Source organism: Pauljensenia sp. C0254C2, assembly GCF_056583835.1.
The window spans coordinates 1-47,324 of the sequence record NZ_JBWPJO010000015.1 but is presented as its reverse complement, the minus strand read 5'-3'; the positions used below and the strand labels follow the sequence as shown (position 1 = coordinate 47,324).

General features: G+C 59.6%; 41 protein-coding genes, 2 tRNA genes and 2 pseudogenes. 18 read left to right on the top strand and 27 right to left on the bottom strand.

Annotated elements, in window-relative coordinates; translation table 11 throughout:
- Positions 1-129: 129 nt before the first annotated feature.
- Positions 130-205 (bottom strand) — tRNA-Lys (locus AC1DA5_RS09575).
- Positions 206-553: 348 nt separating this feature from the next.
- Here AC1DA5_RS09575 and AC1DA5_RS09570 point away from each other — a divergent pair.
- The 6 genes from AC1DA5_RS09570 (at position 554) to AC1DA5_RS09545 (ending at position 8,326) form a co-directional block, all read left to right on the top strand.
- Complete coding sequence (locus tag AC1DA5_RS09570; protein ID WP_082628504.1) at positions 554-679, top strand: potassium-transporting ATPase subunit F; 126 nt, start codon at positions 554-556, stop codon at positions 677-679.
- Between the two features lie 2 nt (positions 680-681).
- Positions 682-2,316 (top strand): potassium-transporting ATPase subunit KdpA, encoded by a 1,635-nt coding sequence (kdpA, locus tag AC1DA5_RS09565; protein WP_058236519.1) that lies wholly within the window; start codon positions 682-684, stop codon positions 2,314-2,316.
- Complete coding sequence (gene kdpB / locus AC1DA5_RS09560; protein WP_058236518.1) at positions 2,316-4,403, top strand: potassium-transporting ATPase subunit KdpB; 2,088 nt, start codon at positions 2,316-2,318, stop codon at positions 4,401-4,403. Before kdpA ends, kdpB begins: the two co-directional genes overlap by 1 nt.
- A gap of 92 nt (positions 4,404-4,495) precedes the next feature.
- Entirely contained in the window at positions 4,496-5,083 is a 588-nt protein-coding gene (locus tag AC1DA5_RS09555; RefSeq protein WP_058236517.1) for a potassium-transporting ATPase subunit C, read from the top strand.
- Position 5,084: 1 nt separating this feature from the next.
- Positions 5,085-7,649, top strand: coding sequence for a DUF4118 domain-containing protein (locus AC1DA5_RS09550; RefSeq protein ID WP_058236516.1), 2,565 nt, complete (start codon positions 5,085-5,087; stop codon positions 7,647-7,649).
- Positions 7,646-8,326, top strand: coding sequence for a response regulator (locus AC1DA5_RS09545; RefSeq protein WP_058236515.1), 681 nt, complete (start codon positions 7,646-7,648; stop codon positions 8,324-8,326). The genes AC1DA5_RS09550 and AC1DA5_RS09545 overlap by 4 nt, the downstream gene beginning before the upstream one ends.
- A gap of 229 nt (positions 8,327-8,555) precedes the next feature.
- On the opposite strand, the gene AC1DA5_RS09540 is transcribed toward AC1DA5_RS09545, so the two are convergent.
- Positions 8,556-8,882 carry a hypothetical protein gene (locus tag AC1DA5_RS09540; protein ID WP_157886346.1) on the bottom strand — a complete coding sequence of 109 codons (327 nt, stop codon included), beginning with the start codon at positions 8,880-8,882 and terminating at the stop codon, positions 8,556-8,558.
- Positions 8,879-9,367, bottom strand: coding sequence for a hypothetical protein (locus AC1DA5_RS09535; RefSeq protein ID WP_480290045.1), 489 nt, complete (start codon positions 9,365-9,367; stop codon positions 8,879-8,881). The genes AC1DA5_RS09540 and AC1DA5_RS09535 overlap by 4 nt, the downstream gene beginning before the upstream one ends.
- Between AC1DA5_RS09535 and AC1DA5_RS09530 the strand changes: the two are divergent.
- Positions 9,276-9,479 (top strand): annotated as a pseudogene (locus AC1DA5_RS09530) (IS3 family transposase); the annotation flags it as partial. The gene AC1DA5_RS09535 and the pseudogene AC1DA5_RS09530 sit on opposite strands and share 92 nt — an antisense overlap.
- Here AC1DA5_RS09530 and AC1DA5_RS09525 read toward each other — a convergent pair.
- Positions 9,448-9,909 (bottom strand): transposase, encoded by a 462-nt coding sequence (locus tag AC1DA5_RS09525; protein WP_058236513.1) that lies wholly within the window; start codon positions 9,907-9,909, stop codon positions 9,448-9,450. The pseudogene AC1DA5_RS09530 and the gene AC1DA5_RS09525 overlap by 32 nt on opposite strands.
- 33 nt (positions 9,910-9,942) lie before the next feature.
- Positions 9,943-10,044, bottom strand: a pseudogene (locus AC1DA5_RS09520) (transposase-like zinc-binding domain-containing protein); the annotation flags it as partial.
- Positions 10,045-10,147: 103 nt separating this feature from the next.
- Here AC1DA5_RS09520 and AC1DA5_RS09515 point away from each other — a divergent pair.
- Both AC1DA5_RS09515 and AC1DA5_RS09510 read left to right on the top strand, forming a co-directional pair.
- On the top strand, positions 10,148-10,510 hold the full coding sequence (locus AC1DA5_RS09515; RefSeq protein WP_141757283.1) for a hypothetical protein: 363 nt from the start codon (positions 10,148-10,150) through the stop codon (positions 10,508-10,510).
- A 17-nt stretch (positions 10,511-10,527) separates the two neighbouring features.
- Positions 10,528-11,565 (top strand): YhgE/Pip family protein, encoded by a 1,038-nt coding sequence (locus AC1DA5_RS09510; protein WP_058236511.1) that lies wholly within the window; start codon positions 10,528-10,530, stop codon positions 11,563-11,565.
- Between the two features lie 210 nt (positions 11,566-11,775).
- Here the strand turns inward: AC1DA5_RS09510 and AC1DA5_RS09505 are convergent, their stop codons facing one another.
- The 3 genes from AC1DA5_RS09505 to AC1DA5_RS09495 all read right to left on the bottom strand — a co-directional run bounded on the left by AC1DA5_RS09505 (position 11,776) and on the right by AC1DA5_RS09495 (position 17,528).
- Positions 11,776-14,127 carry a YhgE/Pip domain-containing protein gene (locus AC1DA5_RS09505; RefSeq protein WP_058236510.1) on the bottom strand — a complete coding sequence of 784 codons (2,352 nt, stop codon included), beginning with the start codon at positions 14,125-14,127 and terminating at the stop codon, positions 11,776-11,778.
- Positions 14,124-16,796 (bottom strand): YhgE/Pip domain-containing protein, encoded by a 2,673-nt coding sequence (locus AC1DA5_RS09500; protein WP_058236509.1) that lies wholly within the window; start codon positions 16,794-16,796, stop codon positions 14,124-14,126. Before AC1DA5_RS09500 ends, AC1DA5_RS09505 begins: the two co-directional genes overlap by 4 nt.
- A 135-nt stretch (positions 16,797-16,931) precedes the next feature.
- Positions 16,932-17,528, bottom strand: a complete 597-nt coding sequence (locus AC1DA5_RS09495; RefSeq protein WP_257525448.1) for a DUF6363 domain-containing protein — start codon at positions 17,526-17,528, stop codon at positions 16,932-16,934.
- Between the two features lie 19 nt (positions 17,529-17,547).
- Here AC1DA5_RS09495 and AC1DA5_RS09490 point away from each other — a divergent pair, with 19 nt between their 5' ends.
- A complete protein-coding gene (locus AC1DA5_RS09490) occupies positions 17,548-19,011 on the top strand; it encodes a recombinase family protein (protein WP_257525447.1) in 1,464 nt (487 codons plus the stop codon).
- A 158-nt stretch (positions 19,012-19,169) separates the two neighbouring features.
- Here the strand turns inward: AC1DA5_RS09490 and AC1DA5_RS09485 are convergent.
- The 10 genes from AC1DA5_RS09485 to AC1DA5_RS09440 form a co-directional block, all read right to left on the bottom strand.
- Positions 19,170-19,245 (bottom strand) — tRNA-Ala (locus tag AC1DA5_RS09485).
- Positions 19,246-19,324: 79 nt separating this feature from the next.
- Positions 19,325-20,029 (bottom strand): histidine phosphatase family protein, encoded by a 705-nt coding sequence (locus tag AC1DA5_RS09480; RefSeq protein WP_058236508.1) that lies wholly within the window; start codon positions 20,027-20,029, stop codon positions 19,325-19,327.
- Between the two features lie 26 nt (positions 20,030-20,055).
- Positions 20,056-20,442, bottom strand: a complete 387-nt coding sequence (gene rsfS / locus AC1DA5_RS09475) for a ribosome silencing factor (RefSeq protein ID WP_058236874.1) — start codon at positions 20,440-20,442, stop codon at positions 20,056-20,058.
- Between the two features lie 51 nt (positions 20,443-20,493).
- Entirely contained in the window at positions 20,494-21,126 is a 633-nt protein-coding gene (gene nadD, locus AC1DA5_RS09470; protein ID WP_227469192.1) for a nicotinate-nucleotide adenylyltransferase, read from the bottom strand.
- Between the two features lie 83 nt (positions 21,127-21,209).
- Positions 21,210-22,490: a glutamate-5-semialdehyde dehydrogenase gene (locus tag AC1DA5_RS09465; RefSeq protein ID WP_058236506.1), complete on the bottom strand. Its 1,281-nt coding sequence runs from the start codon at positions 22,488-22,490 to the stop codon at positions 21,210-21,212.
- 4 nt (positions 22,491-22,494) lie between these two features.
- A complete protein-coding gene (gene proB / locus AC1DA5_RS09460; RefSeq protein ID WP_058236505.1) occupies positions 22,495-23,622 on the bottom strand; it encodes a glutamate 5-kinase in 1,128 nt (375 codons plus the stop codon).
- The gene (gene obgE, locus AC1DA5_RS09455; protein ID WP_058236504.1) at positions 23,619-25,157 is read right to left on the bottom strand and encodes a GTPase ObgE; all 1,539 of its coding nucleotides are present in this window, start codon (positions 25,155-25,157) and stop codon (positions 23,619-23,621) included. Before obgE ends, proB begins: the two co-directional genes overlap by 4 nt.
- 96 nt (positions 25,158-25,253) lie before the next feature.
- Positions 25,254-25,514 carry a 50S ribosomal protein L27 gene (gene rpmA, locus AC1DA5_RS09450; RefSeq protein WP_058236503.1) on the bottom strand — a complete coding sequence of 87 codons (261 nt, stop codon included), beginning with the start codon at positions 25,512-25,514 and terminating at the stop codon, positions 25,254-25,256.
- 57 nt (positions 25,515-25,571) lie between these two features.
- A complete protein-coding gene (gene rplU, locus AC1DA5_RS09445; protein WP_058236873.1) occupies positions 25,572-25,892 on the bottom strand; it encodes a 50S ribosomal protein L21 in 321 nt (106 codons plus the stop codon).
- 170 nt (positions 25,893-26,062) lie between these two features.
- Complete coding sequence (locus AC1DA5_RS09440; RefSeq protein ID WP_082628503.1) at positions 26,063-28,558, bottom strand: Rne/Rng family ribonuclease; 2,496 nt, start codon at positions 28,556-28,558, stop codon at positions 26,063-26,065.
- A gap of 486 nt (positions 28,559-29,044) precedes the next feature.
- On the opposite strand from AC1DA5_RS09440, the gene AC1DA5_RS09435 reads away from it, so the two are divergent.
- The 5 genes from AC1DA5_RS09435 to AC1DA5_RS09415 all read left to right on the top strand — a co-directional run bounded on the left by AC1DA5_RS09435 (position 29,045) and on the right by AC1DA5_RS09415 (position 37,087).
- A complete protein-coding gene (locus AC1DA5_RS09435; protein WP_058236872.1) occupies positions 29,045-30,604 on the top strand; it encodes a cytochrome ubiquinol oxidase subunit I in 1,560 nt (519 codons plus the stop codon).
- Positions 30,605-30,615: 11 nt separating this feature from the next.
- A complete protein-coding gene (gene cydB, locus AC1DA5_RS09430; RefSeq protein WP_058236501.1) occupies positions 30,616-31,746 on the top strand; it encodes a cytochrome d ubiquinol oxidase subunit II in 1,131 nt (376 codons plus the stop codon).
- 114 nt (positions 31,747-31,860) lie between these two features.
- Positions 31,861-33,621 carry a thiol reductant ABC exporter subunit CydD gene (gene cydD / locus AC1DA5_RS09425; RefSeq protein WP_480290029.1) on the top strand — a complete coding sequence of 587 codons (1,761 nt, stop codon included), beginning with the start codon at positions 31,861-31,863 and terminating at the stop codon, positions 33,619-33,621.
- Entirely contained in the window at positions 33,618-35,378 is a 1,761-nt protein-coding gene (cydC, locus tag AC1DA5_RS09420) for a thiol reductant ABC exporter subunit CydC (RefSeq protein ID WP_480290027.1), read from the top strand. Before cydD ends, cydC begins: the two co-directional genes overlap by 4 nt.
- On the top strand, positions 35,375-37,087 hold the full coding sequence (locus AC1DA5_RS09415) for a sensor histidine kinase (protein WP_480290025.1): 1,713 nt from the start codon (positions 35,375-35,377) through the stop codon (positions 37,085-37,087). Before cydC ends, AC1DA5_RS09415 begins: the two co-directional genes overlap by 4 nt.
- A gap of 1 nt (position 37,088) precedes the next feature.
- Here the strand turns inward: AC1DA5_RS09415 and AC1DA5_RS09410 are convergent, their stop codons facing one another.
- The 6 genes from AC1DA5_RS09410 to rsmD all read right to left on the bottom strand — a co-directional run bounded on the left by AC1DA5_RS09410 (position 37,089) and on the right by rsmD (position 40,881).
- Positions 37,089-37,703 carry a response regulator gene (locus AC1DA5_RS09410; protein ID WP_058236871.1) on the bottom strand — a complete coding sequence of 205 codons (615 nt, stop codon included), beginning with the start codon at positions 37,701-37,703 and terminating at the stop codon, positions 37,089-37,091.
- A 73-nt stretch (positions 37,704-37,776) separates the two neighbouring features.
- On the bottom strand, positions 37,777-38,517 hold the full coding sequence (rnc, locus tag AC1DA5_RS09405) for a ribonuclease III (RefSeq protein WP_480290023.1): 741 nt from the start codon (positions 38,515-38,517) through the stop codon (positions 37,777-37,779).
- Positions 38,510-39,076, bottom strand: a complete 567-nt coding sequence (locus AC1DA5_RS09400) for a YceD family protein (RefSeq protein WP_058236496.1) — start codon at positions 39,074-39,076, stop codon at positions 38,510-38,512. The genes rnc and AC1DA5_RS09400 overlap by 8 nt, the downstream gene beginning before the upstream one ends.
- Complete coding sequence (locus tag AC1DA5_RS09395; protein ID WP_058236495.1) at positions 39,069-39,779, bottom strand: hypothetical protein; 711 nt, start codon at positions 39,777-39,779, stop codon at positions 39,069-39,071. Before AC1DA5_RS09395 ends, AC1DA5_RS09400 begins: the two co-directional genes overlap by 8 nt.
- A 20-nt stretch (positions 39,780-39,799) precedes the next feature.
- A complete protein-coding gene (gene coaD / locus AC1DA5_RS09390) occupies positions 39,800-40,315 on the bottom strand; it encodes a pantetheine-phosphate adenylyltransferase (RefSeq protein WP_058236494.1) in 516 nt (171 codons plus the stop codon).
- Entirely contained in the window at positions 40,312-40,881 is a 570-nt protein-coding gene (rsmD, locus tag AC1DA5_RS09385; protein ID WP_480290020.1) for a 16S rRNA (guanine(966)-N(2))-methyltransferase RsmD, read from the bottom strand. The genes coaD and rsmD overlap by 4 nt, the downstream gene beginning before the upstream one ends.
- 71 nt (positions 40,882-40,952) lie before the next feature.
- Between rsmD and AC1DA5_RS09380 the strand changes: the two genes are divergently transcribed.
- On the top strand, positions 40,953-41,081 hold the full coding sequence (locus AC1DA5_RS09380; protein ID WP_480290018.1) for a hypothetical protein: 129 nt from the start codon (positions 40,953-40,955) through the stop codon (positions 41,079-41,081).
- Entirely contained in the window at positions 41,078-41,401 is a 324-nt protein-coding gene (locus AC1DA5_RS09375) for a branched-chain amino acid transporter permease (RefSeq protein WP_480290016.1), read from the top strand. Before AC1DA5_RS09380 ends, AC1DA5_RS09375 begins: the two co-directional genes overlap by 4 nt.
- Here AC1DA5_RS09375 and AC1DA5_RS09370 read toward each other — a convergent pair.
- Both AC1DA5_RS09370 and AC1DA5_RS09365 read right to left on the bottom strand, forming a co-directional pair.
- Positions 41,398-43,569 carry an ATP-dependent DNA helicase RecG gene (locus AC1DA5_RS09370; protein ID WP_480290014.1) on the bottom strand — a complete coding sequence of 724 codons (2,172 nt, stop codon included), beginning with the start codon at positions 43,567-43,569 and terminating at the stop codon, positions 41,398-41,400. The two genes, AC1DA5_RS09375 and AC1DA5_RS09370, sit on opposite strands and share 4 nt — an antisense overlap.
- Entirely contained in the window at positions 43,566-45,143 is a 1,578-nt protein-coding gene (locus AC1DA5_RS09365) for a hypothetical protein (protein WP_058236489.1), read from the bottom strand. Before AC1DA5_RS09365 ends, AC1DA5_RS09370 begins: the two co-directional genes overlap by 4 nt.
- A 216-nt stretch (positions 45,144-45,359) precedes the next feature.
- On the opposite strand from AC1DA5_RS09365, the gene rpmB reads away from it, so the two are divergent.
- Positions 45,360-45,554, top strand: a complete 195-nt coding sequence (rpmB, locus tag AC1DA5_RS09360) for a 50S ribosomal protein L28 (protein ID WP_058236488.1) — start codon at positions 45,360-45,362, stop codon at positions 45,552-45,554.
- Between the two features lie 158 nt (positions 45,555-45,712).
- Here the strand turns inward: rpmB and AC1DA5_RS09355 are convergent.
- Positions 45,713-47,324 (bottom strand): hypothetical protein (locus AC1DA5_RS09355; protein WP_480290012.1); only part of this gene is annotated, 1,612 nt, incomplete at its 5' end.

Sequence of the window (47,324 nt, the reverse complement as noted above, 5' to 3'; positions counted from 1 at the left end):
GCAGGCAACGACACCATCACCATCGACCGCACCACCGGAGAAATCATCGCCGAACACACCATCGACCCCACACACAAAAAGACCGGGACACCGCCAACAAACTGTCAACAATGTCCCGACACATCACAGTGGTAGGCCCAGGGGGAATCGAACCCCCAACCCACAGATTAAAAGTCCGATGCTCTGCCAACTGAGCTAAAGGCCCCTGTTACTCCAACTACAGCAGCATAGCGGCCCCACGCCCCGCCTCCAAGTTCACGGGGCACACCTCACGCACGCGCGCGGCGAGAAACAGGCAAAAAATGTGACCCCTGACCAGGCGGTGTCAAGAATGTGTCAGGAAAAATCGGCACCGCGTCAAGAACGCGTCAGTTTTCATTCGGGCCCGGGCGACCTCGACGTTCAATAGCAGTGCCGCTCAACCGAGCGACTTCGCACGCCGGGTACCCCGGTTGCGGATCCGCCACGCCGGAGGGTTTCCGGCAGCATCATTCAGGAGCCATACCGTGCTCGACATTGTGTTTGTCGTATTGACGACCGTATTCTTCGGAGGATGCCTGGGCCTCGCATCGGCGGTGAGCCTGCTGTGACCATCCTCGATATCGCCTGGCTGCTCATCTGCGCAGCCGCAATCGTGTACGTGACCTATGCACTCATTCGACCGGAAAGGTTCGGGTAGTCATGGCGTTCATTCAAATCCTCGTTCTCATCGCGGCACTCGTCGCGGTGCATCGACCGCTCGGCGCGTACATGGCGCGCACCTTTACCTCTGAGCGCCACCTGTGGCCGGAGCGGCTCGTGTACCGCTTCGCGGGGATCCGAACAGACCGAGAGCACTCGTGGCGAATTTACCTTCGCAACATTCTCGCCGTCTCCCTCCTGAGTGTGCTCGGCCTCTACATCCTGCAGCGCGTTCAGCAGTGGCTGCCCATGGCGCACGGCCTCGGCCCCGTCGAAGAGACGCAGGCGTGGAACACGGCAACCTCGTTCGTGACCAACACGAACTGGCAGTCGTACGGCGGTGAAACGACGATGTCCCATCTCACGCAGATGCTGGGCATGTCGTTCCAGAACTTCATTTCGGCCGCCGTCGGAATCTGCGTGGCTATCGTGATCATCCGCGGTATTGCCCGCCACGGCACGGATAAGCTCGGTAACTTCTGGGTTGACCTCGTGCGCTGTAACTTCCGCATCCTTTTGCCGATCGCGTTCATCGGCGCGATCCTTCTGATCGCCGGCGGCGCCATCCAGAACTTCAACGCCGCCCAGCACGTGCACACCCTCACCGGTGGAACACAGATCATTCCCGGCGGGCCCGTCGCGAGCCAGGAAGCGATCAAGGAGCTCGGCACGAACGGTGGCGGTTTCTTCAACGCGAACTCCGCGCACCCGTTCGAGAATCCGAACGGCCTCACAAATCTCATCGAGATCTTCCTGATCCTGCTTATCCCGTTCGCCCTCCCCCGCACCTACGGAATCATGGTGGGCGACAAGCGTCAGGGCTGGGCTGTTCTCGGCGCGATGGCTGTTCTCGCGATCGGTTCGCTCGCCGCCACGACCTCCCTCCAGCTTCACTTCGCGGGCGATCATCTCGCCGCGATGGAGGGCAAGGAGGCGCGCTTCGGGATCGTCGGTTCGAGCCTGTTTGCGACCGCGACGACGCTCACCTCAACGGGCGCCGTGGACTCGATGCACTCCTCCTACGAGCCGATTTCCGGCGGCGTGTTGATCTTCAACATGCTTCTCGGTGAAATCGCGCCGGGCGGCGTCGGTTCCGGCCTGTACGGGATGCTCGTCATCGCGATCATGAGCGTGTTCATCAGCGGGCTCATGGTGGGCCGCACGCCGGTCTACATGGGTAAACGCATCGGCCCGACCGAGGTCAAGCTTTTGAGCCTGTACATCCTCGTCGTGCCCGTGCTCGTGCTCGTGGGATCGGCAGTCGCCATCGCCCTGCCGTCGACGGCGGCGTCGCTCGCCAACGGCGGCCCCCACGGCTTCAGCGAGGTGCTTTACGCGTTCACGTCGGCGTCCAACAACAATGGTTCCGCCTTCGCGGGCCTCAATGCGAACACGCCGTTCTTCAACGTGGCGCTGGGCCTCGCCATGCTGCTTGGCCGCTTCCTGCCGATGCTGTTCGTGGTGGCGCTCGCGGGCAAGCTCGCCTCCAAGAAGGTTGTCGCGACCAACCGCGGCACCCTGCGCACTCACACACCTCTCTTTGCAGGCGTCATGACCGGCATCGCGCTCATCGTGACCGGCCTGTCCTTCCTTCCGACGCTCGCTCTTGGACCACTTGCTGAAGGACTCATGTAATGACTCAGGTACAGGTGACCGACCGCGTTTCTTCGCAGCCTCACGAGGAGAAGACCGCGAATTCCGGATCAGGCTTCACGCCGCGCGCTCTTGCCAAGGCGCTCCCACAGGCGCTGCGCAAGTTGCACCCCGCGCACATGGTGCGCACGCCCGTCATGTTTATCGTCGAGATGGGCGCGCTCATCACGATCATCGTGGGCTTTTTCAAGCCGAGCGTGTTCGTGTTCTCGCTCGCGATCTGGCTGTTCCTCACGGTCGTGTTCGCGAACCTCGCCGAGGCTGTGGCTGAGGGTCGAGGTAAGGCGCAGGCCGATGCGCTCCGTTCCGCGAAGACAGCGGCCGTGGGCCGCGTGCGCCGCGAGGATGGAAGCATCGAGGAGGTTCGCGCCGCGGGTCTTCGCCCCGGTGACATCGTCGTGGTGTGTGCGGGCGAGACGATCCCGGGCGATGGCGACGTCGTCAAGGGTGCCGCGACGGTCGATGAGTCTGCGATTACGGGCGAATCTGCTCCCGTGATCCGCGAAAGCGGCGGCGACCGTTCGGCGGTCACGGGCGGCACGCGCGTCCTTTCGGACGAGATCGAGGTGCGCATAACCTCGGAGCCGGGCAACACGTTCGTGGACCGCATGATCGACCTCGTCGAGGGCGCGCAGCGGCAGAAGACCCCGAACGAGATCGCTCTTTCGGCGTTCCTTTCGGTGCTCACGCTCATCTTCTTGTTCGTCGTCGCAACGCTCGTTCCCATGGCCGATTACGCGGGCGCGAAGCAACCGATCGAGGTTCTCATCGCCCTGCTCGTGTGTCTTATCCCCACGACGATCGGCGCGCTCCTTTCGGCGATCGGTATCGCCGGCATGGATAGGCTCATGCGCCGCAACATCATGGCGACGTCGGGCCGTGCGGTCGAGGCCGCTGGCGACGTGACAACTCTGCTGTTGGACAAGACCGGCACGATCACGGTGGGTGATCGCCAGGCGAGCGCGTTCATTCCCGCCCAGGGCGTGAGCGAGGACGAGATTGCCTACGGCGCGCTATTGTCCTCTCTCGCGGACGAGACCCCCGAGGGTCGTTCGATCGTGGAGTTCGCGACGACGACCATGGGCGTTGGCCCGATTCCCGAAAGCGAGTATCGAAACGCTGAGTTCATCCCGTTCAGCGCGGAAACGCGCATGAGCGGCGTGCAGCGCACTCCCGAGCACTGCATCGTCAAGGGCGCGGCTTCCGAGATCCTCAAGTGGGTCACCGCGAAGCGCGGAACCGTCACGGAGGATGTCAACGAAACTGTGCGGGAGATTTCTTCCGACGGTGGCACGGCCCTCGTCGTGGCCGAAGAGAAGGCCGGGGCCCGCCGCGTGCTCGGCAGCCTGCACCTCAAGGATGTCATCAAGGAAGGCATGACGGAGCGCTTCGCGCACCTTCGCAAGATGGGCATTCGCACCGTCATGATTACGGGCGACAACGAGCTGACGGCGCGTGCGATCGCGAAAGAGGCCGGCGTTGACGACTATCTCGCGGGTGCAAAGCCCGAGGATAAGCTCGCGCTGATCCGCAGTGAGCAGCGCGGCGGCAACATGGTCGCGATGACGGGTGACGGCACGAATGACGCTCCGGCGCTTGCGCAGGCCGACGTCGGCGTGGCCATGAATACGGGCACGCAGGCCGCGAAGGAAGCGAGCAACATGGTCGATCTCGATTCGGATCCGACCAAGCTCATCGAGATTGTCGAGATCGGCAAGCAGCTTCTCATCACGCGCGGTGCTCTCACGACGTTCTCGATCGCGAACGACGTCGCGAAGTATTTCGCGATCGTTCCCGCGATGTTCGTGAGCGTGTTCCCCGGCCTCGATCTGCTCAACGTCATGCGCCTGAGTTCACCCGAGTCGGCGATCCTCTCGGCCGTGATCTTCAACGCGCTCATCATCGTTGCGCTCATTCCTCTCGCGCTCAAGGGCGTGAAGTATCGGCCGGGTTCTGCAAACCAGCTCCTCGGCCGCAACCTGCTCATCTATGGCCTGGGCGGATTCATCGTTCCTTTCATCGGGATCAAGCTCATCGACCTCGTCGTGAGCATCATTCCCGGGCTCTAACCATGAGGGCCGAGCCGCGAGGGCGCCGCTTCTCGTGACCTCTCCGGCTCGGCCCCACCACCACTGTCGTTTTTCTCTCGATTGGAAAACTCATGAACTCGACACTCTCGGGCATCGTCTCCGCCATGTGGCGCTCCACGCGCGTCCTTCTTGCCCTTCTCGTTGTGCTTGGCCTGTTTTATCCGGCGGCCGTATGGGTCGCCGGCCGGGCGTTCGCTCACAATGCCGACGGTTCCATGATGAGCCTCGATGGCCGCACCGTCGGGTCGTCCCTGATCGCTCAGGACACGTCGAAGGATCCCGCCCTGTTCCACCCCCGGATGTCGGCGGGCAACTACGACGGTTTGGCTTCGGGCGGCTCGAACTTGAGCCCTGTCGGTGAGGAGATCACCGCGCAGATCGCTGAGCAGCGCGCCCTTATCGCCCGCGAGAACGGCGTTGATGAGGCCGTTGTCCCCGCGGATGCGGTGACCGCGAGTAGTTCCGGTCTCGACCCGCACATCAGCCCGGAGTATGCTCGTATCCAGATCGAACGAGTGGCGAAGAACTCGGGGCTTTCGCGGTCAGCTGTTGAACAGCTCGTCAAGAAGCACACCCAGGGGCGAACCCTCGGCTTTGCAGGTGAAGAGGTCGTCAACGTCAATGACCTGAACCTCGACCTGCTTGCGGCGAAGGACTGACATGAACACGGTGCGCGGTGTACTCAAGGTGTATCTGGGGGCTGCCCCCGGCGTAGGTAAGACCTGCGCGATGCTCGAGGAGGCCCACGACCGCCTGAAGGGCGGGGAGGACGTCGTCGTGGGCGTCGTTGAAACCCACGGGCGTTCGGGGACCGCCGCGAGGCTTGAGGGGCTGCCGGTGATTCCGCCTCGGCGGGTGAGCTATCGCGGCTCGACGTATGACGAGCTTGATGTTCCGGCGATTATCGAGCGTAAGCCCGACGTCGTTCTCGTGGACGAGCTCGCTCATACCGTGCACGGCGAGGATACGACGGCGAAGCGCTGGCAGGATGTGCACCGTTTGCTCGATGCGGGCATCAACGTCATCTCAACCGTGAACATTCAGCACCTCGAGTCCCTCAACGACGTGGTCACGAACATTACGGGCCACGTGCAAAACGAGACGATTCCCGATCCGGTCCTGCGCGAAGCGGAGGAGGTCGAGCTGATCGACCTGAGCCCCGATGCGCTGCGCGTGCGGCTGCGGCAGGGGCAGGTGTACGGGCCCGCGACCGTGGATGCGGCGCTCAGCAAGTTTTTCCGCAAGGGGAACCTCACGGCGCTTCGCGAGCTCGCGCTTTTGTGGCTCGCCGATCAGGTCGACGATGGTCTCGAGAAGTACCGCAGCGAGGAAGGCATCAAGGAGCCGTGGGCGGCGCGCGAGAGGATCCTCGTGGCCGTGGGCGGCGGCCAGAAGACTGCCGCCCTCATTCGCCGTGGCCGCCGCATCGCCGGGCGGATCGCCGGCCGCGAGCTCCTCGTCGTTCACGTCCTCGCGGCGGATGGCCCGCCGCGCATGTCGCCCGAGCAGATGAGCGAAGCGCGTTCCCTCACCGAATCTCTCGGCGGCTCGTGGCACGTGCTTTCGGGCGATGACGTCCCGCGCACGCTCCTCGATTTCGCCACGACCGTGAACGCGAGCCAGCTCGTTGTGGGAGCTTCGCGTCAGGGCTTCGCGCAGCGGCTGCTCATGCGGTCCACGAGCGCCACGATTATCGACGGTGCCGGCGACATCGACGTGCACATCGTCGCCGTAGACCCGCCCGCCACGCACTGGTCGGCTCCTGCGCCGTCCACGAGCCTCTCCCCCGCGCGGCTCGCGACAGGCTGGGTACTCGCGACCATTCTCACGATCGTCGTCACCCTCGCGAACCTCGCGCTCGGCGATCCCACGGCGCACCTGCCCACGGCGATTATGAGCTTCGTGCTCGCGTCCGTCGTCGTCGCCCTCGTGGGTGGCCTGTGGCCGGCTCTCGCGACGGCCATCGGCGGCGCGCTATTGCTCAACTGGTTTTTCACCGCGCCCACGCACACGCTGTCCATCACGGAACCGAAGAACATCTTCCTGCTCATCGTGTTCGTGCTCGTCGCGGTCCTCGTCGCCCAGGTCGTCGACGGCGCTGTGAGCCGCCAGCGCGAGTCCCAGGAGGCGCGCCGGCACGCGCAGCTCATGACGGAGCTTGCCCGCTCCGTGATCCGCGACGGGATCGGCATTCAGGAGATCCTCGAGCAGATCGCCACAACGTTCGGCCAGGATGGCGTCGCCCTCGCCACCGTCGAGGGCACGACGCTCGTGCCCGACTACGAAGTGGGCATCCGGATCGAATCGGTCACGCTCGCCGACGAAGCCTTTTCGCTCGACGACCAGCACGTTCTCGCCCTCGTTGGCCGCCCGCTCACGTCGAGTGAGCAGCAGCTCCTCGAAGCCTATTCGGGCCGGCTCGTGAGCCTCATGACCCAGGAGCAGCTCAACCGGACCCGCACGCAGGCCCGGCAGCTCGAGGCCGCGAACTCCGTGCGTACGGCGCTTTTGACGGCCGTCTCGCACGACTTGCGCACCCCGCTCGCGACGATTAAAACGGCCGTCTCCGGTCTCCTCCTCGACGACGTTGATCTTCCCCGCGACGCACAGGTGGAGCTTCTGCGCACGATCGAATCGTCCTCGGACAGGCTGGATCGGATCGTCGCGGACCTCCTGGATATGTCGCGCATCCACACGAATAAGCTCAAGGTTAAGGCAGTCACCATCGGACCCGCCGAACTGGTTGCCCAAACCCTCCGCCACATGGACCCCTCCCTCGTGCCGCCTTCGCTCGACGAGCGCGTCCCGCGCGAACTGCCGGCAATCACGACGGATGCGGCGCTCATGGAACGCGTGCTCGAGAACCTCATCAGCAACGCCGCCAAACACACCGACTCGGGGGTCACGATCGACGCGACACAGGATGGCGAGCGTATCCTCATTCGCGTGATCGATTACGGACCCGGCCTCACCGAGGAGAGCAAGGTGCGCCTGTTCACGCCCTTCACGCGCTTCGGTGACACGACGAACAGCCACGGGCTTGGCCTCGGCGCCGCGGTTGCGCGCGGGCTCGCGGAAGGCGTGGGCGGCACGCTCACCGCCGACGATACTCCAGGAGGTGGGCTCACAATGGTGTTGTCACTGCCGCTCACGATCACCCCAGCCACCACCGACAGTGTGCCCACCCCCGCACACGAGACCACCACCGTTGGGAGCGCGTCATGATTCTCATCGTCGAGGACGATCCGGCACTGGCCAGGGCCATGACCGTTAACCTCACGGCCCGCAAATACCAGGTGCTCACGGCAACGACCGGGGAGGAGGCGCTCGTCATGGCCGCCGACAACCCGATCGAGGCCGTCCTCCTCGACCTCGGCCTGCCGCACATGAGCGGCCTCGACGTCATCGACGGGATCCGCGGCTGGTCAGACGTCCCGATCATCGTCGTGACCGCCCGCCACGAAACCTACACGAAGATCGAGGCGCTCGATCGCGGCGCCGACGACTACGTGACCAAGCCCTTCGCGCTCGGGGAGCTCCTTGCGCGTTTGCGCGCCAACCTCAGGCGGCGAACGTCGGGCTCCCCCTCCCCCGTCGTGACCACCACCGACGGTCGCCTCACGATCGACCTCGCCGCAAAAACCGCGACCGTCAACGGCACGCCCGTGCGCCTAACCCCGCACGAGTGGGGCATCGTGAGCTACCTCGTGAACCACCCCAATCAGCTCGTGCGCAAGGACGAACTGCTCGAGAACGTGTGGGGCCCCGAATACACGAACGGGGCCGGCTACGTGCGCGTCTACATGTCGCAGATCCGCCAGAAACTCGAGGAGGATTCCTCCGCCCCGCGCTACTTCCTCACCGAGCCGGGCCTCGGCCACCGCTTCGTGCTTGGCAGCTAGCGTCAACGCGGTGAGTAGCTCGCGACCAGTCGCGCACACATCGCGCTATAAAGCGTTGCTCACAGGCTGGCTCCGAGTCTTGAGGTCTTCCCACGAATCGGAATCAGCAATGTCATCTTCATACGCGATGAGATAGCCCCATCGCTGGCCTTCGAAGGCATCCTCGGCGACCAATCGACGGACGAGCGATTCCGCAGCCTTGCGCTTTTGCTTGCACAACCGCGTCTTCTCATCCCTTCTCGGATTTACCCTCGATGATCCAGTGGACACCATCGGTGTCAAGGGCAACGAAGTCCGGGAAGTAGCGATCCTTCGGGTTGTAGTAGACGAATGCACCTGCGTGTGGGTGCAGGCGATGCCACCACACAATGCTTGAGGAGGTGTTCAGGAGCTTCGCCAACACGTACTTTCCGCTGTAAGAGTCGAATGATTCAGACTCCATTAGGGACTTGAACCAGCCACCATAGGTGCGGCGCACCACGAAATCGGCGCGGCCCTCAACCTGATCGTGGATCGTTTCTCCGATCGGCAGGCTGTGGTCCTCGATCCGCATCACCTTTGGATAGACCTTAGGCACCTCACGAGTAGACCGCAGAACCTGGTGCACGTACCCCTGAATGAGCTGTTGAAGTTGATTTTGTGCCGAGTCCAAGGTATCTGCCCTGCCGGTGACTGGACGCGGTAGGTGGCGGCGTTGACCGTCAGTGTCATCGCCCCGGTGCCTTTGATCGTGATGATCGGTACCGCGTCGAGCAGTCCGGGGTTGGTGACCTGCCCAGAGGCGGTGAGCGTGTGGGCGATCAGCTCGGAATCGAGGTAGCTAAACGGCTCGCACACCTGGTGTGCCTCGAAGAATCCCCACGACGACATGTCCGTGCGCAGCGGGCTGATGGAGGGGGACTTGACCTTGTGTAACGCACCGGGCTGGTTGGACAGGTGAATGGTTACCGCTGCGATGGAATCTTTCTTCGCTCTTGTACAAAAGAACGTTCTTGATCGTGGCTCTTGGAACAGGCGCCGTGAATTATCTGCCGCGATCACTCACTGGATTGAACGGACATATCACAGGAAAAGACGGCAACGAGCACTGGGTAAATTGACACCAATCGAATACGAAACAATCATGGAATCAGCCGCATCCCTTGCGGCCTAAAAATCAGAAGGAAAACTGTCAACCAAACCCTCAGCAGACCCAAAAGACAGCGTTGGATGTGACTTTCAGGCCAGGTCAAACGTAGTGCTTTGATGATGCCTGCCCCGCCATCGGTTACCACTACCGTCGGGGCTGGTAGCCGGTTCATTAATGCTTGGTAGGCGGCAGAGTTTTCCCGTTGGCACCACTGCCAAGCGATAATCTTTTCCCCGTTGGTAGCGGTGATTAGACACCAGCCGTAGGCAAGATAGATTCCATCAAGTAGCACCTGATCGTAGACCTCGCCAGTGACCGATGGCTTGGGCACCTCGACTTGCCAACACCAGGCGCATTTAGTGGCAAAAGAGGTTTTAGCTACCCCGAGTTGGCTAACCGAATAGCCTTCTAGCAGCCATTTTATAAACAGGTCTGCTTGGGCTCTAGCGCTCATATCAGGACGTGATTTAACTGCCGAGGACCCGCAGGCCAGGCAACGCCACCTAGTTCGCCTAGAGCTAGTCTTACCGTTCTTTACAAGCCTTTGTCCGCATACACCACAAACCGGTCGATTACAAGCACTCTTCACACAATATGCTCTCAAAGCATATTCAAACCGTCATAACCCTTGATCAAACCCCAAAAAAATAACGAATTTATACACACAATTCAGGTATTAACCCGGAAATGACTTGGTGGATCTTTTAGCCCCACTTTCGCAAGCCGACATCGATACCGCCAAAATCAACCAATTGTTGAACGAACTTAAACAAGCAGCGGACAAATGCGCCCAGGTGCCCCCGGCGGCACTTCCGTCATTCCCCCAGTGCCAGTTGCTTACTGAACTAGCGAACAAACAGGGCATCACCCTGCAGCAGCTGTCCGAAAATATCACCAAGGGTCAAGGCCTGCTGACGATCGCGGACAAACTTTCCCAGGCTGATCCACAAGAAATGAAGGCGAAGCTGAACGCAGCAGATCAAGGAGTTAAGGAACTTAGCCGGCAAACCGCCCTTACCCCACAGGCTCGACCGGAAAGCAAAAACCGACTCTAAGAGATGGCACTTATGCCTTGGCGAACGGATTAGACCAGGCGCAACGGGGGGTTCAGAAACTTTCTGCCGGAGCCTCTACCCTAGATAAAAATTCCGGACAGTTACGCACGGGGGCTAATGCTCTCAGCGGCGGCCTTGATTCGCTTTCCCAGGGTGCGGGCAAAGCCTCCGAGGGTGGAAAACAGTTAGCGGGAGGAATCGACAAGTTAACCACCGGTGCTTCCAGCCTAGAAGATGGACTACGTGATGGCGCTGAGCAGGTTCCCACTGTAGATAAGGGACAGGCGAAAAAAGTTTCGAAGGCCGCTAGTGGGGTCGCGGACGTGCAATCGGTACGCCAAAATCCGGTTCACGATAACGGTGCCGGATTCGCCCCCTTCTTCATGGCGCTATGTTTGTGGATCGGCGGGATTGCTATCTTCTTGATTTTCCCCGCCCTGGCTTTGCGGCGTCACCCCGAAGAGAGCTTCTGGAGATGTGGTTTCCGGTCTATGGCTATCGGGGCGCTCTTTGGCGCTCTGCAAGCAGTTACTGTAGTAACTGGGCTGCAACTGTTCCTAAAGCTAGATGCCCAAAACTTCGGGGCCTTAGTCTTGATAGCGGTACTGGCTTCTATCGGATACGTGGCAGTGAACCAGGCTTGCGTAGCCGCCCTCGGATATCGAGGACGCGCCCTTTCGGTAATCCTGCTCTGCCTGCAAATCACCTCTACCGGAGCTACCTTCCCGGTAGAAACCGCCCCTAGGTTCTTCCAGTTCCTCAGCCCGCTGCTCCCCATGACCCATGTGGCGCGCACTATTCGCGCGGCGATTGCGGGCGGAGAACTGCACTTAGGTAAGGCGCTAGTGGTATTGGCAATCTGGACGCTACTGTCCTGGGTGGCAACTCTTATTTCAGCGGCACGCCGCAAAGGTCAGCGCCCCATGCCCTATGATCCGGCACTGACTTTTAAGAAGGTTCCTTCGGTGTCTTCGCCCTTGGGGGCAAACTCTGCCAATAACGTTGAGGACTTTGACCAAAGCACCCGCCAAGCCAAAGAAAACCTGCCTAGCTGATTGTGCCGGGGAGCGTAGGTATTAAGCGGGACAAAAGATCGGTTCCTGTAAAACTTGCCCACCCCACCATTATGCACGGGAATAAGTTTTATCCGAGTCGGCTAGGCGGGCGTTAAATCCGAAAAAGACGCTGTCTTTTTCGGATTTTGGGCAGGAGGAAAAACTTATTCCCGTGCTGGACGGAGTGGGAGGTGCCCGGTGTGCGCCTGGCTACATGACTTTCGTTTTTTCGACCTCTTTGGCAATATCGTGGATCCGCCCGGCAATCGTATGCCGTAATACCAGACCGAGCACTAAGTTCGGAATCACAAACACCAGGATCATCTCCAGGTTATAGGCAAAATCCCCTGCATAAATCCCGGCGATAGCTGAACGCATCAAATTAATCGCATAGGTGGCGGGCAGCCAGGGACTGATGTTTTGGAACCATTGCGGCAATAGTTCCAACGGATAAGCTCCACCAGCGGCAGAAATCTGTAGCACCAGTAACAACACTGCTAAGGCTTTACCCGCATTAGCCAGTGCCATCACCAGCGTATAAACGATAACGGTAAAGACGGTGGAAATAACCCAGCCTGCCAAAATCAGCAGGAAGGGATGGGCTGGTTCAATCTCCACAAACACAATCAGCCCGACCATCAGCAATGTGGATTGTGCCATCCCAATTACCCAGAACATAAAGTAACGCCCCAGATACTCTTGCGCCCCGGTAAATATAGACTTTTTTTCTGCGGCTTTCGCGGCTGTTTTCGCATCGGGAGTAGGTGCGGTTTCACTTGCCTTCGTTTCCGCCCCTTCCGACCGGGACAATTCCTCTGCATTCGCATCCGCACCGGCGACTGCATCAGGATCTTTCCGGACTCCCCTGCTGGCCAGATAGCGTTTAGCCACATTCTCAGAAACATCAGTGCGCAGGAAAACCCCCGCCAGGAGCGCCCCCACCCATAGAGCGATAACGGTGAAAAGCGGAGTCATCCCCACCCCAAAGGTGGCGACTGGGAACACCGCATTGCGTTTTACCGCTATCGGGGACGAAATTAGTCGGGCAAAATCTTTGGGGTCAGCTCCTAACGTGGTGACGATTTTTTTCAAGTCCCCTTGCGACTGGGCAGACGAAATCTGTTCCCGAGCCTGATCCAAGCGGCGGGCTCCCTCACGCATCTTTGTCGCGGTATTGTCCAGGCTATTTTGAGCCCGACGCATACTCGCTATCATCCCGCCCGCACTTTCCGACAGATCGGTTTGCACCGCCTGCAGATAGGAGCGGAAAATCTTCACATTTTTCCCGGCAGAATCCAGGTTCTTACGCAGGCTCTCAATTCTTGGCTGTAAGTTTTTCTCAAAATTGGATCGAGCGGTGGCAATAGCCTGTTGCGCGTCTGCTATGGCTTGGCGGGCTTTCTCTCTCAGGTCAGAATCGAGGGTTACTCCCCTGCGTAGGTCAGATGCAATACTGCCCAGTCGCTCGGACAAGGTTTGTTGGCGAGCTATCGCCGCGTCCAGCTCGGACAGCAATCGGTCAACGGCTGGATCCTTCCCTTCTAAATCCGCCCCGTCCGGTCCCAGTGCCTGCTCGAGTGCGTCCCGTGTTTGTTGGAAGCCAGCGATTTGTTTATCCAACAAAGTTTTCAGCTGTTCGACTGTGTCCGCACTGCTCTGGCTGGTGCTATTGGCCGAATTCAGCAACTCGTCTAACTGCTTTTGCAGATCGGAGATATTGCCTTCTGCCAGTCTCACAGCATCGTCGAGCCTAGAGGATACGGATGCGAGGGGATTGGTTGTTCCGCCGGCACCTTTTTTCCCGGAATCAAATGTGGAGTCAACAGCCTCCTCAAAGGAATCCTGCACCCCTGCAGCCAGCTGTTTTGCTCCGGTGGCGAGTGGCACCGCCGAACCTATCAAGGTAGACAGAGAACTAACGGTGTTCGCCCCGGAATTCAGTTCTGCAGAGAGGGTTTGGAGGTGGTTGCTCAGCCGATCCAGAGCTGCCTGAGTATCAGCATGCTCTAAATAAGAGGACACGTCCTCAGCGATAGCCACGGTGGCTTCTGCCAAGGTTTGCGAAAATACCGTGTTGATCTGCGCGGTGACTCCCTGGGCGCCTTGCGTGGTGAGATTGGCTGAGAGCGGGTTCTTCTTTTCATTGGTGTACAGCGTGATATTTGCCGGGGCTGCTCCGCCGGCATAGAAGGTAAACATGGACTTTGAAAAATCCGCCGGTAACACAATTGTCGCGTAATATTCCCCCGAGCGCGCACCCTCCAAAGCCTGATCTTTACTGGTTATTACCCAATCAAACTGGTCGTTTACTGCCAGTTCCTTAAGTACCGTGTTTCCCACATTTACTTTGACGTTCAGTATTTTGCTGGTGTAACCGTCGTCGGTGTTAGCCACAGCAATCTTCAGCTGTCCCGAATTTGAGAAGGGATCCCAAGTAGCCAACACGTTGAACCAGGTGAAGAACATGGGCACGACAATCAACAGGACCAGGGAAATCCGAACCATAATGCTGCTGCGAATCTGACGGAAATCGTCTCGGATGATGAAAAGTACTTCGTTCATCGCGTCTCCTCGCTGGTTGCGGAGGCATCGGATTCGCCAGCCGACTGCTCAGAACTATCATCCGCAGCGTCTACCCGCACAGACGCGCTAATGAGGCGACGTTTACTGCGACTGCGGTAATGTTCGCTGCTCAGGTTCTCCGACCGATTTGCGGTTTTGATAGCATTCGCGTCTCGCTGGCGGGCTAGACTCTCGAAAAGTTCATCTTCCGTCAGATGCGACAGTCCCTCGGCTCGTTCGATTGAGCTCTTTAGTACAACTACGCCAACCAGAGTCCCCATGATGGCCACTCCCCAAACCGCTACTAATCCCAGGAGCACGGGTTTACTGGCGGAGGTGAGCCAGGAAGTCATCCCGAGCACAACCAGTACCAAAATCCCCACGCTACTCAGTCCCTTAATCAAAGCGGGATAGCGGGCATTGAACTCTTCTTGACGTCGCCGGATACGGGTGGAAAATTCTTTTCGGTTCGCCAGCAGCGCAATGATGTTACTCAAGCGGTAACCCCGACTTTGTAGCTGAACGTCTTCATTCACGACCAGTTCAGTGCGAGCCAAATCATCGTAGAACAGCTGGGTGAAGTAACCGAAACGACGCCTCCCCACAAACCCTAGAAGGAACATGGTGACGCTCATGAGCAATAGAACCGCCATAACATGCCAGAATCGCCCGTGATAGAACCCGCCGATAGTCTCTCGGATCGCGTTGATGCCGTAAGAAAACGGGAGCATCGGGGAAAGCTGGCGGAAGAATCTGGGCATGAGCTCGATCGGATAAATGCCCGAGGCACCGGGAATCTGCAACACCACCAGCAAGATTGCCAGGGCTCGTCCCACGTGACTGAACGCGGCTGCTAAAGCATAGATAATTGCCAAATAACACGGGCCGATCAGCATAGAGGTAGCAATGAAAGCGGGAGCGTTGGCGGCTTTCACTCCCAGCAGCAAACTGCCTACGCTGACAATTAACCCCTGCCCTATGGACAGCACCCCGGAGAGCATGAAGCGCCCCAGATAAGCCGAGCGCAAACTCAACCAGTCAAAGCCTTCTTTATCGACTTCTACCCGGAAAATTATGACCAGGATGAGCGCACCAATCCACAGGGACAGATTGAGGAACATAGCCGCCATTCCCGAACCATATGAGTTGATGGGAAAGAGGGGCTTCTGGTCGAATTTTACTGGTGAGGTTAAGTAGCGTCCGATATTGGTCGGATCGAGCCCAATGACTGTTTTCAAAGTTCCCGTCCGAAGCGCGGTAGCCAGAGTCGCCACATCGTTTTGCGCCCCGCTAGCCGTATTGGACAGCAGGTTCAGGTCGTCCTGCACCTGATCAAGCACCTTTTGGGTGTCCCCAATCTGGTCATCGATTCCGCGGGTAAGCGTAGAAATTTCTTTAAGGGAAATCCGCGCGGTACTCACCGCGGAGTTGATGGCTCCCAGCTGCGCCGACAGCTGCGTTACCTGGGAGTTTAACTGAGATGCGGTTCGAGTGGACTCTTCCCGCAGACCAGTGGCGCCGTGTTGCGCGTCCGTCAGAGCCTGATTAAAGGATTTCATCAGTGCCTGCAAATCCTTGCTAGCCTTGGTGGCATCCGCCCCGGTTTTCCCGACCTTGTCGAGCAAATCCTGCATCTCGTTCAGCTGAGATTTCAACTCTGCAGCGAGCTCTTGTGTCTGCGGGAATCTTTCTAAAATCGCAATCTGCTCACGCATTTTCTCTATCGAGGTATTCGCTCTTTTAATTCCGGATTGCAGCTGCGAGTCTATTTCGGTAAGTTTATTTGTCGCATTGGAGACCGCCGAATCCGCCGCCGCCGAGGATTCATTGAGTGCTTTTTGGGCGTTAATACTGGCTTGTCCCGCCTGAGCAGCAAACTCGGAAGCATCAGAGACGACCGTCCCTAAAATTCCTTGCGCATCACTTAAAGCCGCGGAAACATCAGCCAATGCCGGGTCAGCTGCAGCCAGCGTAGCCCGGACTTTTTTCATAGTCTGTAAGGAACCCGTCACAGACGCACTGGCGGAATCCAAGGTGTCTTGCGCATCGACCAGATCCCGGTTAATACCGCTCAAGGCATCTAAAGCACTGCCCTCAGCACCAGCAATATTTGCGTCGATCTCTAGGGCACCGTCGCGCAAAGCTTGCGCAATGGCCTCGCCTACCTTGCCCCGGAAAGTTGAGGTGATTTGAATATCGAGTTCATTTGCTCCCGCACCGGTAATTTTGGGGGCAATGGCGCCTTTCTTTTCATTCACGTTGTATTCGATGGTCGGCTGATGGAGCTGGCCGCTGAAAATATCAACTAAATCTTTACTAAAGGTCTTAGGGATGACAAAAGTCGCATAAACTTCCCCGGTTCTGATTTTGTGATTGGCTGTGGCTTGATCAGTAAACTGCCAGCCCAGCTGCTTATTCTCTGACAATTTGTCGACTACCAGGTTGCCAACATTTAGCTGACCAGTTAGTGCGGATTCCGTTCCCACATCGTTGTTCACTACCGCTATGGGTAGGTTTTCCGTCGCGTTGTAGGGGTTCCAAAAGGCCAAAATATTCAGCCAAGTGTACAGGGCTGGGGTGACCAAGATACCGATGACCATAATCAGGGATCGCGGAACCGCAAAAATCCGCTTTACGTCGCGAGCAAACACCCGGCAGCTATCTTTCACCCTGCCATAATAGCCTTGTGTTCAGATTCTGCAATTTCGCTCTATATCCCATTCAAAATCCCACGCGGAGGAATCCTAGTTTGCGAAAGTTTTACGCGTTCATCGCGGGATTTAGGTCAGGCAGACCCGCTCTAATTACATCCCTAAGAACTCTTTGACCTTTGGGAGTTCCCCTCGCATCTGTTCGTATCCGGCGGCGAAGCTTTCTTCCAGTTTCTCGGGATTATCTTCAAAATTCGCCACCCCCATATGCTGCGGATAAAACACATAAGCCTTTCCCTCGGACTCCAAACGGTCTAGTTCGGCTCGGGTTCGGTTGTAATTTATAGGGCGTTCAATAAGACTCTGAGCTGCCTGCGGGTACCGCTCTAGCAAGCAGCGGTACGCCAAATCAGGTAGGCGATTTTCTTTCACGTATTCCCGCGGTCGGGTCAATAGAACCAGGAACTTTTCGTAACCATCTGCCTGCGCCACGTCCAAAGGAATTCCGCCAGAGCGTCCTATTGCTCCGTCCATGCACGCCTCACCTGCAATATAAGTGACTGGTGTAGCTATAGGCATGGATCCCGAAGCCTTGCATACGTGGGTTAGTTTTTGCTCCGAATCCACCTGAATCTGTGAAAAATATATTTCTTCTCCGCGCTGCGCGTTATATACACCTATCCGCCATTCGGCTGGATTTGCTACGAAACGCGCATAGTCCAGCTCGAGCATCCCCCCAGGCTCGGTCATGTCGTAGTAAATGTGGTAAGTGTCGAAAATCCCCCTACCTTTTAGCGCGCAGGTGGATTATTACGAGCACTACATCAAAAATCACGACGGCTGGCAATACGTCGACATCTACACCGATGAAGGAATCTCTGGCACTTCCACGAAACACCGCGAGGGATTCAACCGCATGATCGCCGACGCCTTAGCTGGTCGCATCGACATGATCGTCACCAAGTCCGTGAGCTGTTTCGCCCGTAATACCGTCGATTCTTTGACAACCGTGAGGAAATTGAAGGATAAGGGTGTGGAGGTGTTTTTCGAGAAAGAAAACATCTGGACACTCGACTCCAAAGGCGAACTACTCATCACCATCATGTCGAGCCTTGCCCAAGAAGAATCCAGATCTATCTCCGAGAACGTCACGTGGGGTCACAGGAAGCGTTTCCAAGACGGTAAAGTTTATATGCCCTACGGTAACTTCCTCGGATACAATCGCGGCCCAGACGGCAAGCCCGTAATCAACCCTGAGCAAGCCCAAATCGTGCGCCGCATCTACCGCCAATACCTCGAAGGCATGAGCATCCCCCAAATAGCGACATCATTGGAAGCGGATGGGATTCCCACACCGATGCGGCGGGCAAAATGGAGCCACACCACCATCCACTCCATCCTCACCAACGAGAAATACAAAGGCGATGCACTCTTGCAAAAGCGTTTCACCGTAGATTTCCTCACCAAGCAGCGCAAAACCAACGAAGGTGAAGTCCCACAATATTACGTGACCGGATCTCGCCCAGCCATCATCGATCCTGAAACCTGGGAACTCGTGCGCTACGAGCTAGCAAAAAACACGAACCAAGGCCGGCGCGAGCGTGCCTTCACCGGTATGGTCTACTGCGCTCACTGCGGCGCAGCCTACGGCAGTAAGACCTGGCATTCCACTGATAAATATCGGACTATCGTCTGGCAATGCAACCAGAAATTCGCAGTTCCTCACCCAAAGAAAATGCCCGTACTACGCGATAGTCAGTTGCAGACAATCTTCCAAACAACACTCGCCAAGCTCATCAAAAGCCAGCAACTCATCGACTGGGACTACCTGATTACCACCACATCAGACACCACCGCTTTAGAAGAACAAGCCTTACAGCAAGCAAGTGAAATCGAGGTAACTACCAGGCTCATCAACCAAGCCATCACCCGCAACGCTCATCACTCCCAAAATCAAGACGACTACCAAGAGCGCTTCACCCAGCTCAAAGCCCGCCAACGTGAAGCCATTACCGCCTACGAAACAACTCAGGTAGAAATTGAGCGCCGCCACGGTATCAAAGCCAAACTCACCAGGTTTAAGAAAACCATCCAAAACGCCACCCTCAGCCAAGACTTTGATCGAGCAACCCTGCGTGCTCTTTGCCAGCACATCCAGATCACACCATCGGGCAAGGCGAGCGTAATCTTTGCTGACGGCACCAAAATAAAAATCCCAGCAGACAGCTATTAGAGCCACGCAAAACAAAAGGGCTGACCACCACTCAGGTAGTCAGCCCTATTTTTATGCCCGCGAGCAGGACTTTTAGATTTTGCGCGCGTTTTCAAATTTTGCGCGCACCTTTGCGCAAAACTCTAGTTTTGCGCAATTGTATCAATTCAGTGTGCTCGTGGTGGAGCTAAGGGGATTCGAACCCCTGACCTCTTCCATGCCATGGAAGCGCGCTACCAACTGCGCCATAGCCCCAAATGGGTGTCACCAAAGGCGACCTGTTCACTATAGCGAATCAGGACGCCATCGCACAATTCACACGATGTGCAGGTGATCACGCCCCGATTGCCTGCTCGCTCCACCCCACATTGTGCGCAGCCAGCTGCCAGCCACCGTGCTTGCGATCGGGAACAAGCTCCGACCAGTGGCAATTATCCAAGCCCCGCAAACCGCGGAAAGTGCCCGCATCCAGACCGAGCAGCGTTGTCAAGCCTCGGGAGATCGCCGACCCGTGCGCCACGACAATCAGCACGTCACCCTCGTCCATGCCCTGCGACACGTCGGCAACGCCTGCAGCAAAACGCTCCCCCACCTCGCCGGACGGCTCGATACCCGCACCCGCAGACTCACCGGTAGCGGACCACTGGTCGAAAAACACCGGCATTAAAGAACGGATCTGCTCAATCGTCGCACCCTCAAAACGTCCATACGAGCGCTCGATGAAGCGCTTATCAGCATGAACACCGTCAACCGTCGTCCCGCGCTGACGCAGCGCCGCCGCGACGATCTGGGCAGTTTCAGCCGCCCGCCCCAACGGTGAGCTGGCCACCACCACACGTGCGACGGAATAGGTGGCGGCAGCCGAAATTCCCACACCGGCAGGCGCACTGGTCACGCGCTGAGCAAGCACACCGGCTGCACGCCTGGCCTGCTCGCGACCATACTCATTCAACGGCACATCGGACATGCCCTGGAAACGCCGAGCCACATTGTGGTCGGTCTGTCCGTGACGCATACACACGATACGGGCAGGTGACATGGCACAGTTCCTTGAATCCGACGCCCTTACGCGCCGAGCGCTTCCAGGTCCCGGTCCGCGTCAAGCTCAGTAATCGGCTGGTCAGCCCACAAGGACTCCAATGCGTAATACTCGCGGTCCTCATCGGTCAGGACGTGGATCACAACATCCGCGTAGTCAATCAGAACCCAGCGCCCCTCGGTACGCCCCTCAATGCGCTCGGGGTGAAGACCCAGCCGAGCTGCCAGCTCATCCATGATGTTCTCTGCAATGGCACTGACCTGGCGCGCAGATGAAGCCGAACAGATCATAAAGGCTTCGGACAGCGGCATACGTGCGCGCACGTCAATCATTTTCATGTCGGAGGCAAGTTTGTCAGACGCGGCCTGAGCCGCAACGGCGATAAGTTGGCTTGTGTGACTGCTGACTGTCACAAACACTCCCTACTGTTGGTGAACTCCCCTGACACCTCCAGTGTGCCACGACTACTGCTCGTATGGGTCATCAATCCCAGTTTGTGGCGCAGATGTATCCCGATACAGCCCATACTTCGCGATGTACTGCACCACGCCGTCAGGCACCAGGTACCACACAGGTTTGCCCTGGTTCACGCGATTACGGCAGTCAGTCGACGAGATCGCCATAGCGGGCACCTCAAGCAGGCGAATATTCGAATGCGGCGTCAACGGCTTCTTCAGCTCATGTCCAGGTCGCGTCACGCCGACGAACTGCGCCATCTCAAAGAGCTTGTCGGAATCCCGCCACTCAGCAATACGTTCGAGGGCGTCCGCACCGGTGATGAAGTAATAATCCGCATCTGGATCCTGGTTCTTCAGATCAGTGAGGGTATCGATTGTGTACGTGATCTTTCCACGATCAATGTCCACGCGGGACACTCCGAAACGCGGGTTCGAAGCTGTAGCGATCACCGTCATCAGATAGCGATGCTCAGCCGGAGTGACGCGCCGCCCCTTCTTGAAGGGCTGAACGGCGGTCGGCACGAAGATCACCTCATCGAGGTCGAATTCGCTCATCACTTCAGAAGCTGCCACGAGGTGGCCGTGGTGAATTGGGTCGAATGTTCCGCCCATGATACCTACGCGTCGTCGCTGTGTCACAAAGATCCCCTTTAAGTAAATCCCAGACCGGTGAGTTCACACTAGCCCAAGCCTCGGCTGCGCAGACGCATTCCGGTCACATGTCATGAACGGATATGCCCATCACCCTCGATAATCCACATCGTGCTGGTCAGCTCCTCCAGGCCCATCGGGCCGCGGGCGTGAAGTTTCTGCGTGGAGATCCCGATCTCAGCGCCCAGTCCCAGCTGGCCGCCATCAGTGAAACGAGTCGACGCGTTCACGGCGATCGCCGCAGCATCCACCTCGCGGCTAAAACGGTTCGCCGCAGCCAGCGAACGCGTGCAGATGGCCTCAGTATGTCCGGTCGAATACGTTCTGATGTGCTCGATCGCCTGATCCAGATCATCCACCACGCGCACGGCCAGATCCATCGACAAGTACTCGCGCGCCCAGTCCTCCTCTGTTGCTTCCTCCAGCATCGCCGAGTCAATCGATGGGTCGGATGCGTACTGCAGCGTCTGTGCATCGCCGTGGATGCGCACGCCCGCAGTCGTCAGGCGCAACAAGGCACTGGCCAGGAACTTTTCAGCGACCGCGCGGTGCACCAGCAATGTTTCGGCCGCATTGCACACACCCACGCGCTGAGCCTTCGAGTTGAGGATGATTTTCTCCGCCTGAGCCAGATCGGCATCTTCATGGACGTAGACATGGCAATTGCCCGTGCCCGTCTCAATGACGGGGACGCGTGCCTCTTCCACCACGGTGCGAATCAGTCCGGCACCACCACGCGGGATCAGTACATCAATTCCTCCGCGCGCATGCATCAAGGCGCGTGCACCGGCTCTGCCCCACTGGTCAACGCTCTGGACCGTATCTGGCGGCAGATCCACCGACGTCAACGCATCACGCATGACCTCGATAATGACCTTGTTCGACGCCTCAGCCGCGCTGCCACCGCGCAGCACAATCGCGTTGCCTGATTTGAGCGCCAGGCTGGCGGCGTCGATCGTGACATTTGGGCGAGCTTCATAGATCATGCCGACCACGCCCATCGGGACTCGTACCTGGCGGATCCGCAACCCTGTCTCCGTCATTGCGCCGCGCACAATCGTTCCCACCGGGTCAGCCAGTGATGCCACCTCGCGCACCGCCTCCGCAATGCCGGCCAGACGCTGCGCATTCAATGCAAGACGGTCGACCAACCCCTCATCCATGCCTTCGGCCTGAGCTCTGGCGACGTCCTCAGCGTTAGCCTGGAGGATCTCATCACTGCGATCCTCGATTGCTGCAGCCACCGCTCCCAAGGCGCGATTCTTCTGCTGCGTCGTCACGGTGGACAAGATGCGCGAGGCGCTCCTGGCTGCTTCCAGTACCTGCGAAATGTCAGCTAAACGTTCAGTCATACTCTTATCGTGACATACTTGCCGCTGATGCAAGCGACAGGATCGCCAAATCGTCGCGGTGAATCACTGGGCGAGGGTTATCCCACCCCTGACGACGCAGGTCATCCGCATTCTCGCCACTCATCTGCGCAATTGTGTCAGCATCGTAGGCTGCGATGCCGCGCGCAATCAGCCCGGTCGGTCCCGCCACATCGACAACGTCGCCGCTGCGGAAATTGCCCATCACCGCTGTGATACCTGCAGCCAGCAGCGACTTCTTGCGGTCAGTCAGTGCGCGGACGGCACCCTCGTCAATGACGAGTTCTCCGCACGAGGGGGCGGCGTGCGCAATCCACAGGCGCCTCGAGGCGGGGCGTGACGTCGTCGGCTCGAACCATGTGCCGACCTTACGCCCGGCGAACACCTGATCGAGCTTATCCGCGTTTGTCAGCAACACACCGATACCGGATGCAGCAGCCATCGTTGCGGCCTGCACTTTGGTGACCATGCCGCCCGTGCCCACCGACGATCCCGAACCGCCCACCAGCACCGCCCGCAAATCATCCGTGCGCGTCACGGTCTCTACCAGTTCGGCAGCAGGGTCCGAGGGCGGCGCTGTGTACAGGCCATCCACATCCGTCAGGAGGACCAGCGCATCAGCGGCCACGATCTGGGCCACGTAGGAGGCCAGCCGGTCATTGTCACCGAAACGCACCTCGCGTGTGGCGACGGTGTCATTCTCGTTGATGATCGGGACAACTCCCAGGGACAGGAGGCGCTCCATCGCATCGCGCGCATTCGTGTAGTGCTCACGGTGCATGACATCGTCGGTCGTGAGCAGGATCTGTGCGACGTGACGATGGTGGGACTGAAAAGCGGCCGACCACTGTGCAACCAGGAGACCCTGCCCCATTGCCGCGCACGCCTGGACAGTGGCTAAGTCATGGAGACGCCCGGTAATCCCCAGCGGCGTGCGCCCTGCGGCCACGGCACCGGAGGAAACGATGAGGATTTCATGGTTGTCCCGGCACCACTGCGCGGCCATACCCGCAACCTGGTCAATCCGGTTCAGGTCAAGCCCCCCATCGGGGCGCGTCAACGATGAGGAACCGATCTTCACGACGATGCGTCGCGCACGCGTAACTCCGTTCACGCCCGATCGTCCTCGGTGCTCGGATCCGTCCACACACCCGATTCGCGTTCGGTCCACAGCTCGTCACGGGCCGCAGCTTTCGCGTCCATCGCGGCGCGATACTCCTCACGGCGTTCCCGGTTCGTGCGCCGCTTCAACGCATCGACACGGTTGTCCGTGCCGCGCGATCCAAGCAGTTCTGGCCCAGTCGTCAAGGAGGGCTCCCAGTCGAAGATCACACCACCTTCGAGCGGGCCGATCACAACCGTGTCACCGGCGTTGGCACCGGCCTGTGCGAGCTGATCTTCCACACCGATGGTGGCAAGGCGGTCGGCCAGGTAGCCGATCGCTTCATCGTTGGTGAAGTCGGTTTGCTTGACCCAGCGTTCTGGCTTGTCGCCGCGCACCTGGTAAACGGTGCGTCCTTCAAACTGACACGGCTCAACACTCACCTGGTTTACCTCACCCACAGGGCGTGGACGAATGACCGGTCGGGGTGCCTCGTCGGCTGCGTCCCGAGCTGCCCGGCGCTGTTCTTCAACCAGGGGTGCCAGTGCGAAAGCAAGTTCGCGCAGACCGCGGTGGGTCACGGCAGACACTTCCAGCACCGGCCAGCCAAACTCATCAAGGTCAGGGCGGGCAAATTCGGCCAGGTCCTGCCCATCGGGAATGTCAACCTTGTTGAGCACGATGACGCGCGGGCGTTCCATCAGCGGCACGTACCCGTGAGGCGTCCCCAGGTCGCTCTGGTATTGCGCCAGTTCATTTTCGATCGTCTTGAGGTCGCTGACAGGGTCGCGGTCGTATTCGACTGCGGCTGTGTCGAGGACGTGGACAATCACTGCACAGCGCTCAATGTGGCGCAAGAACTCCAGGCCCAGGCCCTTGCCCTGCGAAGCGCCGGGGATCAGGCCTGGAACGTCCGCCATTGTGAAACGCATACCGCCGGCTTCGACCACTCCCAGATTCGGGATCAGCGTGGTGAACGGGTAGTCAGCGATCTTCGGACGTGCCGCCGACATGGCGGCAATGATCGAGGATTTACCGGCCGACGGGTAGCCCACCAGGGCGACATCGGCAACGGATTTGAGTTCAAGGATGATGTCACGCGTCTCGCCGGGCTCCCCCAGTAAGGCGAATCCGGGCGCTTTACGGGCTTTCGATGCCAGTGCGGCATTGCCCAGGCCGCCGCGGCCTCCCTCGGCAGCGATGAACTGAGAGCCTTCGCCTGTCAGGTCAGCCAGCAGTTCGCCGTCCGCGCTCTTAACGGTCGTGCCGTCTGGGACAGGCAGGATGATGTCGGCTCCGTTTTTCCCCTGCCGGAAGTCTCCCATGCCGGGTGTGCCGTTTTCGGCGCACTGGTGTGGGCTGCGGTGGTAGGCCAGCAGCGTGGTGGTTTGCGGGTCGACCTGCAGAATCACCGAGCCGCCGTTGCCTCCGTCTCCCCCGTCGGGACCTCCCAGCGGCTTGAATTTTTCGCGTTTGACTGACGCGACGCCGTTGCCTCCGTTGCCTCCGGCACAATGAATCAGAACGTGGTCAACAAAATCCGCCATGGTGGTCCTTTAGGTGTAACTGACTGACACAAACAATGATACGCAACAGGAAAAGGGCGTCCGGCTCACGGCCGAACGCCCTTGACGCTGAATGAATCAGGCAGACACGGACTCCACGACGTCGACGACGCGGCGGTCGCGACGCTTTCCGAAGGAAACCGAACCGGGCTTGAGGGCGAAGATGGTGTCATCTTTGCCAATGCCGGTGTTACGTCCGGGATGGAAGTGTGTGCCGCGCTGACGGACAATGATCTCGCCAGCATTGACGAATTCGCCACCGAAACGCTTCACGCCCAGGCGCTGAGCGTTCGAATCGCGACCGTTGCGGGAAGAACCGAGGCCCTTTTTATGTGCCATGTTAGTGGTGCTTTCTCTCTTCGAACGACTAGAAACTCAATCGATCAGTGGGATCGTTCAGGCGATCTCGGTGATCTTGATGACCGACTGCTTCTGCCGGTGACCTTGACGCTTACGGTAGCCAGTCTTGTTCTTGAATTTGACGATGGAGATCTTCGGACCTTTGGTCGCGTCGATGACCTCAGCCTTAACGGAGACCTTTGATAGTCCATCTTTATCAGTGGTGACGGCGTCGCCGTCGACCAGCATCAGTGGCTGGAGTTCAATGCTGGATCCGATTTCATCGGCCAGCTTATCGACGACTACGACGTCTCCGACGGACACCTTTTCTTGTCGGCCGCCGGCCTTGACGATCGCGTAGACCACGTTGGAGCTCATCTCTTTACTCGTACGGAACGAATCAATTGCCTGTGATACTGAGGCGTATCGTCTGGCAATCACTCGCTGGCGCCTTGGTGCGCCGAGGATCAAATTTACCCGAAAACAGGACCCGTGGGCAAGCCGTCAGAGCCGAAATCCAGCTCTCACGGCTGTGCAATTCCACACGGTTAGGACGCTGAAGGCTCAATGACGCCACGCGATGCCACCCGGCGGCGACGTCGTGTAGGTGTGGAGCGTTTCGCGGCATCTGGCAACTGAATATCATCCAGCGAAGTCACCGCGCGATGACGTTCGGGCTGCTCATCGGCCGGTTCGGGCTCCAAAATAGGCTCCGGTGTCGGCTCCGGGGTGGGAGTCACCGGTTCCGGCTCGACCGTCTTTCCGGTCGACACGCGCCGACGTCTCCTCGGCTGAGCGGGCTTGTCCTGTTCACTGGCAGCCTTGGTCTGTTCGGTTTCGGCGGACGCCGCAGGCTGATCGTTTGGACCGCCCTGACCATCCTGACCGCCCTGGCTGTCCTGGCTGTCCTGGCTATCTTCCTGATCTTTTTCGTGTGCGTGGCTCGCTGCCGCCGCGATGGCATTCAGCGCTTCACGCGCACGCTTGGAGCCGGGGCCATCCTCGTTATTCTTCGTCTCTCGCCTGGAGCGGCCCTTCTGCTTGTTGTTGCTGTGCGAGGCAGGATCCGCGCCAGGCGTTTCCACGGGGTGAGTGTGCACGATGAAGCCCTTGCCTTCGCAGGCCTCACACGGTGTGGAGAATGCTTCAACAAGGCCCTCCCCCACGCGCTTACGCGTCATCTGCACCAGACCCAGCGAGGTGATCTCAGTGACCTGGTGGCGAGTGCGGTCACGTCCCAGGCACTCAACCAGGCGGCGCAGGACGAGGTCACGGTTGGATTCAAGCACCATATCGACAAAGTCGATGATGATGATGCCGCCGATGTCACGCAGACGCAGCTGACGCACGATCTCTTCAGCGGCCTCCAGGTTGTTGCGCGTGACGGTTTCTTCCAGCGTGCCGCCGGCACCAATGTACTTGCCGGTGTTGACGTCGATCACCGTCATCGCTTCGGTGCGGTCAATAATCAGCGTGCCGCCGCTGGGCAGCCACACCTTGCGGTCCATGCCCTTGGCCAGCTGTTCATCGACGCGGAACTCAGCGAAGACGTCATTCGTGCCGACCCACTGTTCGACGCGGTCAGACAGTTCAGGCGACAGCTCTTCGACGTATGTGCTGACTGTGTGATACGTGTCCTTGCCCTGAATAATCAGCTGAGCGAAATCTTCGTTGAAGATGTCACGCACGACGCGGACAGCCAGTTCGGGCTCGCCGCGCACCAGCGTCGGGGCCGACTTCGTGTTCTTCTCACGCTTGGTGATGTCGTCCCACTGCTTCGACAGGCGCTCAACATCGGCAACGAGCTGTTCTTCGGACGCACCTTCGGCCGCGGTGCGAACAATAACACCGGCTCCGGCCGGCATGACCTTCTTGAGGACTTTCTTCAGGCGTCCTCGTTCAGATTCTGGCAGCTTGCGGGAAATACCCATCATGGAGCCGTGCGGAATGAAGACGAGGTAGCGTCCGGCCAGCGTGATCTGGCTGGTCAGGCGGGCACCCTTGTGGCCGATCGGGTCTTTGGTGACCTGCACCAGCACCGCGTCACCGGACTTGAGTGCCGATTCAATTCGACGAGGGCGACCTTCCAGGCCCACGGCATCCCAGTTGACCTCACCGGCATACAGTACGGCATTTCGGCCTCGGCCAATATCAATGAACGCAGCTTCCATCGACGGCAAGACGTTCTGGACGCGACCCAGGTAGATGTTGCCGACCATTGTCTGGTGGGTGCGTCGAGCCACGTAATGCTCGACCAGCAGGTCATCTTCGATCACTGCGATCTGATCAAGGCCGTTATGCTGGCGAATGATCATCTTGCGGGTGACTGACTCGCGCCGCGCCAGGAACTCCGATTCGGTGATCGTGTGACGTCGGCGGCCATCGCGGCGACCCTCACGGCGACGCTGTTTCTTCGCCTCCAGGCGAGTTGATCCCTTCAGCGCGGTGACCTGATCGTTGCTGTCAGAGGAATCACCGGACTGCGAGCGTGAACGCCGGCGGCGACGACGGCGTGAAGATCCCTCGGACGATTCTGACTCGGAGGGAGCAGAATCACCGTCCTGCGCAGACGAATCCTGAGAATCTGCGGAATCTGACGTCAAATCTGGCTCTGCCGACTTGCGGGAAGACTTCCTTGAGCGCTGTGATTTCCCGGAGTCCTGCTTGCGGTCCTTCTTACCGGAGTTGCTCTCACCCGAATTGTCGGCATTGTCGTCGGAGCTGCCCTGCGTGCCAGACTTTCCAGACGATGACTTGGAAGAGGAGGACTTGCCTTTCCTGTTCTTACCTTTGCCGTCGTCCTGGGACTGCGAGGAGTCCTTGTCCTTGCCCTTATTCTTTTGACGCGAGCGTGAGCGTCGGGGTGATTCCTCGGACGAGTCCTGCGATGATGTCGAATCGTCCGAGCGGGATGGTGCGGGAGCCGGCTCGGTAAAAGTCGGCGCTTGAAATAGCAGGGAGGCGGCAGGCACGTGTGCTGCCGATCCCTCGTGTTCGGTCGTTGTCACTTTTCTCCAATTTTGGAGGGGATCCACACGCACCATGGATCCACCCGTCGTCGCCCACGTGGGCGGAAGCGTTCAGGCTCGCGCAAAGCACGATAGCGTACACAGCGGAGCAACCGACTTAAGCAGTCGCGGTCGACGCAGTACGCCCGTTACGAGGGTGCTCTCGCAACGGCCTTGGTTACCCCTATTGTGACACAGGCGAAGTGCCAACGGAATAAGAAGCGCTGAGGCGGGTGGCACATCTACCGGTTCAATGCCTGAGCGACGCGGCACATGTGAGTGCCGACTCCACGTCACACGAAATAGGCAACACTCTTGTTTCCTATTCCGTTGCCACCTGGAAGTTTCACCACACCTTGAAAGTGAAGATGAAACAGCGAATCAGCGCAATTTCGGCGATTCTGCCATTAACCACCTGGTCAATGAGTTATCTTCTTGACATGGCGTCATGTCAATCGCGTGGCGCCGTATATCCGTATTTCTATCGACAACAACGATTCCGTCACCGGAAAGGCGAGCATCATGACCCTGCTTCCGGCAGCGTTTGACACGCTGACGCTGGGACGATGGCAGTTCGGTATCACCACGGTGTACCACTTCCTTCAGGTCCCTCTCACAATCGGGCTGTCGCTCCTCGTCGCAATCATGCAGACGAAGTGGCACAGGTCCGGAAACGAAACATGGCTCAAAGCCACACGTTTCTTTGGCAAACTCTTCCTAATCAACTTCGCGCTCGGTGTCGCGACAGGTATCGTCCAGGAATTCCAATTCGGAATGAACTGGTCAGAATATTCCCGCTACGTGGGCGACATCTTCGGTGCACCTCTGGCAGTTGAAGCACTTCTCGCATTCTTCATGGAGTCCACCTTCCTGGGCCTATGGATCTTCGGTTGGGGTCGACTGTCCAAGGGCATGCACCTGGCCAGCATCTGGCTCGTCGCAGCAGGCACCACGATTTCAGCACTGTGGATTCTGGGTGCGAACTCGTGGATGCAGCACCCCACCGGCGCAGTGTTCAACCCTGAAGTGGGCCGCGCTGAACTCGATGGTGCAGGCGGCTTCCTCAAGGTTGTGACCAACCCGGTCCTCCTGTGGGAATTCACCCACGTCCTCACCTCCTCCTGGCTGATTGCCGGCACCCTCGTTGCAGGACTTGGCCTATGGTGGATGACACGCGCAGCCCGCGAAGGCGGTGCTGAAGGCGAAAAGCAGGCTCGCGATATCTGGCGTCCGATTGCACGCTTTGGTCTGGTCGTCGTCATCGTCGGCGGTCTGGGCACCGTCGTGACCGGTCACTTCCAGGGCCAGGAAATGGTCAAGCTGCAGCCCATGAAGATGGCAGTTGCCGAAGGCGTCTGTGTTGACACAGAATCTGCCGCTTTCACCGTGGCGCAGTTCGGTTCCTGCCCTCTCAACGGCGAATCACAGCCCACCAAATTTATCCAGGTCCCCGGTGTCACATCCTTCATGTCGCACAACTCCTTCAGCGCTGAGGTTGAAGGTGTGGCCGACATCCAGGCTCGCCTGGTGGAAACCCTCAATGCCAACGAGCACTTCGTTGCACAGTACGGTGACGCCTCACAGTACGATTTCCGTCCGCCTCAGATGGTGACCTTCTGGACCTTCAGGCTGATGATTGGCTTCGGTATCTTCGCCGCAATCATGGCCGTATGGGGCCTGTGGGCAACGCGCAAGGATCAAATCTCCACCAGCGCCGCGCTGGGCAAGTTCGCCTTGTGGACCATCCCGACGCCGTTCATTGCGGCGTCCCTGGGCTGGATCTTCACTGAAATGGGCCGCCAACCGTGGATCGTGCATCCGAACCTACCAGGCCTGGCCAACGCCGATCCGGTCGGCAACGTCATGCAAATGACATCAGTTGCCGTTTCCACAACGATCCCCCCGATCCAGGTGTTCCTCACCATGGTGATCTTCACGCTGCTGTACGGGGTTCTCGGCGTGGTGTGGTTCCTTCTGCTCAAGCGCTACGCACTTGAAGGCATCTCATCGGCTTCTGAAAAGACAGCTCACGATGACGATGCTGACAACGAAGCAGTCGGCGCACTGTCGTTCGGATACTGAGGAGGTAGACACTGATGCTAAGTATTCTCTGGTTCATCCTCATCGCCGTTCTATGGATCGGCTACCTGGTTCTCGAGGGATTCGACCTCGGTGTTGCAATGCTCCTTCCGTTCGTCTCCAAGAACGACAAGGAACGCACCACAGCACTGAAGACCATCGGACCCCACTGGGATGGCAACGAAGTGTGGCTGCTCACCGCTGGTGGCGCCATGTTCGCCGCATTCCCCGAGTGGTACGCCACAATGTTCTCCGGCATGTACCTCGCACTGTTCGTTGTGCTCGTCCTGCTGATCCTGCGTATCGCCGCTCTTGAGTGGCGCTCGAAGATCGCAACCGAAAAGTGGCGTGCAATGTGGGATCGCTTCCACGTTGTCGCCGGCTACGGTGTTCCGATCCTCATGGGCTGCGCATTCGCCAACCTGGTGCACGGCATGAAGATCGAGGTCGTCACCCGCGCCGGCGAAGTTGTGCCCCCCGAGCAGGTCACGCCTGAAGTTCTGGCGAACGCATCGCACCAGCTGACCGGCGGCTTCTTCTCACTGCTCATGCCGTTCAACCTACTGGGCGGCATCGCAGTGGCAGCAATCTGCTTCTCGCACGCAGCACAGTTCCTGTCCCTCAAGACAGACGGCATCCTGCGTGAGCGTGCCAACGCAATCTCAGGACCCGCCTCCATTGCCGCGACGGCTCTGGCAGCTGTGTGGGTCCTGTGGGGTCAGTTCGCCTACGCAACATCGGCAACATCCGTGTTCGCGTGGATTCCGCTGGTCATCGCCGCCCTGGCGTTGATAGCGGCCGCAGCCTTCTCACAAAAGCAACTGCGTCGCGAAGGCTGGGCATTCATTTGCTCCACCGTCGCCATTGCCGCCGCTGTGGCGTGGATCTTCACGATCATGGCTCCGAACGTCATGAAGTCCTCGATTGCACCGGAATACTCCCTGACAATCGAGCAGGCATCATCGACGACCGGCACACTGACGGTGATGACAATCGTCGCGGTTTGCCTGGTTCCCGTTGTCCTGGCCTACACGGCATGGAGCTACTACACGTTCCGTCGTCGTATCTCGACAAAGGACGTTCACGAAAATGCGGGACTGCTGCCTCAGAAGATTCGCCTGGGCGAAAACTTCCTGGCTGGATAGTTTCGCGCTCGAACGCTGACAAGGGTCACGGTCCCCGGCTCCAACGGAGCCGGGGACCTTCCCTATTGCGCGCCCTTTTGGGACTTCGTACCCACAACTGGCACAATAGAACGTGTGAAACCTCTTGATCCGCGACTACTGAAATACGCACGTTCAGCACGGGTCCACATCGTCTTCACCGCATTTCTGGGTCTGCTCACAGCAGCTCTCGTCATCGTGCAGGCCCTCCTGATCTCCCGGACCGCCTCCCCCGTCATCGAGGGAACAGCGGATTTGCGTGACGTCATGCCGACGATTGGCCTGTTGATCGGTGTGCTGGCTGTGCGGGCGGCGACGATCGGCCTGCGTGAAACGCTGAGTCAGCGCGCCGCAGAAAAAGCAGTGCGAGAGATGCGCGGCGCAGTCCTCGACCATGTTGAAAAACTTGGACCACGTTGGCGTGCTCGTCACGGAGCGGACGTAGCCACCCTGGCCACACGCGGTCTGGCGGATCTGGAGCCCTACTTCATCAAATACCTCCCTCAGCTCATCCTCGCAATGACGGTCACCCCCCTCGCGCTGCTGACGATGCTCCTGCTTGATTTCTGGTCAGCCCTGATCGCAGCGATCGTCATCCCGCTGATTCCGGTTTTCATGATCCTCATCGGTCGATTCACGCAGGAATCATCACGGCGCAAACTTGCCTCCATGGAACGGCTCGGCTCACAATTGCTTGACCTGATGGCGGGCCTGCCCACGCTCCGAGGCCTGGGGCGCGAAAAAGGCCCGATGGCGCATATGAAGCGCCTGGGGGCGGAAAATACGCGCACCACGATGGCAACGCTGTCGGTCGCCTTCCTGTCTGGAGGCGTCCTGGAATTTCTCACTACTCTGTCCGTGGCGCTGGTTGCGGTTGAGGTAGGCATGCGACTGGTGGGCGGAACCGTATCGCTCACCGTCGGCCTGACCGTCATCATGCTGGCCCCTGAAGTGTTCGAACCGCTGCGTCAGGTCGGCGCACAGTTCCACGCATCAGCAAACGGAATTGCCGCCGCGGAAGCCGCCTTCGACATTCTGGAAACGCCCGTAACCGAACACGGCGCGCACCAGTCACCCGACATGAGTTCGCGCGACATCATCATCGAGGACCTGTCTGTTGCCGCCCGGCAAGTGTGGGCACCTCATGGTCTGAACGCCACGATCCAATCGGGCACGATCAACGCCCTCGTCGGCCCATCCGGAGTCGGAAAAACAACGACGGTCATGGCTCTTCTGGCACTGGAACCACCTACCCGAGGGCGGATCCTCATCGCACAGCCGGATACCGGCACAGATGAACCTGTAGACCTGGCCGACATCGATCCACACTCATGGTGGACCCAGGTCACGTGGGTTCCACAATCCCCCACGTTCATTCCCGGCCCCATCCGAGACGTCATAACGCACGATGTCACTGATCAGCAGCGTGATGCCGCCAGCAAGGCAACCGGGTTCGACGCGGTGCTCGACAAACTACCCGACGGATGGGACACGCAGATCGGATACCGCGGTGTCGGCCTGTCAGTGGGTCAGCGTCAACGCCTTGCCCTCACGAATGCGCTGCTCGATCCGGCCCCTATCGTCATCCTTGATGAGCCGACGGCGCACCTGGATGCAGTCAGTGAACATGTCGTGGTACGCACCCTAGAGCAGATGAAAGCGCAGGGGCGAACGGTCATCGTCATTGCGCACCGCCAGGCCGTCGTTGCGGCAGCAGACCATGTCATTACCGTCTCGGCGCAGGCAGCAACTGCTCAGGATGCCGAGGAGTACCCCATCCTCACGCAGATTGAGCAACTGGAAGACCTGAGCGTGACGCTGCCCGGATTCCTCGACGAATCGGAGGCGGTGAAATGATCCTGTTTCTGACGCAAAAAGAACGGCGCGCTGTGCGCCGCGTCATCGACCTTCTGGATGTCGATAAGAAGAACTTTATCCTGTCGGTCCTGTTAGGCGTACTCGGCTTAGGCGCTGCAATCGCCCTGTCCGCCACCTCTGCCTGGCTGATCGCGCGCGCCTCCCAACACCCGCCGGTCCTGTACTTGACGGTCGCGGCCGTCGCGGTGCGCTTGTTCGGCATTTCTCGCGCGCTGATGCGGTATCTGCAGCGCCTGGCCAGCCATCAAGTCGCCTTAACGGGAATGGACGCGCTACGGCAGAACGTCTACCGCATCCTGTCCACTACCCGCGTCGACACCGTTGCCAAGCTTCAGCGCGGCGACCTGCTGGCACGCACCGGTTCGGACGTAGATGAAGTAGGCAACCTGGTCGTCAAGTCACTGCTCCCCTCCATTGTCACCACCATCGTGGGAGTCGGGACCGTCATTGGAATCAGCCTGCTGAGCCCTGCCGCCGGGCTGATCCTGCTCCTGTGCCTGCTGGTCTCCGGCGTTATCGCGCCCGCATTGAACATGTATGCAGCCAGAGAAGCCGAGATGTCGTCGCGTCACGCGCGCACGCAGCTGTCTGAATCTATTGTCACCGTCATGGATGGTGCCAGTGAACTGCAGATCCAGGGCCGCCTGGCTCATGTGCGCGAACGGATCGAACGCATTGAGGATTCCCTCGTCGCATCCACACGACAGGCAGCGTGGCCGGCCGGTTGGGCTGCTGCGCTGGATCGACTGGCCATGGGTGCTGCCGTCGTGGGAGCACTGCTGGTCGGCATCCCGCAGACACGCTCGGGCGCGCTTGCCGCGGTGGCACTGGCGGTGATCGTACTCACACCACTGGCCGCATTTGAAGGCACCGCGGAACTTCCAGGCGCAGCCGTTCAACTTCTGCGTTCTGCCGACGCTGCAACGCGCATTGTGGATCTGCTGGGCGAGGGGGACGCGCCTCAAACTCATCCCATTGCGCACACCGGCGCCACTCCTCGAGTGGTTGCGGAAAACCTTGCGATTGGGTGGCCTGACGGACCGACCATTGCGCGTGGAATCTCGCTGGACATCACCGTGGGGTCCCATATCGCCATTGTGGGACCGTCCGGCATCGGTAAATCGACGCTCCTGTTTACGCTCGCCGGTATGCTTCCGCCCAAGGAAGGGCGTGTCACGATTGACGGCGTGAACGCGTGGCAGGCTGATCGCGACGACGTGACCCGCCGCATCACGATGACCGCCGAAGATGCACACATTTTTGCCACGACCGTCTATGAGAACATCCGCGTCGCCAGGCCGGACGTGACCCGTGAAGAAGCCCGGCAGCTGCTGGAGACGGCTGGATTGGGACAGTGGTGTGATGCCTTGCCGGCAGGGTTGGACACGCTGATCGGCTCTGGAGGCACCACAGTTTCCGGTGGTGAGCGCCGCCGACTTCTGCTGGCCCGCGCGCTGGCTGCTCCTGCCCCGCTTGTTCTGCTGGACGAGCCTGCCGAGCATCTGGACGCGACAACCGCTGACGCCTTGATGGATACACTGCTCAGCCCGACTGACCAGGAACGCGGCATCGTGGTCGTCACGCACCGCCTGTCGGGCCTTGCCAAGGCTGACCAGGTGATCGTTTTGGAACAGGATGAGGACGGCATCGCGCATGTCGTGGAATCGGGCACTCACGACCAGCTCATCGCTCACGCTGGAAACTATCGGTGGGCACTACAGCAGGAGGAACAGTGACACCACCAACACACACGAATGACACCTATGCGGACCCGTCGATCCTGCAGGCTGTACTGGACCTGACGGCTTCACTGGAACTGGATCCGATTCTGACAACTTTCGTCGATCAGTCGTGCCTGCTCACTGGCGCCAGGTGGGGCGGCGTGGCCGTGCTGGACACGTGGGGACGCACCGCGCGGCTGGTCGGTCACGGAGCCAGAGCCCAGGAACTTCACACGCAGCCCCTGATCGAAACGCTCACGGCGCATATCCCGCCCCATGAGCCGTTGGTCATACCTGACCTGCTCAACCCGAACGTCGATTTCGAACTTCCCGCCCAACCAGCCGACGCTGGGTCCTCCTCACCGATTGACAACTTCCTGGGAATCTCCCTCAACGTGCACGAACAGGTGTTCGGGCGCCTGTTCCTGACAGGGCGCGTCGGCGGTTTTACCGACGAGGACGTTGCAACGGTGAGCGCGCTGGCACGCGCAGCCGGACTGGCAATCGAAAACGCTGAACGATTCGAACACTCACGTAACCGCGAACGCTGGATCTCAGCCTCACAACGCCTGACAACAGCAATGCTGGAAGGAACCGACGAGGAAGAAGCCCTCGAACTCATTGCGCACACCGTGCGCGACGTGTCCCACGCGGATACCGCGATCATTGTGCTGCCCTCCGTGGGCGACACGTATGCGGCGGAGATCACCGACGGCTACGACGCGGATCGATTGCTGGGACTGACCTTCCCGAAAGAAGGCCGCACCATGTCCGTGCTGAGGGAAGGCACCGGCATGATGGTTGATTCAATGGAGCACGCACAGATCATGCGCGTCCCGGAATTCACCAAATTCGGCCCCGCGCTGTACGCGCCCCTGAAGGCTCGTGGCGAAACGTCTGGTGTCTTGATCCTGCTGCGCAAACCCGGACGCCAGGAATTCGCCCAGTCAGACCTGCCACTGGCTGAATCCCTCGCATCCCAGGCCACCCTGGCATTGGAGCTGGCATCGGCGCGCCACATTCAAGACGTGGAAACCCTGCTCGATGAACGCTCACGTATCAGCCGGGACCTGCACGATTTCGCGATCCAGCAGCTGTTCGCGGCGGGGATGAGCCTGGACGCGGCCCGCTCAAAAGTCAGGGAAAAAGAGGCATCGACCGACGAGGTGTCGTCGATTCTGGATCAAGCACTGGCCTCGGTGGATGACGCCGTACGCCAGATCCGTGCCATCGTCCACGGCCTGCGCGAGCCCGACCAGAATGTCGGTCTGGTCGAGCGCGTCCGTCAGGAATCTTCCCTGTCACGCTCGTTCCTCGGATTCGCGCCCTCCCTCGTCATTTCACTGGACGGCACGGCGATTAACGAGGACGAAGAAGCAGAAGACGCGATGGTGAGCGCCATCGAAAACATGCTGTCCGATGATGTGGGTGATGATGTGGTGGCTGTCGTGCGTGAAGGACTGTCCAATATTGCGCGGCATGCGCACGCAACGGCGGGGCGCGTCATTTTGGAAGTGACGTCCCCATCCGATGACACTGCTGGAGAAGTGTGCGTGCGTGTGGCTGACGACGGACGCGGAATCGACCCGCACCGCACACGCAATTCCGGCCTGTCCAATATGCGTGAGCGCGCCCGACGTCACGCCGGCAGTTTCGTGTTCGGCGCAGGTATCGACGGCGCAGGTGCAGAAATTATCTGGCGCGCGGAAATCGACCCGGAATAGGTCAGTTACGCCAGGCCGCCGCTCGCTGGCCCGCCACCCAGGCTGCCACCTGCGTGCGACGCTGCAGACCCATCTTCGACAGCAACGACGTAATGTGGTTCTTCACCGTCTTTTCAGCCACACCGAGCTTCTCCCCGATCTCACGGTTCGACAGGCCATCGCCGATCAGCTCGAGCACATTGCGCTCAGAAGGTGTCAGGTCAGCTGTAGGGTCATCGTGATCAGCGCGGCGACGCGTCACAGTGCGCTCATCGAGCAGGACACGCCCTTCTGAAACGGCGCGGATCACGTCAGTGATTTCAGCTCCACGCACTGTCTTCAACACGTAGGCGCGAGCCCCTTTTTCAAGGGACTCAGCCAGTGCCTCGTCATCATCGAACGAGGTCAGCACGATCGGGCGGATTTCAGGATGGTCAGTGCCCAGACGGTCCATAATGTCGATGCCGGTGCCATCCGGCAGCTGCAAGTCCACCAGGATAACATCCGGGCGAACCAGATCGGCGCGGCGCAACGCGTCGGCCACGGTGCCCGCTTCTGCAACCACTTCCAGGCCATCGGCCCGGTCGACGATTTCAGCAATTCCTCGACGCACAATCTCATGATCATCGACGATCATGACGCGAACATCTGGACGTTCAGGATTTTCGTTACTCATCACATGTCCCATCATAGTGTGCCTGGCGGCGCGATCATTCCATGGGGTAATCCGGGTCAAGCCGCGCGATCGCAGCTCGAGCCGCCGCATTTTCAGCGTGCTTCTTCGACGTGCCTTCCGCTGTTGCCAGCGCCGATTTCTCATAGCCCACCTCACCGAAAGCAACGGTGGCGGTGAAGCTGCGCTCATGATCCGGGCCGGTGCTGGTGACCTGGTAGACGGGCTGCTCGTGACCGTGGTCGCGCGCATATTCGCTCAGCGTTGTCTTCCAGTCCTGCATCTGTCCGCGCATAACAGCGCGATCCAGCAGGTCAGCAAGCTGATGGAGCACGATCTGACGAGTCTTCTCAAACCCGTGTGTCAGAAACGTTGCCCCGATCAGCGCTTCGAGCGCGTCGGAGAGGATAGAGTCCTTGTCACGTCCACCGTGAATATCTTCGCCCCTGCCCAGGTACAGGAAATCACCCAGGTGGATGCGCCGCGCGACGTATGCCAGAGGCTCCTGCGATACGGTGGCCGCACGCATGCGCGACAGGTCTGCTTCGCTGTGGTCAGGGTGATCCTCGAACAGGCGGGCTGCCACCACGATGGACAGGACAGAATCGCCCAGAAATTCCAGGCGTTCATTATGCGCAATCCCGCCGGCCTCATAGGCGAAAGATCGGTGAATCAGCGCGCGATGCAGCAGCGAGGGGTCAACCTCAATCCCCCAGTTGCGTTCCAGCTCAGCCGTATCCACATTGACAGGTTCAGGAAGTTTCGAATGCTTAGCCACGATCCTGCCCGTCCTGTACGTTCAGATCATCCAGCAGCTGCGCAAGGGAAGCCATCCGAGGGTCAATAACCTCATGGTGATGATCCTCAGGCAGATCATCCAGACGCTCACCGCAATGCGGGCACAGCCCCTGACAGTCCGGACCGCACAGTGGCTGCGGATCAATCAGCGGCACGATTGCGTCACGCAGCATCGGTTCCAGATCCAGCATGTCGTGCGCACTGATGACAAGGGCGTCCTCGTCACCTTCCGGCTGCTGATCGTAATAGACGACGCTTTCGTCCACGTCCGCTTCCTGCACAATGTCATCTAGGCAGCGCACGCATTGACCCTCCAGGTCGCACTGGCAGCGTGCGCGTACCAGGACTCCCTCGTCGATCGACGTGATGTCCACGGTGACGGGGACGAGCGCGCCTTCTCGAATCGCCATCATCGGGGTGCCGATGCCTGCGGGCACGTGCCACTGCAGCTCATAACTGCGAGTCGTTCCAACGCGGCGCGGCACGTCGCGCAGTGACACGGTCAGTGAGGATGCCGCTACCGGTTCGCGTTTACTCATCGTCAAGGGAGATATCCGTCTTTTCCTGGCTGGCGCGCTCCAGAATGGTGCGCTGACCGGCCTGCGCACGTCGATGCAGATCCGACAGCACGTCGGACAGCTCGCCCAGGGACTTCACAACGTAGCGGTCGGCACCTTCGCGCAGTTTGCGCGCATCGTTCTTCGCTTCACCGACCAGTTGGCGTGCACGATCTTCCGCCATCTGGGAGATTCGGTCACTCGCGATGAGGCGTTCAGCCTGAGCGTTCGCATCACTGAGCGTGTTTTCAGCGTCGGAGCGGGCCTGATTGGCAACATGTTCAGCCTGTTCCTGCGCGTGGGCCACGGTGCGTTGTGCCTTGTCCTGCGCCTCAGCGATCATGTGCTCGGCCTGCTCACGCGCCTCATCAGTGAGGGTTCGTGCCTGCGTGCGGGCCTCCGTCAGCGTCATTTCAGCGGCCGAGTCAGCCCGGCCCAGCACGGCGTCGGCGTCAGCGACGAGGGCGTCTGCTGCAACCAGGTCTTCAGGCAGCGCGGCTCGGGCCTGTTCAATCAGATCAAGGATCTCAGCGCGATTGACCATCACGGATGCTGAAAGTGGAACCGAACGAGCCTCTTCAACCAGTGCTTCGATCTGTTCGAGCGCCGCGATCACCGTCGATGGGCCATACACTTCCGAGCTGTCACTCGGCTCGTCAGAAGGGACGTTCTCGTCGTAAGCCATTGTGTCCTCCGCCTGTTGCCTCATGAGTGTCTATGAGTCTTATTGTCCGTCAACATCGGCACAATTGCCGGTGGAACATACCGAGAAGCGTCCATTTGCCACGCCAACAGTTCGCGCACGATGCTGGAGGAAACGAGTGCCAGCTCCGGCGCGGTGGGGAGGAACAATGTTTCCACCTCACCGTGAGTGCGGTTCACCCACGCCTGGACCTCTTCCCACTGCATGTCGGCAGCGTTTCGGATTCCCTTGACGATCACGCGTGCCTGGTGGGAGCGGCAAAAATCAATCGCCGTGCCGTCCATTTTCTCCACACTGATGCGGCCGGCGATGGCGGGGTCCAGATCGGCACACGCTGCCTGCGCCATGCGGATACGCGCCGCAGAATCGAACATCGTGGTTTTCGCCAAGTTGATCCCCACCGCCACGATGATGCGGTCCGCGAAGCGTGCAGCGCGTTCGATGATGTCGACATGGCCGCAGGTGATGGGGTCGAAGGATCCCGGGATCACTGCGATGAGTGGCTGGCGTTGCGTCATGACTCCACCCTATCGGCACGGCCAATGAACCACGCGGCAGTCTCACCCCAGTGACGGTGATCTTCGCACACCAGGCCATCCGGCAGGTCTGGCGCCTGTGAGCGGGTTGATCGCTCCACAATGACGAGGGCGTCTGGCGACAGGTGCGCCGCGAGTCCGGCCAGCACGGCCGCGAGCGCATTTTGTGCCAAATCATAGGGAGGGTCCACGAACACCAGGTCAACCGGGCTGCTCACGCGGTCTGACTGCACAAACGCCAGCGCGTCGAGGGTGTGGATCCGCGTGCGATCTTCATAGCCCATCATCGCTGCGTTCGTACTCATGGCGCGGGCAGCCTGACGTGAACTGTCCACCATGTCAGCCCGAGCTGCTCCGCGTGAGAGGGCCTCGAAGGCCAGCGCTCCCGACCCTGCGTACAGGTCCAGCACCGCTACCCCATCGCACATATTCATGGCATCCAGGCGTGAGAACAGTGCTTCGCGCACGCGTTCCGATGTGGGCCGCGTTCCGCGTGCAGGCACCTTCAGTACGCGCCCTTTTGCCTCTCCGGCCACAATCCGTGTCATGGGACCTACTCTACTGGTTCGCAGCGTGGACATACATCGCGGCCACTGGCCCTCGTGCCACCATAATTTCGGTGAGCATCGGACACGACGTGGCATATGCGGGGCGCCTGTGCGTGGCGCCCGGATCAATGCTGGTCATCGCCATGTCGGCCTACGTGCTGGTTCTGGTTGTCATGTTCGCCGCGAAGGAGAGGCGATGAATACGATGTATCTGATTGCGATCCTTGCGGTAGCCGGTCTTGTCACCGTGTTGCTGCGCGCCGTGCCGTTCGCGTTGCTCGCCCCGATCCGCGAATCTCGCCTCATCAAATGGCTAGACAGGCGCATGGCTGTGGGCATCATGGCCATCTTGAGCGTCTACACGATGATGGATGTTGCGTGGAGCGACCTGCAGGCAACAGTGCCGACACTGGTCGCCCTCGTCGTGACGGTCGGACTGCACCTGTGGAAACACAACCTCATGACTTCGATTCTCAACGGAACAGTCGTGTGTATCGCACTGTCAGCAGTGGTCGGCTAGGAACGCTCCATCCACGCGACCTGTGAGGACAGTCGCGCTCTGATGACTCGTTCAAGTTCGCTGTGATCGGCCAGTGTGGGGTCTGCGCTGATGGTGCGTCGCGCAGCGTCACGCGCCTGCTCGATAATGTCGCCATCTCGTGAGACCGACAGAAAACGCAGTCCCGAGGTGCGCCCTGACTGTTGGGCGCCGACCACGTCGCCTTCTCGACGTAGCGTCAGATCCACGCGAGCCAGTTCGAATCCGTCTGTCGTGCGCGCGAAGGCCTCGAGCCGTTCGCGGGCTGGTGCCGACAGGTCGTGGCGGTGTACCGCCATGCACACGCTGTCTGAATCCGAGCGTCCGACGCGGCCGCGCAACTGGTGCAGCTGTGAGAGACCAAATTGCTGGGCGTCAATGATGACCATCATGGTCGCTTCGGGCACATCCACTCCCACTTCGATCACTGTGGTGGACACGAGGACAGGGGCGCGACCCGCAATGAAGTCATCCATGATGCGGGTCTTGTCAGCACTGCCGATTCGTCCGTGCAGTTCCTCGATCCCGATACCCTGCAACGCTGTCTGGGTGCGCAGTGCGGCCGCCACCGCGTGGACGGATGCGAGCGGTGGACGGTGGTCAGCTGCATCGGTGTCTTCGACGTCGTCTCCCTCGTCAATACGTGGACAGACGACGAAAATGCGGCCGCCCTGGTCGATCTCTTCGCGGGCGCGTTCCCATAGACGCTGCATCCACGCCGCGTTGGCCACATCGACTAAGAATGTGCTGACGGGGCGACGCCCCGGTGGAAGCTCATTGATGCACGTCTGGTCCAAGTCACCGAACACGGTCATCGCGACAGTTCGCGGAATGGGCGTGGCGGTCATGACCAGTTGGTGCGGGATCGTCAGCGTGGCAGCGGTGGCCGCGCCGCGCAGGTGGTCACGCTGGGCAACACCGAAACGATGCTGCTCGTCGATGACAACCATGCCCAGGTGCGCAAATGTGACGCTATCTTGCAGCAAAGTGTGTGTACCAACCACGATCATGGGCTGGCCGTCAGCAAGGTCGCGTTCCAGAGTGCGGCGCTCGGCGCGCGGAGTGGAAGCTGTGAGCAGTTCGATGCGTGGCGCGTGGGTGGTCATCCGCGCGATCAGGGCATGCAGGGACTGGTAGTGCTGCTCAGCGAGGACCTCGGTGGGTACCAGCATCGCCGCCTGGAATCCTGAATCCATAACCTGGCACATGGCCAGTGCCGATACCACCGTCTTACCGGATCCCACGTCGCCTTGCAGGAGGCGCTGCATGGGGCGTTCGCGCATGAGGTCACGTGAAATGGCCTCCACCGCTGCTTCCTGGGAGCCCGTCAAGTCGAAAGGCAGGGAGTCGCGTAAAGCCTGGACGGCACCGTCATCGCCTTGCGGACACACCGGCGCCTTTTCCATGTCACTACCGCGTCTGACGCAGGCCAGCCCAGCCTGCAGTGTGAATGCTTCACGCCACGCCATGTGCGCGCGGGCAGTTTTCCAGTCCTCGCGGCTGTCCGGCTCGTGTAGTGCGCGCAACGTGGTGACCAGATCAGGCAGACCAGCTTCACGGCGAATCGTTTCCGGGACGGGGTCAGCCAGGTCGCCCTCGTGCATGGACTGAAGCAGAAAAGACACAGCGCGCTCAATGGTCCACGAATTGAGCGAGGCAGTGGCCGGGTAAATGGGGATGAGTCGCTGACTGCGTTCAACGATCTCCGGAATCGTGGCATCCTGCGCGCCTTCAAACTGCGGATTTGTCAGCTGAACCTTCCCCTTGTAGGAACCGACCTTGCCAGCAAACAGCATGCGCGCACCAGGTTCGAGCAGTCGTTCGTGGGGCGCGAGGCGATAGCGCGTGGAAGCGAAGAACGTGGCGGTGATCGTCTCGGACCCATCGGTCAGTTCAACCACGAAGCGTACCCCTTTGCGCGTGCGGTTGGGCATCATCTGGGCACTGAGCACTTCAGCGAGGATCGTCACCGTGTCCCCTTCGCGCAGCGAACTGATCGGTGTAAGCGAGCCCCACTGGTCGAGCCTGCGTGGCCCGTACGTGAGCAGGTCAGCCACCGAGATCAGATCGTGTGCGGCAAGTTTTCGCGCCGTCGAGGCGGGCAGACGCAGCGCAAGGGGGACGTCGAGGGAGGTGGAAAACCCGTTCATACGGTCAGTCCCTGAATAATGCTGGGGCCTGCCTGTCCGCCGTCAATTACTTCGAGCTCATTGATGTCAGGTGCCAGCATCTGACGAACCGTTGCCGTCAGATTCGGACCGTCGGCAGCTCCGATCAGCAGACGCACGCGTCTGGGGGCGCGCGCCTTGACTTCCCGCACGGCAAGAGGAAGTTGCTCATCCGCATCATAGGTAATGGCCAGGGCGAAGCTGGCTGCAGCTGCGCGCGCTGCTGACTGAGTCAGCATGGTCTGCATGACAGGTGCGACGGTGGGTCCGCCTGGCTGTGGGACGAAGGCGCTGGCGCACGCTCGGGTGCATTCCAGCGCTGTCAGGTCGTCCTCGCACGGGGCGACAATGACTGTGTGGGGCGATACATCACGAATACGTTCGGCACGTGCGCGGCTGGCACTGTCGCAGGCGGCAATGAGCGACACTCCTGTTGACGAATGCGCGAGGGCGCAAGTGATGGCCTCAATGTCCTGGTCATTCGGGTCGAGCAGTGTCAGTGCTCCTGCCTGTGCGAGGTCTTCGACAAGGCCGGGTGCATGAGTCATCGCTATAACTGTGGCGCGTTCGATGCGCTGGTGGGTGCGGCGTTCGAGGAGCTGAGCGCCGCGATGCGTCACACCGTCACTGAGCGTGTCCACGCCGATGAGTTCGTCGGGTCTGCCGTCACGGACCATAAACCGGGTGACGGTGCCGTGGGGTGGTCGAACTGCCAATGGCGCCGATGTGTCGATGCGGAAACGCCAGGTGCCATAGGCAAACAAATCGGTGGCTCCCACTGCCGCCCACCGAGCTTCCAGTGCATCAAGATAGTCGCCTGCATTCGTGGCATCGTCAGTACTGCCTGCCACAATCATGTCCACATTGAAGGCGTCGCGCGGGCGGGCAGCGGTCGAAACCAGGCGCGAATGTGAATGAGCCAGGTCGCTCATCATACGTGCCAGTGAGTCCAGAATGGCTGGATCGTCACGCATGGTGCAGTCCAGTGATGCGGCGATGACGATCAGGGCTGCTGCACCTGCGTCGATATAGTCATCAGTCGCGTTGATCAGCCCATACTGCAATTGGCTGGAATACAGGGAGACGAGGTCGCTCTGATCAGGAACCGTTGCTCCCAGAACCTCGAGTTCGCTGGTTGCCTCATCAAACATTGCAGCAAGGGCAGGTGCGACATTCACGTGGGCGTCGGGCGCATCCCAGGGGGCGGATGTGAGCATCCGTCGCACGATGATCGGATTGAGATCTGCGCCGGACTCTTGTCGCAGGGCGTGTGCCCAGGCACTCCATAGAGCGGTAATGAGCAATCCGACGTGTCCGTGCCCTGTGCGGATCCCCTCGCTGACCAACGTGTCGAGGTAATCAGCCAGAGGCATGTCCGGGTCAGTTGGGGCGAGGCGGCTCATGGATTCCACTGTCAGAAGCGCGTTGGTGCCCGTGTCGCAGTCGTGGGAGTTCCATCCATCGAGGTCATCCAGGAAGGGACGCAATTTGGCCAGCTCCGTGGCGGCTGTTGTCAGCGTGATTGCCAGCGTGTGTGCTGAGAGTTCACCGGTCACGGATAGGCCTTTCGCTATGAGTAGTCACGGGTGATCCTATCGTCTCACTTTTGGTCGCTCGCGCGCAGATGTGGTGGAACTGACACAGGCAATGTGGTTCAAAGAGTTGGAGAATAGGCCTGTCATCAGCTACCATTTTGTGGTTGCTCGTGGTGGATTCGCACCACATCGACTGTCTCATTTGGGACGATAACTGACTACTTAGAGGAGATCATCGTGGCTTCCGTATGCGACGTTTGCGGCAAGGGACCGGGCTTCGGTAAGAGTGTCTCGCACTCCCACAAGCGCACGAATCGCCGCTGGAACCCGAATATCCAGCGCGTTCGTACCTTGGTTGACGGCACACCCAAGCGACTGAATGTGTGCACGAAGTGCCTGAAGTCTGAACGGGTGGCGCGTCACACCCGCTGATACGCTGCTTTCTGATTCGCCGTCTACAGTGTAGGCGGCGAATTTTTTGCGCCTGCGGCAGGAACCGGGCGCATCTGAAAAGTGGAGATGGTCTCCGATCTGACCGAAGTCAGTTCGGAGACCATCTTCATTTCAGTGATCGATTCAGCGACTCACTTTCACTGTTGAGGTGAGGAGTCTTGCGGCGGATACGGCGGTTCTGCCTGGTTATCAGCTGATCCTGACGGGTCCTGAGCCGGAGGCTGGTACCCCTGATTCGGGTACTGCGAACCGAATTCCTGCTGGTAAGCTGCGGCTGCCCCTTGCGGGTACTGGTTGTACTGCGCCGAGTTTTGGGGGCCTTGAGGAGCGTTCATGCCCTGTTGCATCCCATTTCCGTACCCGTACTGCTGCTGAGGAGCAGCTTGAACCGGAGCTGGCTGCTGACGCCAGGCTTGCGCCGTCTTCTTTCCAGCGAGCAACGGCAGCAGTGGCGTGTCGACCAATGCTTCGGGAAGAATCTCGGCCAGCAGTGAGGCGAAGAAGAGTCCGAGGATGGCGACCGTGAACGGCGTCCACCATGACATGCCGAGAGAAGCACTCTCACCGAACATATGCATCGACACGTTGGAAAGCCACAGGCCAACAATGAGCCACGCCAGAAGACCGATGACTGGCATCTGCCAGATCCTGGCCCACTGAATCGAGCCGGTGCGCGTGCGTCGAGCCCCGATGTGGATCGCCATTGCGATGATGGCGACGATGGCGAGGATGAAACCGATGACGGCGGCGATGGGGTGGAAATTCCAGATCATGGCAGTGCCACTGCCACCGTAGGATCCACCCGAACCGAACATGTCCATCATTGAGCCACCCACCGAGAATCCACCGAAGAAGCACATGCCTGTAATCCAGATGATGATGTTGGCCAACAGCGGCAGAACCAGCGTGACGGACACGCCATCTGTCTTGGCAAAAAACACGATCCCAAGAATCAGAGCGAAGGGAGCGAAGATGGCGAAGAGCACCGCATGTGCCTGAACGAATTCGCGAGCACCAGTAAGCAGCTCCGCAACAAACTTGTTGTCTTTCCAGCTGGCAGGAAGAGATTTACGAGTAAAGAAAAGCGTGATCCCAACGAAGAACGTCACGTTCAGGAAGATGTGGAAGAAACCGGGTCCCATTGACAGGCTGCCGAGGTTGTCAAAGGACAGGTCACCGCCGTCGAGCGGTGCGACAAGCCGCAGCCTCCAAAAACCGAACAGGATCGAGGTAACGAGGCCAATAGCCAGAGCCTCCAGCACTGTGCGGACCAGGTGGGCAACCAGGTTGGTGTTATCGCGCTGGACTTTGAAGAATCGTTTGAGCACGACCCAGATCAGCGTGCAGATGACAGCCCAGGCGAGGATGAACAGCACTGAGAGTGTTCCTCCGGCTATTGTGAAGCCCATAGCCTGAGCACCTGCAAAGATGTAGCCTCCCAGCACAACACCGGCGAATACGAGGGGCGAGGGGCCCGACAGTATGGAGTCATCTGAGCCGGCCGCGCCGCCCATCGCCGATCCCAGAGGCATGAGGAACAGGCCAAAGATGAATGAGACGACGACGAGCACCCCCAGCACGGCGCCGAGGGCAGCGAGGCCGCGCCCATTGGCAAATCCGGCCTTGAGCTCGCCCATAAATGCTGGCGGGAGCACTGGTTTTGCTGGTTGCGCAGGCTGCTGCACGTAGGGCTGGCCCGGCTGCTGGTACTGCGGCTGTTGCATGGGCTGTGGAGCATAGGGCTGGCCC

What these genes read in the sequence shown, in the direction of transcription:
- AC1DA5_RS09570 (WP_082628504.1), top strand. Translation starts at nt 554, where the DNA reads ATGCCTGGGCCTCGCATCGGCGGTGAGCCTGCTGTGACCATCCTCGAT.
- kdpA (WP_058236519.1), top strand. Translation starts at nt 682, where the DNA reads ATGGCGTTCATTCAAATCCTCGTTCTCATCGCGGCACTCGTCGCGGTG.
- kdpB (WP_058236518.1), top strand. Translation starts at nt 2,316, where the DNA reads ATGACTCAGGTACAGGTGACCGACCGCGTTTCTTCGCAGCCTCACGAG.
- AC1DA5_RS09555 (WP_058236517.1), top strand. Translation starts at nt 4,496, where the DNA reads ATGAACTCGACACTCTCGGGCATCGTCTCCGCCATGTGGCGCTCCACG.
- AC1DA5_RS09550 (WP_058236516.1), top strand. Translation starts at nt 5,085, where the DNA reads ATGAACACGGTGCGCGGTGTACTCAAGGTGTATCTGGGGGCTGCCCCC.
- AC1DA5_RS09545 (WP_058236515.1), top strand. Translation starts at nt 7,646, where the DNA reads ATGATTCTCATCGTCGAGGACGATCCGGCACTGGCCAGGGCCATGACC.
- AC1DA5_RS09525 (WP_058236513.1), bottom strand. Translation starts at nt 9,909, where the DNA reads ATGAGCGCTAGAGCCCAAGCAGACCTGTTTATAAAATGGCTGCTAGAA.
- AC1DA5_RS09505 (WP_058236510.1), bottom strand. Translation starts at nt 14,127, where the DNA reads ATGAACGAAGTACTTTTCATCATCCGAGACGATTTCCGTCAGATTCGC.
- AC1DA5_RS09495 (WP_257525448.1), bottom strand. Translation starts at nt 17,528, where the DNA reads ATGACCGAGCCTGGGGGGATGCTCGAGCTGGACTATGCGCGTTTCGTA.
- AC1DA5_RS09480 (WP_058236508.1), bottom strand. Translation starts at nt 20,029, where the DNA reads ATGTCACCTGCCCGTATCGTGTGTATGCGTCACGGACAGACCGACCAC.
- AC1DA5_RS09465 (WP_058236506.1), bottom strand. Translation starts at nt 22,490, where the DNA reads ATGACTGAACGTTTAGCTGACATTTCGCAGGTACTGGAAGCAGCCAGG.
- obgE (WP_058236504.1), bottom strand. Translation starts at nt 25,157, where the DNA reads ATGGCGGATTTTGTTGACCACGTTCTGATTCATTGTGCCGGAGGCAAC.
- rpmA (WP_058236503.1), bottom strand. Translation starts at nt 25,514, where the DNA reads ATGGCACATAAAAAGGGCCTCGGTTCTTCCCGCAACGGTCGCGATTCG.
- rplU (WP_058236873.1), bottom strand. Translation starts at nt 25,892, where the DNA reads ATGAGCTCCAACGTGGTCTACGCGATCGTCAAGGCCGGCGGCCGACAA.
- AC1DA5_RS09440 (WP_082628503.1), bottom strand. Translation starts at nt 28,558, where the DNA reads ATGGTGCGTGTGGATCCCCTCCAAAATTGGAGAAAAGTGACAACGACC.
- AC1DA5_RS09435 (WP_058236872.1), top strand. Translation starts at nt 29,045, where the DNA reads ATGACCCTGCTTCCGGCAGCGTTTGACACGCTGACGCTGGGACGATGG.
- cydC (WP_480290027.1), top strand. Translation starts at nt 33,618, where the DNA reads ATGATCCTGTTTCTGACGCAAAAAGAACGGCGCGCTGTGCGCCGCGTC.
- AC1DA5_RS09410 (WP_058236871.1), bottom strand. Translation starts at nt 37,703, where the DNA reads ATGATCGTCGATGATCATGAGATTGTGCGTCGAGGAATTGCTGAAATC.
- AC1DA5_RS09400 (WP_058236496.1), bottom strand. Translation starts at nt 39,076, where the DNA reads ATGAGTAAACGCGAACCGGTAGCGGCATCCTCACTGACCGTGTCACTG.
- AC1DA5_RS09395 (WP_058236495.1), bottom strand. Translation starts at nt 39,779, where the DNA reads ATGGCTTACGACGAGAACGTCCCTTCTGACGAGCCGAGTGACAGCTCG.
- coaD (WP_058236494.1), bottom strand. Translation starts at nt 40,315, where the DNA reads ATGACGCAACGCCAGCCACTCATCGCAGTGATCCCGGGATCCTTCGAC.
- rsmD (WP_480290020.1), bottom strand. Translation starts at nt 40,881, where the DNA reads ATGACACGGATTGTGGCCGGAGAGGCAAAAGGGCGCGTACTGAAGGTG.
- AC1DA5_RS09375 (WP_480290016.1), top strand. Translation starts at nt 41,078, where the DNA reads ATGAATACGATGTATCTGATTGCGATCCTTGCGGTAGCCGGTCTTGTC.
- AC1DA5_RS09370 (WP_480290014.1), bottom strand. Translation starts at nt 43,569, where the DNA reads ATGAACGGGTTTTCCACCTCCCTCGACGTCCCCCTTGCGCTGCGTCTG.